The organism is Streptomyces sp. NBC_00019, from assembly GCF_045041015.1.
Classification (GTDB): domain Bacteria; phylum Actinomycetota; class Actinomycetes; order Streptomycetales; family Streptomycetaceae; genus Streptomyces.
This window is the reverse complement of sequence record NZ_CP108302.1, coordinates 3,117,209-3,173,840: the sequence shown is the minus strand read 5'-3', so window position 1 is coordinate 3,173,840 and position 56,632 is coordinate 3,117,209. Positions and strand designations below refer to the sequence as shown.

General features: G+C 71.2%; 54 protein-coding genes and 2 riboswitches (2 of these 56 cut by a window edge). Of the genes, 34 read left to right on the top strand and 20 right to left on the bottom strand.

What is annotated here, in order from left to right:
- The 3 genes from trpD to OHU89_RS15155 all read left to right on the top strand — a co-directional run.
- Positions 1-538 carry the 3' portion of an anthranilate phosphoribosyltransferase gene (trpD, locus tag OHU89_RS15165; protein WP_405643135.1) on the top strand. Its footprint begins 527 nt before the window's first position, so the window shows 538 of its 1,065 coding nt (coding positions 528-1,065); the start codon falls outside the window, past its left edge; it ends in the stop codon at positions 536-538.
- A gap of 74 nt (positions 539-612) precedes the next feature.
- A riboswitch (SAM riboswitch) is annotated at positions 613-729 on the top strand.
- A gap of 145 nt (positions 730-874) precedes the next feature.
- Positions 875-2,251: an aminotransferase class V-fold PLP-dependent enzyme gene (locus OHU89_RS15160; protein WP_405643133.1), complete on the top strand. Its 1,377-nt coding sequence runs from the start codon at positions 875-877 to the stop codon at positions 2,249-2,251.
- Between the two features lie 63 nt (positions 2,252-2,314).
- Positions 2,315-4,519, top strand: coding sequence for a protein kinase domain-containing protein (locus OHU89_RS15155; protein WP_405643131.1), 2,205 nt, complete (start codon positions 2,315-2,317; stop codon positions 4,517-4,519).
- Here OHU89_RS15155 and OHU89_RS15150 read toward each other — a convergent pair.
- Entirely contained in the window at positions 4,516-4,797 is a 282-nt protein-coding gene (locus OHU89_RS15150; RefSeq protein ID WP_046261229.1) for an Lrp/AsnC family transcriptional regulator, read from the bottom strand. The two genes, OHU89_RS15155 and OHU89_RS15150, sit on opposite strands and share 4 nt — an antisense overlap.
- The gene (locus OHU89_RS15145) at positions 4,794-5,534 is read right to left on the bottom strand and encodes a rhomboid family intramembrane serine protease (RefSeq protein ID WP_405643129.1); all 741 of its coding nucleotides are present in this window, start codon (positions 5,532-5,534) and stop codon (positions 4,794-4,796) included. The genes OHU89_RS15150 and OHU89_RS15145 overlap by 4 nt, the downstream gene beginning before the upstream one ends.
- A gap of 163 nt (positions 5,535-5,697) precedes the next feature.
- Between OHU89_RS15145 and OHU89_RS15140 the strand changes: the two genes are divergently transcribed.
- The 5 genes from OHU89_RS15140 (at position 5,698) to OHU89_RS15120 (ending at position 11,049) form a co-directional block, all read left to right on the top strand.
- Entirely contained in the window at positions 5,698-5,937 is a 240-nt protein-coding gene (locus OHU89_RS15140; RefSeq protein WP_037719539.1) for a hypothetical protein, read from the top strand.
- A gap of 37 nt (positions 5,938-5,974) precedes the next feature.
- Positions 5,975-7,318 carry an NYN domain-containing protein gene (locus OHU89_RS15135; RefSeq protein WP_405643127.1) on the top strand — a complete coding sequence of 448 codons (1,344 nt, stop codon included), beginning with the start codon at positions 5,975-5,977 and terminating at the stop codon, positions 7,316-7,318.
- Positions 7,319-7,528: 210 nt separating this feature from the next.
- Positions 7,529-8,563, top strand: a complete 1,035-nt coding sequence (locus OHU89_RS15130; RefSeq protein WP_405643126.1) for an NlpC/P60 family protein — start codon at positions 7,529-7,531, stop codon at positions 8,561-8,563.
- A 249-nt stretch (positions 8,564-8,812) separates the two neighbouring features.
- Entirely contained in the window at positions 8,813-9,826 is a 1,014-nt protein-coding gene (locus OHU89_RS15125; RefSeq protein ID WP_405643125.1) for an NlpC/P60 family protein, read from the top strand.
- A gap of 32 nt (positions 9,827-9,858) precedes the next feature.
- Positions 9,859-11,049 (top strand): hypothetical protein, encoded by a 1,191-nt coding sequence (locus tag OHU89_RS15120; RefSeq protein WP_405643123.1) that lies wholly within the window; start codon positions 9,859-9,861, stop codon positions 11,047-11,049.
- On the opposite strand, the gene OHU89_RS15115 is transcribed toward OHU89_RS15120, so the two are convergent.
- Positions 11,025-11,567: a PadR family transcriptional regulator gene (locus OHU89_RS15115; RefSeq protein ID WP_266893525.1), complete on the bottom strand. Its 543-nt coding sequence runs from the start codon at positions 11,565-11,567 to the stop codon at positions 11,025-11,027. The two genes, OHU89_RS15120 and OHU89_RS15115, sit on opposite strands and share 25 nt — an antisense overlap.
- Before the next feature lie 90 nt (positions 11,568-11,657).
- Here OHU89_RS15115 and OHU89_RS15110 point away from each other — a divergent pair, with 90 nt between their 5' ends.
- Positions 11,658-12,950, top strand: coding sequence for an MATE family efflux transporter (locus OHU89_RS15110; RefSeq protein ID WP_405643121.1), 1,293 nt, complete (start codon positions 11,658-11,660; stop codon positions 12,948-12,950).
- Here OHU89_RS15110 and OHU89_RS15105 read toward each other — a convergent pair.
- Positions 12,911-14,146: a glycosyltransferase 87 family protein gene (locus OHU89_RS15105; RefSeq protein ID WP_405643119.1), complete on the bottom strand. Its 1,236-nt coding sequence runs from the start codon at positions 14,144-14,146 to the stop codon at positions 12,911-12,913. The two genes, OHU89_RS15110 and OHU89_RS15105, sit on opposite strands and share 40 nt — an antisense overlap.
- A gap of 157 nt (positions 14,147-14,303) precedes the next feature.
- On the opposite strand from OHU89_RS15105, the gene OHU89_RS15100 reads away from it, so the two are divergent.
- Positions 14,304-15,446, top strand: coding sequence for a glycosyltransferase family 4 protein (locus tag OHU89_RS15100; protein ID WP_405643117.1), 1,143 nt, complete (start codon positions 14,304-14,306; stop codon positions 15,444-15,446).
- Between the two features lie 83 nt (positions 15,447-15,529).
- The gene (locus OHU89_RS15095; RefSeq protein ID WP_405654503.1) at positions 15,530-17,116 is read left to right on the top strand and encodes a GMC oxidoreductase; all 1,587 of its coding nucleotides are present in this window, start codon (positions 15,530-15,532) and stop codon (positions 17,114-17,116) included.
- 19 nt (positions 17,117-17,135) lie between these two features.
- On the opposite strand, the gene OHU89_RS15090 is transcribed toward OHU89_RS15095, so the two are convergent.
- Positions 17,136-18,932, bottom strand: a complete 1,797-nt coding sequence (locus OHU89_RS15090) for an AMP-dependent synthetase/ligase (protein WP_405643115.1) — start codon at positions 18,930-18,932, stop codon at positions 17,136-17,138.
- 311 nt (positions 18,933-19,243) lie between these two features.
- Between OHU89_RS15090 and OHU89_RS15085 the strand changes: the two genes are divergently transcribed.
- From OHU89_RS15085 to OHU89_RS15060, 6 genes are all read left to right on the top strand, one after another.
- A complete protein-coding gene (locus OHU89_RS15085) occupies positions 19,244-20,041 on the top strand; it encodes a metallophosphoesterase (protein WP_266893533.1) in 798 nt (265 codons plus the stop codon).
- Between the two features lie 104 nt (positions 20,042-20,145).
- Positions 20,146-20,589, top strand: a complete 444-nt coding sequence (locus OHU89_RS15080) for an SRPBCC family protein (RefSeq protein ID WP_405643112.1) — start codon at positions 20,146-20,148, stop codon at positions 20,587-20,589.
- Positions 20,590-20,609: 20 nt separating this feature from the next.
- Positions 20,610-21,788 carry an ArsA family ATPase gene (locus OHU89_RS15075; RefSeq protein WP_405643111.1) on the top strand — a complete coding sequence of 393 codons (1,179 nt, stop codon included), beginning with the start codon at positions 20,610-20,612 and terminating at the stop codon, positions 21,786-21,788.
- Between the two features lie 57 nt (positions 21,789-21,845).
- On the top strand, positions 21,846-22,343 hold the full coding sequence (locus OHU89_RS15070; protein WP_405643109.1) for a DUF5304 domain-containing protein: 498 nt from the start codon (positions 21,846-21,848) through the stop codon (positions 22,341-22,343).
- Positions 22,344-22,397: 54 nt separating this feature from the next.
- Positions 22,398-23,351 (top strand): ROK family glucokinase, encoded by a 954-nt coding sequence (locus tag OHU89_RS15065; RefSeq protein WP_266828183.1) that lies wholly within the window; start codon positions 22,398-22,400, stop codon positions 23,349-23,351.
- Between the two features lie 113 nt (positions 23,352-23,464).
- Positions 23,465-24,187: an endonuclease/exonuclease/phosphatase family protein gene (locus OHU89_RS15060; protein ID WP_405643106.1), complete on the top strand. Its 723-nt coding sequence runs from the start codon at positions 23,465-23,467 to the stop codon at positions 24,185-24,187.
- Between the two features lie 3 nt (positions 24,188-24,190).
- Here OHU89_RS15060 and OHU89_RS15055 read toward each other — a convergent pair whose 3' ends face one another.
- On the bottom strand, positions 24,191-24,754 hold the full coding sequence (locus tag OHU89_RS15055) for a hypothetical protein (protein WP_405643104.1): 564 nt from the start codon (positions 24,752-24,754) through the stop codon (positions 24,191-24,193).
- The gene (locus OHU89_RS15050; protein WP_266899679.1) at positions 24,747-25,526 is read right to left on the bottom strand and encodes a carboxylesterase; all 780 of its coding nucleotides are present in this window, start codon (positions 25,524-25,526) and stop codon (positions 24,747-24,749) included. The genes OHU89_RS15055 and OHU89_RS15050 overlap by 8 nt, the downstream gene beginning before the upstream one ends.
- A 160-nt stretch (positions 25,527-25,686) precedes the next feature.
- Here OHU89_RS15050 and OHU89_RS15045 point away from each other — a divergent pair, with 160 nt between their 5' ends.
- The 8 genes from OHU89_RS15045 to OHU89_RS15010 all read left to right on the top strand — a co-directional run bounded on the left by OHU89_RS15045 (position 25,687) and on the right by OHU89_RS15010 (position 36,053).
- Positions 25,687-26,433, top strand: coding sequence for a 1-acyl-sn-glycerol-3-phosphate acyltransferase (locus OHU89_RS15045; RefSeq protein ID WP_266893544.1), 747 nt, complete (start codon positions 25,687-25,689; stop codon positions 26,431-26,433).
- Positions 26,434-26,460: 27 nt separating this feature from the next.
- Positions 26,461-27,675: a MacS family sensor histidine kinase gene (gene macS, locus OHU89_RS15040; protein ID WP_266893546.1), complete on the top strand. Its 1,215-nt coding sequence runs from the start codon at positions 26,461-26,463 to the stop codon at positions 27,673-27,675.
- Positions 27,672-28,346, top strand: coding sequence for a response regulator (locus OHU89_RS15035; RefSeq protein ID WP_405643102.1), 675 nt, complete (start codon positions 27,672-27,674; stop codon positions 28,344-28,346). Before macS ends, OHU89_RS15035 begins: the two co-directional genes overlap by 4 nt.
- Positions 28,347-28,478: 132 nt before the next feature.
- Positions 28,479-29,507, top strand: a complete 1,029-nt coding sequence (locus OHU89_RS15030) for a 6-phosphofructokinase (RefSeq protein WP_405643100.1) — start codon at positions 28,479-28,481, stop codon at positions 29,505-29,507.
- Between the two features lie 117 nt (positions 29,508-29,624).
- On the top strand, positions 29,625-33,326 hold the full coding sequence (locus OHU89_RS15025; protein WP_405643098.1) for a CHAT domain-containing protein: 3,702 nt from the start codon (positions 29,625-29,627) through the stop codon (positions 33,324-33,326).
- Positions 33,327-33,354: 28 nt separating this feature from the next.
- Entirely contained in the window at positions 33,355-33,711 is a 357-nt protein-coding gene (locus OHU89_RS15020) for a hypothetical protein (protein WP_266893555.1), read from the top strand.
- A gap of 10 nt (positions 33,712-33,721) precedes the next feature.
- Positions 33,722-35,011, top strand: coding sequence for a hypothetical protein (locus tag OHU89_RS15015; protein ID WP_405643096.1), 1,290 nt, complete (start codon positions 33,722-33,724; stop codon positions 35,009-35,011).
- A gap of 46 nt (positions 35,012-35,057) precedes the next feature.
- The gene (locus OHU89_RS15010; RefSeq protein ID WP_405643094.1) at positions 35,058-36,053 is read left to right on the top strand and encodes a 2-hydroxyacid dehydrogenase; all 996 of its coding nucleotides are present in this window, start codon (positions 35,058-35,060) and stop codon (positions 36,051-36,053) included.
- On the opposite strand, the gene OHU89_RS15005 is transcribed toward OHU89_RS15010, so the two are convergent.
- Positions 36,005-37,894 (bottom strand): anthranilate synthase family protein, encoded by a 1,890-nt coding sequence (locus OHU89_RS15005; protein WP_405643092.1) that lies wholly within the window; start codon positions 37,892-37,894, stop codon positions 36,005-36,007. The two genes, OHU89_RS15010 and OHU89_RS15005, sit on opposite strands and share 49 nt — an antisense overlap.
- A 104-nt stretch (positions 37,895-37,998) precedes the next feature.
- Positions 37,999-38,055, bottom strand: coding sequence for a trp operon leader peptide (locus OHU89_RS15000; protein ID WP_071528813.1), 57 nt, complete (start codon positions 38,053-38,055; stop codon positions 37,999-38,001).
- Positions 38,056-38,151: 96 nt separating this feature from the next.
- On the opposite strand from OHU89_RS15000, the gene OHU89_RS14995 reads away from it, so the two are divergent.
- Together OHU89_RS14995 and OHU89_RS14990 are read left to right on the top strand one after the other, a co-directional pair.
- Positions 38,152-39,501, top strand: coding sequence for a class II 3-deoxy-7-phosphoheptulonate synthase (locus OHU89_RS14995; RefSeq protein WP_405643090.1), 1,350 nt, complete (start codon positions 38,152-38,154; stop codon positions 39,499-39,501).
- A 173-nt stretch (positions 39,502-39,674) separates the two neighbouring features.
- A complete protein-coding gene (locus OHU89_RS14990; RefSeq protein ID WP_266893565.1) occupies positions 39,675-39,899 on the top strand; it encodes a bacterioferritin-associated ferredoxin in 225 nt (74 codons plus the stop codon).
- Here OHU89_RS14990 and bfr read toward each other — a convergent pair.
- Complete coding sequence (gene bfr, locus OHU89_RS14985) at positions 39,896-40,375, bottom strand: bacterioferritin (protein ID WP_030596293.1); 480 nt, start codon at positions 40,373-40,375, stop codon at positions 39,896-39,898. The genes OHU89_RS14990 and bfr overlap by 4 nt on opposite strands.
- A gap of 176 nt (positions 40,376-40,551) precedes the next feature.
- Between bfr and OHU89_RS14980 the strand changes: the two genes are divergently transcribed.
- The gene (locus OHU89_RS14980; protein WP_405643087.1) at positions 40,552-41,184 is read left to right on the top strand and encodes a sulfite oxidase-like oxidoreductase; all 633 of its coding nucleotides are present in this window, start codon (positions 40,552-40,554) and stop codon (positions 41,182-41,184) included.
- A 40-nt stretch (positions 41,185-41,224) separates the two neighbouring features.
- On the opposite strand, the gene OHU89_RS14975 is transcribed toward OHU89_RS14980, so the two are convergent.
- The 6 genes from OHU89_RS14975 to thiO all read right to left on the bottom strand — a co-directional run bounded on the left by OHU89_RS14975 (position 41,225) and on the right by thiO (position 46,893).
- Positions 41,225-41,704 carry a DUF4396 domain-containing protein gene (locus OHU89_RS14975; protein WP_405643084.1) on the bottom strand — a complete coding sequence of 160 codons (480 nt, stop codon included), beginning with the start codon at positions 41,702-41,704 and terminating at the stop codon, positions 41,225-41,227.
- Positions 41,705-41,780: 76 nt separating this feature from the next.
- The gene (locus OHU89_RS14970) at positions 41,781-42,641 is read right to left on the bottom strand and encodes a deoxyribonuclease IV (RefSeq protein ID WP_405643082.1); all 861 of its coding nucleotides are present in this window, start codon (positions 42,639-42,641) and stop codon (positions 41,781-41,783) included.
- A 61-nt stretch (positions 42,642-42,702) separates the two neighbouring features.
- Positions 42,703-44,625: a Stk1 family PASTA domain-containing Ser/Thr kinase gene (gene pknB / locus OHU89_RS14965; RefSeq protein WP_405643080.1), complete on the bottom strand. Its 1,923-nt coding sequence runs from the start codon at positions 44,623-44,625 to the stop codon at positions 42,703-42,705.
- A 118-nt stretch (positions 44,626-44,743) separates the two neighbouring features.
- On the bottom strand, positions 44,744-45,538 hold the full coding sequence (locus OHU89_RS14960) for a thiazole synthase (protein ID WP_266893576.1): 795 nt from the start codon (positions 45,536-45,538) through the stop codon (positions 44,744-44,746).
- A gap of 3 nt (positions 45,539-45,541) precedes the next feature.
- On the bottom strand, positions 45,542-45,742 hold the full coding sequence (thiS, locus tag OHU89_RS14955) for a sulfur carrier protein ThiS (RefSeq protein WP_266893578.1): 201 nt from the start codon (positions 45,740-45,742) through the stop codon (positions 45,542-45,544).
- Positions 45,739-46,893, bottom strand: coding sequence for a glycine oxidase ThiO (gene thiO / locus OHU89_RS14950; protein WP_405643078.1), 1,155 nt, complete (start codon positions 46,891-46,893; stop codon positions 45,739-45,741). Before thiO ends, thiS begins: the two co-directional genes overlap by 4 nt.
- A riboswitch (TPP riboswitch) is annotated at positions 46,891-47,002 on the bottom strand. It overlaps the preceding gene by 3 nt.
- A gap of 52 nt (positions 47,003-47,054) precedes the next feature.
- Here thiO and OHU89_RS14945 point away from each other — a divergent pair.
- The 6 genes from OHU89_RS14945 to OHU89_RS14920 all read left to right on the top strand — a co-directional run bounded on the left by OHU89_RS14945 (position 47,055) and on the right by OHU89_RS14920 (position 52,088).
- Complete coding sequence (locus OHU89_RS14945; protein ID WP_405643076.1) at positions 47,055-47,405, top strand: hypothetical protein; 351 nt, start codon at positions 47,055-47,057, stop codon at positions 47,403-47,405.
- 32 nt (positions 47,406-47,437) lie between these two features.
- Positions 47,438-48,655, top strand: a complete 1,218-nt coding sequence (locus OHU89_RS14940) for an NAD(P)/FAD-dependent oxidoreductase (RefSeq protein WP_405643074.1) — start codon at positions 47,438-47,440, stop codon at positions 48,653-48,655.
- Between the two features lie 65 nt (positions 48,656-48,720).
- Positions 48,721-49,092, top strand: a complete 372-nt coding sequence (locus OHU89_RS14935; protein ID WP_266893585.1) for an Rv2175c family DNA-binding protein — start codon at positions 48,721-48,723, stop codon at positions 49,090-49,092.
- Between the two features lie 292 nt (positions 49,093-49,384).
- A complete protein-coding gene (gene thiE, locus OHU89_RS14930) occupies positions 49,385-50,065 on the top strand; it encodes a thiamine phosphate synthase (protein WP_405643072.1) in 681 nt (226 codons plus the stop codon).
- Positions 50,066-50,163: 98 nt separating this feature from the next.
- Positions 50,164-51,087, top strand: coding sequence for a methylenetetrahydrofolate reductase [NAD(P)H] (metF, locus tag OHU89_RS14925; protein WP_266893589.1), 924 nt, complete (start codon positions 50,164-50,166; stop codon positions 51,085-51,087).
- Positions 51,088-51,143: 56 nt separating this feature from the next.
- Entirely contained in the window at positions 51,144-52,088 is a 945-nt protein-coding gene (locus tag OHU89_RS14920) for a hypothetical protein (protein WP_405643069.1), read from the top strand.
- Positions 52,089-52,095: 7 nt separating this feature from the next.
- Here the strand turns inward: OHU89_RS14920 and OHU89_RS14915 are convergent, their stop codons facing one another.
- From OHU89_RS14915 to OHU89_RS14900, 4 genes are all read right to left on the bottom strand, one after another.
- Complete coding sequence (locus tag OHU89_RS14915; RefSeq protein WP_405643067.1) at positions 52,096-53,610, bottom strand: phytoene desaturase family protein; 1,515 nt, start codon at positions 53,608-53,610, stop codon at positions 52,096-52,098.
- A 66-nt stretch (positions 53,611-53,676) separates the two neighbouring features.
- Positions 53,677-54,294, bottom strand: a complete 618-nt coding sequence (locus OHU89_RS14910) for a DUF4126 domain-containing protein (RefSeq protein WP_365402255.1) — start codon at positions 54,292-54,294, stop codon at positions 53,677-53,679.
- A 386-nt stretch (positions 54,295-54,680) separates the two neighbouring features.
- Entirely contained in the window at positions 54,681-55,298 is a 618-nt protein-coding gene (locus OHU89_RS14905; RefSeq protein WP_405643065.1) for a TetR/AcrR family transcriptional regulator, read from the bottom strand.
- Between the two features lie 44 nt (positions 55,299-55,342).
- A protein-coding gene (locus OHU89_RS14900) for a YhgE/Pip family protein (protein ID WP_405643063.1) crosses the window boundary here: on the bottom strand, positions 55,343-56,632 show its 3' portion. Its footprint extends 795 nt past the window's final position; the window shows 1,290 of its 2,085 coding nt (coding positions 796-2,085); the start codon falls outside the window, past its right edge; the stop codon is at positions 55,343-55,345.

Below are 56,632 nucleotides of genomic sequence, written 5' to 3'. Positions count from 1 at the left end.
CGGCGGCGTCCGCCGGGACCTCGGGATCCCGACCTCGTTCAACCTGCTCGGCCCGCTGACCAACCCCGCGAGGGTCACCGCCTCGGCGGTCGGCTGCTTCGACACCCGGATGGCGGGGCTCATCGCCGGAGTGCTGGCCGAGCGCGGCTCCTCCGCGCTGGTCTTCCGCGGTGACGACGGTCTCGACGAGCTGACGACCACGGCCACTTCGCGGGTGTGGATCGTCCGCGACGGCAAGGTGCGCGAGGAGGCCTTCGACCCGCGGGACGTCGGTCTCGAACTGGTGCCGGTGGAGGCGCTGCGGGGCGCGGACGCGTCATTCAACGCCGAGGTCGCCCGACGTCTGCTGGACGGCGGGACCGGAGCGGTGCGGGACGCGGTACTGCTCAACTCGGCCGCGGCGCTGATGGCGTTCGCGCCGACGGAGGCACCGCTCGTGGACCAGATCCGGGCCGGCATGGTGAAGGCGGCCGAGTCGATCGACTCCGGCGCCGCCAAGCGGACCCTGGAGCGCTGGGCGGCGGCCAGCAACGCCTGACGTCCACGAGTGTCGTCCCGCGATCCGGACACGGGTTGCGGGACGACGATCACATCGCGTACGTTCTTTGACCAGGTCATGAGTGACAGTCATGAGGCCCCGGCCGACTGTCCGGCAACCCTCCGTCCGTGGCGGGGTGCCCCGGGTGAAGACCAGGCCGTAGGCAGCGAGGTCTACGGCAAGCGCGGGCCCCTCTCGAATCCAGGGGTCCTGGTCGTTCGAGGGAGTCTTCCGTGAGCAAGCGAATGCGATAGGGCTGCCGAGCCCCGCCTCCGCGCACCCTTTTCCTCACCCCCGCATGTCCTTCTTCGGCATGCTCTCTCACGGGAGTTCCCCATGTCTGTCTCCACCGCTGCCGCCGCCCAGACCATTTGTGCCCCACTGTCCGTTCTGGGCAGCGATGTCACCGTCCCGCTCGTCACCGGCGGAGAGGTCACCTACGCGGCCCTCGACTACGCGGCCAGCGCGCCCGCCCTGCAGCGCGTGTGGGACGACGTGGCGGCCTACGCCCCGTACTACGGCAGCGTCCACCGCGGTGCCGGCTACCTCTCGCAGCTTTCGACGGACCTCTTCGAGAACGCCCGGAAGACGATCAGCGAGTTCCTGGACTGCCGCGCCGACGACCAGCTGATCTTCACCCGCTCGACCACGGACTCCCTGAACCTCCTCGCCCAGGCCCTCCCCGCCGACTGCCAGGTCTTCGTCTTCGAGACCGAGCACCACGCGAGCCTGCTGCCCTGGAAGGACGCCCGGGTCACCTACCTCGACGCCCCGCGCACCCCGCAGCAGGCCGTCGAGACCCTGGAGCAGGCCCTCGCCGCCCGCACTGCATCCATTCAAGAGGGCTACGGCCCGGCCCTGGTCTGCGTGACCGGCGCCTCCAACGTCACCGGCGAGCTGTGGCCGGTGCGTGAGCTGGCCGCCGCCGCCCACGCGCACGGCGCCCGGATCGTCCTGGACGCCGCCCAGCTGGCCCCCCACCACCCGGTCTCCGTGCAGGACCTGGACGTCGACTGGATCGCCTTCTCCGGCCACAAGCTGTACGCGCCCTTCGGCTCCGGTGTCCTCGCGGGCCGCGCCGACTGGCTCCGGGCCGCCGACCCCTACCTCGCCGGCGGCGGCGCGAGCCGCAAGGTCACCCGCCGTGAGGACGGCGGCGTGGACGTCGAGTGGCACGAGACCGCGGCCCGCCACGAGGCCGGGTCCCCGAACGTGATCGGTGCCTACTCCATCGCGTCGGCCTGCAAGGCGCTCACCGAGGCCGGCTTCGACACCCTGGTCGCCCGTGAGCAGCACCTGATCGAGAAGGTGAAGACAGGCCTCGCCGAGGTCCCGGAGGTCCGGATCCTCTCCCTCTTCGGGGACGACGCCCCGCGCGTCGGCGTGATCTCCTTCGTCGTCGAGGGCTGGAACAGCTCCCACTTCGCCGCCGCCCTCTCCGCCGAGTACGGCATCGGCGTCCGCGACGGCCTCTTCTGCGCCCACCCCCTCGTCCGCACCCTCCTCGGCAGCGACCCCCAGACCCAGGGCGAGTGCGGAGCCCCGGAGGCCGCGCCCGGCGAGAAGTCCCTCAACGCGATCCGGGTGAGCTTCGGCGCGGGGACGCCGGACGAGCACGTCGAGCGCTTCGTGACCGCCGTCAAGGAGCTCGTCCAGGACGGCGCGAAGTGGAAGTACCGCACGGAGGACGGCCGTTGCGTCCCGGCGGTCTGACCTGCTGACGGGCCTGCTATACCCTGCCTCCTCGACAGGTTCACGCCGACGGGGGAGCAGGAAGTGCAGGTGCTGCGCGCGACGGACCCACGCAGGATCGGCCCGTACGAGGTGCGGGGCCGGCTCGGCTCGGGCGGCATGGGCGAGGTCTATCTCGCCGAGTCACGGGCGGGACTGCGCCTTGCGGTGAAGGTCGTGCGGTCCGAGTACGCCCAGGACCGCACCTTCCGCGCCCGGTTCCGGCAGGAGGTGCGGGCCGCGCAGACGGTCGGCGGGACGGGGACGTACACCGCGCGCGTGGTCGACGCCGACCCCGAGGGCGAGCACCCGTGGATGGCGACGGAGTTCGTGGAGGGCCCGAACCTCAGGGACGCGGTGCTGGACGGCGGGGCGCTGCCGGAGCCGGCGGTACGGGTGCTGGCGGCGGCGCTGGGTGAGGCGCTGGGCGCGATCCACGCCAAGGGCATGGTCCACCGGGACCTCAAGCCCTCCAACATCCTGCTCGCGCCGGACGGCCCCCGGGTCATCGACTTCGGGATCGTCCGGGCGCTGGAGGCCACGGCGATGACCCGCACGGGCGCGATCGTCGGCTCGGTCGGCTATGTCTCGCCCGAGCAGATCCGCAACGGTGGCCAGGTCGGCCCGCCGAGCGACGTCTTCGCCCTGGGCGCGGTGCTGGCGTATGCGGCGAGCGGCCGCGAGCCCTTCGGTGAGGGCCAGGACTCGGTGATCCTGCTGCGGGTGCTGACCCGGGACTTCGACCTGAAGGGCGTCCCGGAGGGTCTGCTGGCGCTGGTGGAGTCCTGTCTGCGGGACGAGCCGGAGGAGCGGCCGACGCCGGAGGCGGTGGTCGGGGCCGTGGGGCATACGGCGGGAACGCTGCGGGAGAGCGTACGGTCCGGCTGGTTCAGGGCCGCCTCGGCGGAGTCCGTCGCGGTCAAGGGTGACGAACGGTGGCTTCCGCAGGGGGAGTCGGGGGAGCGGGAGAGCCGGGTCGAGTACGTGGCGCCGGTGACGGCGACGGACACGCCGGTGCCGGATGTGGCGGTGCCCGACGTCCCGGCGGAGACCGTGGTCCCCGGTCCCTCGCCCTCGCGGCGTGGGCTGCTGAAGGCCCTCACCGGCGGGGCCGTGGTGGCTGCCGGGGGCGGGGTCGGCGGGTGGCTGTGGCTGCGGGACTCCGGGAACGAGGGGCGCGAGACGGGCGGGGCTACCGCGCCGGACAAGGCCTCGACTTCCGGCAAGCCGGGGGCGAAGGTCCGGTGGCGGTACTCGGCCGCCAGGCCGAGCGCTTCGCAGGGCCCCCTGGGGACGGTGTCGCCCGATGGGAAGGTGCTCTACGTCCCGATGGCCGACGGGACTCTGCGGGCGATCGCAGCGGACGGCAAGGAACTCTGGAAGCGCGACTTCGGCAACATCGCCACCCTCACCGTGTCGAACCCGGTGGTGACATCGGACGGCCTCTACACCGTCGTCAGCGATGTCGAAGCGGGTGCCCCCGTCTCCTCGTTGCTCGCGCTGAACGCGGGCGGGACGCAACGGTGGAGAAAGTCCACACCCAGCGGGGGCTATGTCACCAATCCGGTGCTGGTCGGGGATCTGGTGGCCGTCGGCTACGCCGTGGCCGACCTCGAAGGCGCCGGCGAGATCCGTGCCTACGACGCGGGCGGCGAGAGCCGGTGGAACACCGGGCTCCAGGGATCCCCGCACGCCGAGCTCCTGGTGGCGGACGACATCCTCTACGCGCCGAGCTTCGACAACCATCTGCACGCCCTCGCCGGCGCCGACGGCGCGGAGCTGTGGAAGGCCAAGGTGAACGGTGACGTCGACCGGCCGGCGGTGACCGGGGGCGTGGTGGCCGTCGGTACGGGCGACGAGGCGGGCACCTTGTTCGGGATCGGCGCCGACGGCCTACGGGTGTGGGTGGAGAAGGGGCTCGGCAGTGCGTTCGTCACGGCCGGCGGCTCGGACGACGTGGCGTTCCTCGGCATCGAGCCGGAGGGGCAGGTCCTCCTGGCGATCGACAAGGACGGGCAGCGGCTCTGGGAGTACCGCCCCGGGGACTTCTTCTCGGAGCCGGTGCCGGCCGGAGAGCTGATCTACCTGCTGACGCCCACGCAGGTCCATGTCCTCACACGGGCCGGCAAGTTGAGCTGGAAGGTGGAGGTCGGCGCCCTCCAGTACGGAACGGCGGCCCCCGTTCTGCACGGGAACCGCCTCTACACCGCCTCCAGCGAGGGCATCACCGCCCTCGACGTCACCGCCTAGCTGTCGAGCCCGATCGCGAACGCGGCCTCCAGGTCGTGCTGGGAGTACGTGCGGAAGGCGACGTGGGTGTCGGTGCCCTCGACGCCCGGGATCTTGCTGATGCTGCCGGGGATGACCTCGGCGAGGTCCTCGTGCTGCTTGACCCGGACCATGGCGATCAGGTCGTAGGTGCCGGTGACGGAGAAGACCTCGCTCACGGAGTCCAGGGCCGCGATCGACTCGGCGATCTCGGGGATCCGGTCCACGCTGGTCTTGATGAGGACGATCGCGGTGATCACTGCTGGTTCTCTCCCTCGGGGGCCGGAGCTGGGGCGGTCTTCACTCTAGTGGCACGGCCGAATCGCACCCACGCGAAGGTGAAGCCCAGGCCGAAGCCCACCAGGTGCGCCAGATACGCCACCCCCGGGCCGTGCGACGCCTGTCCCGCCGCCAGCCACTGCAGGGTCGCCCAGAAGGGCAGCACGACCCAGGCCGGGAAGCGCAGAGGGAGGAAGAAGAGGAACGGGAGCAGGCTTGTCACCCGGGCCCCGGGGAACAGGTAGAGAAACGCTCCAAGGACCGCGGAGATCGCCCCCGAGGCGCCGACCAGCGACTGCTCGGAGTCGGCGTTGGCGGCCGCGTAACCCAGGAGGGCGAGATAGCCGCAGCCCAGGTAGAAGAGCGTGAACTGGATGCGGCCCATCCGTTCCTCGGTCAGCACGCCGAAGACATAGAGGAAGAGCATGTTGCCGAGGAGGTGGACCCAGCTGCCGTGGACGAAGAGCGCTGTCGCCGGGGTGAGCACGGCTCTGGCCGAACCCTCGAACAGTTCTGCGGGGACCACGCCCCAGCGGTGGAAGTAGGCGCGCTGGGCGGCCAGCAGCGCGTCGCCGGCGCCGTACGCCGGATTGAGGCCCGCCGCCGGGCCGATCACGAAGAGCGCGCAGCACAGGGCGATGAGGCCGTAGGTCATCGGCGCCGACCGCCACAGCGATCTGCTCGCCCGGCCGGCCACCACGCTCCAGTTGCTGATCATGAACACAGAGCATGACGTAACGGGACGCAAGCCGACAGACCGCCTCGCCGCCATGGACGGACCAGCGGCGAGTCCCCGCCAGGCCGTAGGGTTACGGCCACACGCGCCGGGAGACCGGCGCGTCACGGACAATAGAGACCTAGAAGGAATGAGCACAGTCACGATGACGGTTCCCCTGCCGACCGCCTCGACGCGGTGGCGCTGCACCCTCTGTGGCAACCTCACGCGCTTCGATGTGACCCGCTCGTCGAAGGTCGTCGAGTACGTCCACCTCGACCTCGCCGGTGAGCCGAAGGTCGAGGAGCGCGAGGTGGTCAGTGAGACCATCGAGTCGGTGCGCTGCCGCTGGTGCAATGCCGTGGATCAGGTGGAACTCGTGGACAGGCCGGGCGCCGGCTCCTGAGGGAGCGGGCCCCGCGGAACGGTTGGGGTGTTGACGGATGGTGGAGAGCGCAGGCGGGGGGCCGGGCGACGGCGCCGCTGAGGTGCTCGACCGTCCGCTGCCCGACGGCGTGCGCCGCCGGGTCGTACAGATCGTGTCCGACGGCTTCGGCGGGCTGACCGTCGGCGAACTGCCCGCACAGCTCAGACAGTACGCGCGGTTCGCGCCCAACCGGCGGGCCAAGTTCGCCGGTAACGCGATGGCCGCGGCACTGGAGACCGATCCGCTGTTCCGGCAGCGGATCGGGGAGAAGTTCAGAGAGACCCAGCCGGAGCTCTCCGGCGCCCTCGACTCCGGCTCACCGCCCCCGGCCGCGGATCCGCTCGACGTGGCGGCCGCGGCCTATGTGCTGCGCCCCACCGGCTGGGTGAAGCTCGTGACGGCCGCCGGCGAGGAGGCCCAGCGGGCCGACGCCGAGCGCGCCGACGAGGAGAGCCGCGCCGAGCTGGAACGACTGCGCGAGGAGCTCGCGCACGCGCGCGAGCACACCCGGACCGAGACCGAGCGGCTGCGCACCGAGCTGGAGTCGGCGAAGAAGGAAGCCGAATCGCTGCACCGGAAGCTGCGCGCCGCCCTCAGTGACGTCAAGCGCGGCGAGGCCGCCCTGCGCAAGATCCAGGGCGAGATCGAGACCGTACGCGCCGAGGGGCAGACCCAGGTCTCCGCCGCCGAGGTCGAGTCCCGGCGGCTCAAGGGCCGCCTGGGCGAGGTCGAGGCCGCCCTCGAGGCCACCCGCAGGGCGGCCCGCGAGGGGCGCAGCGTCGAGGACATGCGGGTACGGCTGCTTCTGGACACCGTGCTCGACGCGGCCCAAGGGCTGCGCCGGGAGCTGGCGTTGCCGCCGGTGTCCGTACGGCCGGCCGAGACCGTCGATGCGGTCGAACCGGGACGAATGACCCCGAAGGACATCGCGGCGCGGGCCCTGTCCGAGAACGACCCCGCGATCCTGGACCAGCTTCTCGCCCTGCCGCAGGCGCACTTGGTGGTCGACGGCTACAACGTCACCAAGACCGGCTATCCCCAGATGCCCCTGGAGAAGCAGCGGCTCAGGCTGCTCGGTCAGCTCTCGCAGCTCGCCGCTCAAACCGGGGCAGAAGTGACGTGTGTCTTCGACGGGGCCGAGCTGGCCGCGCCGGTGCTGCTCGCGCCGCCGCGCGGGGTGCGGGTGCTGTTCTCCAAGCCCGGTGTCACCGCTGATGAGTTGATCCGTCAGCTGGTGCGCGCCGAGCCGCCGGGGCGGCCGGTCATCGTCGCCTCCACCGACCGCGAGGTCGCCGACGGGGTGGCCAAGGCGGGGGCCCGGCCTGTCGCTTCGGCGATGCTTTTGAAACGACTGTCCTGATCGTTTAACTTCCAGGTTTAATGTCCGAATTGGCGGAATCGTCACGCAACGTAGCGTCAATCGAGCATTACTGCTCGTGAGTTGTATGTAAAGAATGCAGTCTGTGACGGGTTTTTTCTCGTGAGGATTTGAACTGATCACAAGAAGGTCACTAGGGTCTGGGCTCGAACCTCCGAACGGGTGATCACTCACAAGAAGGAGCTCACCTCCGTGGCGTCCCACCGTCGACCCAAGCAGCCGAGCCGCACGCGCGTGACCGTGCTGACCACAGCTGCTGCCGCTGCAGTCGCTCTGAGTGCCAACGCCGCCAACGCGGCGCCGAGCGAGAAGCCCAGCAAGGACGAGGTCAAGTCCAAGGTCGACAAGCTCTACGAGGAGGCCGAGCAGGCCACCGAGAAGCTCAACGGCGCCAAGGAGAAGCAGGAGAAGCTCCAGAAGGAGATCTCCACGATCCAGGACAACGTCGCCCGCGGCCAGGAGGAGCTCAACGACCTCCGGGACTCCATGGGCCTGGCGGCGGCCGCCCAGTACCGCACGGGCAGCATCGACTCCTCCCTCCAGCTCTTCCTGTCGTCGAACCCGGACGACTACCTGGACAAGGCATCCACCGCCGACCAGCTCAGCGCCCAGCAGGTCGACGCGCTGAAGAAGATCCAGGAGAAGCAGCGCGAGCTCGCCCAGGAGCGCTCCGAGGCCTCCGAGAAGCTCAAGGACCTCTCGAGCACCCGCACCGAGCTGGCCAAGAAGAAGAAGGAAGTCCAGGGCAAGCTCGGCGAGGCGCAGAAGCTCCTCAACACGCTGACGGCCGCCGAGAAGGCCGCCATCGCCGCCGAGGACGCCCGCGCCAGCCGCTCCGCCAGCGAGCGCGTCGACCTCGGCAACTCCAGCGCCGCCTCCGGCCGTGCGGCGGCCGCCTTCTCGGCCGCCCAGAGCCAGCTCGGCAAGCCGTACGTCTACGGCGCCACGGGCACCGCCTCCTACGACTGCTCGGGCCTGACCTCCTGGGCCTACGCCCAGGCCGGTGTCGGCATCCCGCGCACCTCGCAGGCCCAGGCCAGCTACGGCACGAGGATCTACAGCCAGTCCGACCTCAAGGTCGGCGACCTGGTCATCTTCTACGGCGACCTGCACCACGTCGGCCTCTACGCGGGCAACGGCCAGGTGATCCACGCCCCGCGCACGGGCACGGTCGTCCGCTACGAGTCGATCGGCAACATGCCGTTCCAGTTCGGCGTCCGGGTCTGAGCCCCGTAGGCCTCGTACTCCTTCAAGATCGCGACACCGTGCCGCCCGTTCGGGCGAATCGCCACAACGTGAACTGACCCCACGCCCCGCCCATGACCTGCGTCTGTGGCGGGGTGTCACGTTGTGTGCCCGCGGAGGTCGTTGGTCGCCGCCCGGTCACAGGGTTACTGTCGGCCGCGTTTCCCCCTGAGCGCCTTCTGCTCGGGCGGGGAAGGTCCTTGTCCGCCAGCGGAAGGAGTGCGGCTTCCCGTGGGGTCCCATCGCCGCCTTGTACCGTCCGGGTTCGACCGGGGCGCGTCCGCCGCGCTCTGTGTCCTGTCAGCCACCGCCGCGGCCCTCGGAGCCGTACCGGCGTCGGCCGTGCCGCACGACGACACCCGTGCCGAGGTGGACCGTCTCTACGAGCAGGCCGAGCAGGCCACCGAGGCCTACAACAAGGCCGACGAACGCGCCGACACCCTCCGCAAGCAGGTCTCCATCGCGCAGGACCGGATCGCCCGGCAGCAGGAGCGCATCAACTCCATGCGGGAGGCGCTCGGTTCGCTGGCCGGCGCCCAGTACCGCGCCGGCGGCCTCGACCCCTCCCTCGCCCTGCTGTTCTCCGACGACCCGGACGACTACCTCGACAAGGCCGCCGCCCTCGACCGGATCAGCGCCCACCAGGCCGGTGAGCTCAAAGACCTCCAGGAGGCCATGCGCGAGCTCACCCAGGAGCGCGTGGAGACGGCCGGGCAGCTCTCCGAGCTGGAGAAGAGCCGCAAGGCGGTGGCGACCCACAAGCGGACCGTCGAGAAGAAGCTCGCCAAGGCCCGTGAGCTCCTCAACTCCCTGCCGTCCGCGGAGCGCGCCGCCTACGACCGGGCCTCGCGGTCGGGCCGTGCGGACATGCCCGACCTCGGCAGCGCGGTCCCGCCCAACGCCCGGGCCGGTGCCGCGGTCGCCGCCGCCCGCGGCGCGCTCGGCAAGCCGTACGTCTGGGGTTCCACCGGCCCTTCCGGGTTCGACTGCTCGGGCCTGATGGTGTGGTCGTACCGCCAGGCCGGTGTCTCGCTGCCGCGCACCTCGCAGGCCCAGCGCCACGTCGGCCGCCAGGTCCCGCTCTCCCAGGCCCAGCCCGGTGATCTGGTCACCTACCGGTCGGACGCCAGCCATGTCGGGATGTACGTGGGCAACGGCCAGGTCATCCACGCGCCCTACCCCGGCGCACCGGTGCGCTACGACCCGGTGGGCATGATGCCGGGGGCGACGGTCACCAGGGTCTGACCAACGCCTTGCCGCCGCCGTACGATCGGGAAATGGCTGGTCGAAGGCGGGCGTCGAAGCACGGTGTCGTGGCGCTGTGCCTGCTGCTGGTCTCCTTGGTGGGATGCGGCGGCAGGCCCGCCTCCGACACCGCCAGGGCCGATGTCCAGCGGCTCCTGGACCGGCGCTCGGCCGCCGTCCTGGACCGGGACCGGGCGGCTTTTCGCAGGACGGGTGACCTGGACTGGTTCGAGAACGCCCGTGGTGTGCCGTTCGCGGCCTGGTCGTACCGTCTGACCGCCCTGCACCGCGACGGGGCCACCGCCACCGCCGAGGCCGAACTCGACTACCGGATACAGGGCTACGACAACGCACCGGTCAGCGTCGGCCGCACCCTCACGCTGAGCCTGGACGCGGGCGGCCAGTGGTACGTGGACACGGAGAAGCCCGCCGAGAAGTCCGCCGAGCAGCTCTGGGACCAGGGCGAGGTGGCCGTCGTGCGCGGCGAGCACAGCCTCGTCCTGGGCGCCGAGCAGTCGACCGAGATCCTGCACTCCTTCGCCGATCTGGCGGACCATGCCGTTCCGGCCGTCTCGGCGGCCTGGGGCACCGACTGGTCCCGGCATGTCGTCGTCCTCGTACCGAACTCCCTGGACGGCATGGCGGCGCTGCTCGGCTCGCCCGCCTCCTCGTACCGCGGGATCGCGGCCGTCACCACGGGCGAGACGGGCTCCCCGGCGAGCGCGCCCGCGGACCGGATCATCGTCAACCCCGACGCGTACGGCGTCCTCGGCGATGTCGGCAAGCAGGTCGTGCTCACCCACGAGACCACGCATGTCGCCACCCGCGCCCACACCAGCGCCGCCACGCCCCTGTGGCTGTCCGAGGGGTACGCCGACTTCGTCGGCTACCTCGGCTCCGGCCGCTCGCCCGCGCAGGCCGCCCCCGAACTCTGGCGGGCCGTGACCGACGGGCGGGTGCCGGCGACGCTGCCCGAGGACGCGGACTTCGGCTTCAGCGGCAACGCGACCGAACTCGCGCAGGCCTACGAGAGCGGCTGGATGGCGTGCCGGATGGTCGCGGACCAGTGGAGCGAGCCGAAACTGCGGGAGTTCTACCAGGCCGTGGGTGCCCGCAAGGAGCGGGCCGGGGCGGTCGAGGACGCGCTGGAGCGGGTCCTGGACACGGACCTGGACGACTTCACCGCGCGGTGGCGGGACTATCTGCGCGCTCGGCTGGGCTGACCGAGCTTCTCGATCGCCTCCGTCAGCCAGGCGTGCTCCGCCGCCCCGGTGGCCCGCGCGACTCGCAGCATCCCCGCCCGGAACAGGTCGTCCGTCTCCTCCGCGCGGACCGGCTCCCCACCGTCGTAGAAGAAGCTCGTGGGCGCGTTCAGGAAGTCCAGGCGGCGGCGGAGCACCTCGGCCTGCTCGTGGCGGTCCGGCAGGTGTCGTAGGAACGACAGGACCGTGTTGAAGCGGACCTGGTCGGTGATCTCGGCCTGCTTGGGGTGGCGCAGGCGCTCCAGCAGGTCCTCGCGGCCCTCGTCGGTGAGGGAGAGGATGCGGCGCGGGGCCGCGCTCGCGCCCGGCTCCTCGTGCTGGTCGAGCTTGCCGGCCTTGATCAGGCGCGTGATCGCCGGGTAGAGGGCGCCGTCGCTGACCGGTCGGACATGGCCGCTGAGCGCCTTGATGCGCTCCTTCAACTCGTAGCCGTGCAGGGGCTCTTCGGCCAGGAAGCCCAGGATCGACAGCTCCAGCACCGTGGTTCCTCCTTGCGGGTGTCGTGACACCATGCTACCTCTTATCGAGCTACCTCGATTAGAGGTAGCTCGATAAGAGGGGGTCCACCCGTGAACAGTCATCGCAGGCAGCTCATAGCCCTCGCCCACCCCGTCTACTTCTCGCTCCTCGCCTCCGTCACCGCCGGGATCATCAACACCGTCTGGGTCTCCCGGCTCGGCGGCCCGGCCGTCGCCGCCGTCGCGGTGGCGACCAACACCGAGAACGTGCTGCTCGGCGTCGCCCTGGTCTTCGGCTCCGGTACGACCGTGCTGGTCGCGCACGCCCGGGGCGCGCGGGATCCGGGGGCCGTGCGGGCGGCCGTGCGCGGGGGCTGGGCGGTGTTCGGGGCGATCACGCCGCTGGTGGTGGCGGGTGGGTTCCTGCTGCGGGAGCCGCTCGCCCGGCTGGTCCTCGGCGGGGGCGAGGCGCTGCCGCTGGCGGTCGGGTACTTCGCGGTCTCGATGCCGGGCGTCGCCGTGTTCTTCGCCCAGCAGCTGGTCGACGGGATCCTCAAGGGCGCGGGGGACACGAGGACCCCGATGCGGCTGGCCCTGCTCGCCAACGGGCTGATCCTGGTCTGCGACCCGTTCCTCATCCACCTCTACGGCGTCCAGGGCGCCGCCGCCTCGACGGTGCTGTGCCGGGGCGTGGCGTTGGGGGTGGGACTGGTGGCGCTGCGGCGGAACGCGCTGCTGCGCACCGCCGCCGGGCCCGGGGTGGCCTTCCGGAGGACGCTGCGCACGGGGCTGCCCATGGCCGCCGACTTCACCGTGCGGCAGGGCGGGGCGCTGGTGCTGGTCGCGATCGTGGCGCGGCTGGGGGTGACGGCGGTGGCCGGGTACTCGATCGCGTACAAGGTCATGTACGTGGCCACCATGGGCTTCTACGCCGTACGCCAGGCCGCCTCCATCCACACCGCGCATCTGCTGGGCGCCGGGCGGGACGCGCGGCGGGCGATCGGGCGGCAGGCCGTGCTGGTCTCAGGAGGGTTCGCGCTGGGGGCCGCCCTGCTGCTGGCCCTGACCGCCCCGTGGATCATGGCCGCCTTCGGCGCCGGACCCGGCGTCGCTCACGACGGAGTGCTCTTCCTGCGCTGTGTCGGGCCCTATCTGCTGCTGATGGCCTGCTTCATCGCGCTCGGCGGGGTCTTCGAGGGCAGCGGAGGGGCGCCGGTGCTGCTGCGCGTGACGCTGCTCGGCACGGCGGTCCAACTGCCGCTGGCGTACGGGCTGTCGGGGCTGGGGCTGCCCGGTGTGTGCCTGGCGCTCGCGCTGTCCATGACGCTCCAGTGCGCGGCGGTCGCCCTGCTCGCGGCCCGGCGTCAGGAGGTGACCGAGGTCTCTGTCGTCCGGGCGGCCTGAGTGGGCACGGACGGCTCGGTCTCGGGCGACACCGTCGAGCGCCACAGCTCCACGGCCGCGAGGACGGCCGCCACGACCAGCAGGCCGTTGCGGATGAACAGCAGGGTGACGCCGAGGCCGTCGCTGGCGACGACGTTGCCGAAGTAGACCGGGAACTCCAGCACCGTCACGAAGGACGCCACCAGCACGATCAGGGCGGGCACCCCCATCCGGCTCGCCCGGAAGCACAGGCACACGGCCGCGAGACCGATCAGCCACACCATGTACTGCGGGCTGATCACCCGGCTGGTCGTGGTGAACATCAGCACCGCCACGAAGGCCGCGTCGGCCGCGGTGTGCGCCTCGAACCGGGTGGCCGTCAGCCGCCACAGCAGCAGCCAGCCGAAGGCGAGACCGGTCAGGGCGAGGGCGGCCGTGCTGACGATGTTGACCCAGGGGCCGAGGAACTCGACCGAACCGTAGTTCAGCAGCACCTGGCCGTCCCAGCCGTACTGCCGGGCCACATGGAAGACGAGGGAGCCCAGCGACTCCACCTCGGTGCCCCGGTCGGCCTGGAAGGTCAGGAAGGCGAAGGCGCCGGGCATGGCGACGGAGAACAGGGCCGCGAGGCCGGCCGCGGTGACCGCCGTCGCCATCCAGGTGCTCCGCCTGCGGACGGCGACCAGCAGCAGCACCGGCCACACCTTGAGCATCGCCCCGAAGCCCACGAGAACGCCCGCCACGCGGGGGTGCCGTGCGCCCGCGAGCAGCGCGGCCACCGCGACGGCGGTGACCATCACGTCGTAGCGGGCGTAGACGGTCGGCCCGAGCAGCGGTACGCCCACCACCCACACCCAGGCGCCGCGCAGCGAGCGACCGGGGCGCAGGCCCGCGTACAGGAGCAGGGAGAAGGCGACCAGGTCGGCGAGGAAGGCGAGGACGAAGAACGCCGTCGCGTACGGGAGGAAGGGCAGCAGCCCGGGGGAGAGGATCGCGAGCGCGGCGGCCGGCGGGTACTGCCAGGTGACGTCGTCCAGCGGGAACGTGCCGGTGCGCAGGACGTCGTACCAGCCCTGGTAGATCACGGAGACATCGCTGGTGACGTCCGGGCCGGGGAAGACGAAGACCTTGAGCACGAACAGGAGCAGCAGCAGCCGCGTCAGCCCCCAGGTCACCAGCAGTCCGGCCGGAGACCGCCTCGCACCCGCAATGTCCACCGGAGCCCCTGTTCGCCCGTCGTCGTTCTGAGGTTGCCACTCTTGAGATGGCCATGATGTCCCGTCCACCTGTGTGCTTGCCATAAACGCGGCCGCGCCGAGCCGCGGGCGGGCCTTGGAGCAGGGTGGGCGGGTGCTTTGGATAGGGTCGGCGGCGATGCACAAGACCCTGATCGTGACGAACGACTTCCCGCCCAGGCCGGGCGGTATCCAGGCCTTCCTGCACAACATGGCGCTGCGGCTCGACCCGGAACGGCTCGTCGTCTACGCGTCCACCTGGAAGCGCGGCCGCGAGGGCGCCGAGGCTACGGCCGCCTTCGACGCCGAGCAGCCCTTCACCGTCGTACGCGACCGTACGACGATGCTCCTGCCGACGCCCGCGGCCACGCGTACGGCCGTCGGACTGCTGCGGGAGCACGGCTGTACGTCGGTGTGGTTCGGGGCGGCCGCGCCGCTCGGGCTGATGGCGCCCGCGCTCAGGAAGGCCGGGGCCGAGCGGCTGGTGGCCACGACCCACGGGCACGAAGCGGGGTGGGCCCAGCTGCCCGCCGCGCGGCAGCTGCTGCGCCGGATCGGGGAGGGCACGGACACGATCACCTACCTCGGCGAGTACACGCGGTCGCGGATCGCCGGTGCGCTGACGCCCGAGGCGGCCTCGCGGATGGTGCAGCTGCCGCCGGGGGTGGACGAGAAGACCTTCCATCCGGGGTCGGGTGGCGATGCCGTGCGGGCCCGGCTCGGGCTGACCGACCGGCCGGTGGTCGTGTGTGTCTCGCGGCTCGTGCCGCGCAAGGGGCAGGACACGCTGATCCTGGCGATGCCGCGGATCCTCGCCGCCGAGCCGGACGCGGTGCTGCTGATCGTCGGCGGGGGGCCGTACGAGAAGGAGCTGCGCAGGCTCGTCGCGGAGACCCGGGTCGCCGACTCCGTCCGCTTCACCGGTGCGGTGCCCTGGTCCGAGCTGCCCGCGCACTTCGGCGCCGGGGACGTCTTCGCCATGCCCTGCCGGACCCGTCGGGGCGGGCTGGACGTCGAGGGGCTCGGGATCGTGTACCTGGAGGCGTCGGCGACGGGGCTGCCGGTGGTCGCGGGGGACTCGGGCGGTGCCCCGGACGCCGTACTGGACGGCGAGACCGGCTGGGTGGTGCGGGGCGGCTCGGTGGAGGAGACGGCCGAGCGCGTCGTCGTACTCCTCGCGGACGCGGAACTGCGGAGCCGGATGGGGGAGCGGGGGCGGGAGTGGGTCGAAGAGAAGTGGCGATGGGATCTGTTGGCGGAAAAGTTGAAGACGTTGCTATAGCCGGAATCGGATAATCCGCCGATGCTGCGCGCATGACAGCAAAACTGATGCAGCGTCAGCTGACGAGACGTCACATACTGGGCATGGCCGCCCTCCAGACGGCCGCCGCCGCAGGTCTCACCCGCATCGGTCTCCAGTCGGCACAGGCCGTAGAACCGGCCGCCGTCGACAACGCCCCCGCCATCGTGGTCGGTTCGGGCTACGGCGCCGCCGTGGCCGCCCTCCGCCTCGGTCAGGCGGGCATCCGCACGATCATGATCGAGATGGGCCGGCTCTGGAACACCCCCGGCTCCGACGGCAAGGTCTTCTGCTCCACCGCCAACCCGGACCAGCGCTCCATGTGGTTCCGCACCCGCACCGAGGCGCCGCTGGCCACCTTCCTGTGGCTGGACGTCGTCAACAAGGACATCGGTCTGTACCCGGGCGTCCTGGACCGGGTGCGCTTCGCCAACATGTCCGTGTTCGTGGGGCGGGGTGTCGGCGGCGGCTCCCTGGTGAACGGCTGCATGGCGGTGACCCCGCTGAAGTCGTACTTCGCCGAGCAGTTCCCGACCGTCGACGCCGACGAGATGTACGGCACCTACTTCCCGCGCGCCAACTCCATGCTCGGCGTCAACACCGTCGACCCCACGTGGTTCGAGTCGACGGAGTGGTACCGGTTCTCCCGCATCTCCCGCAAGCACGCCCAGAACACCGGCCTGAAGACCACCTTCGTGCCCAGCACCTACGACTTCACGTACATGCAGAAGGAGGCCGCCGGCACGGCGACCAAGTCGGCTCTCGCGCAGGAGGTCATCTACGGCAACAACCACGGCAAGAGGAGCCTCGACAAGACGTATCTCGCCGCCGCGCTCGGCACCGGCAACGTCACGATCAACACCATGGAACGGGTCAGGGCCGTCAGCCGGGCGAGCGACGGGACGTACGTGCTGACCGCCGACCGCATCAACGACGCCGGCACGGTCGTCGAGACCAAGCAGTACAGCTGCACCTACCTCTTCCTCGGCGGCGGCAGCCTCGGCACCACCGAACTCCTCGTCCGGGCCCGGGACACGGGCACCCTGCCCGCCCTGGACGCGAGCGTCGGCGCCGGCTGGGGACCCAACGGCAACACGATGCTCGGCCGGGCCAACCACCTGTGGGACACCGTCGGGGCGAACCAGTCGACCATGCCGGTCATGGGCATCGACGACTGGGCGAACACCGCCAACCCCGTCTTCGCGGAGATCGCTCCTTTACCCACGGGACTGGAGCACTGGGTCAGCCTCTATCTGGCGATCACCAAGAACCCGCAGCGCGCGACGTTCACGTACAACAGCGCCACGGGCGGCGTGAACCTCGGCTGGACCGCCGCGCAGAGCGCCGTGTCCTCGGGCATGGCCAAGAAGCTCTTCGACCGGATCAACTCGGCGAACACCACGATCTACCGGACCGACCTGTTCGGCTCGACCAACCGGACCTTCGCCGACGACTTCACCTACCACCCGCTGGGCGGCTGTGTGCTGGGCAGGGCGACCGACAACTACGGGAGGGTGAAGGGGTATTCGAGGCTGTACGTCACCGACGGCTCGCTCGTGCCCGGATCGATCGGGGTGAACCCGTTCGTGACGATCACGGCGCTCGCCGAACGGACGATGGCGCGGGTCCTCGTGGAGGACACCGCGCCATGACGTTCTTTCAGAGGGCCTGCTACTTCTGGTAGATCGCCTCGACCTCGTCCGCGTAATCCTTCGCCACCACGTTGCGCTTGAGCTTCAGGGACGGCGTCAGGTGGCCCGAATCCTCCGTGAACTGGGAGGAGAGAATGCGGAACTTCCGCACCGATTCCGCCTTCGACACCGCGGCGTTGCCGTCGTCGATCGCGGCCTGGATCGCCGCGTTCAGATCCGGGTCGTCGACCAGCGACGCCGCGGTGACACCCGCCGGCTTGCCGTGCTCGGCCGCCCAGCGGCCCAGGAACTCCTCGTCGATGGTGATCAGCGCGCCCACGAACGGCCGCCCGTCGCCCACCACCATGCACTCCGCGACCAGCGCGTGCGCGCGGATGCGGTCCTCGATCACGGCCGGGGCGACGTTCTTGCCGCCCGCGGTGACGATGATCTCCTTCTTGCGGCCGGTGATCCTGAGGTAGCCGTCCTCGTCGAGGGTGCCGATGTCACCGGTGTGGAACCAGCCGTCGGCCAGCGCCTCCTCGGTCGCGCCCGGGTTGTTCCAGTAGCCCGTGAACAGGTGCTCGCCGTGCAGCAGGACCTCGCCGTCGTCGGCGATCCGGATCACCGAGCCGGGCAGCGGCTGGCCGACCGTGCCGATCTTCTGGCGGTCCCAGGGGTTGAAGGCGGTGGCCGCACAGGACTCGGTCAGGCCGTAGCCCTCCAGGACCGTGAAGCCGATGCCGCGGAAGAAGTGACCCAGGCGCTCGCCCAGCGGGGCGCCGCCGGAGATGGCGAACTCGCCCTTGCCGCCCAGGACCGCGCGCAGCTTGCTGTAGACCAGCTTGTCGAAGGTCTTGTGTTTGATCTTCAGACCCAGCGACGGGCCCGACGGGGTGTCCAGCGCCTTGCTGTACGCGATCGCGGTGTCGGCGGCCTTGTCGAAGATCTTGCCCTTGCCGTCCGCCTGCGCCTTGGCCCGGGCCGAGTTGTAGACCTTCTCGAAGACGCGCGGGACACCGAGGATCAGGGTCGGCCGGAAGGAAGCCAGCTCGTCGGTGAGGTTCTTGATGTCCGGCACGAGACCGAGCTTGATCGGCGCCATCATCGGCGCGACCTGCACGAGCCGTCCGAAGACGTGCGCGAGCGGCAGGAAGAGCAGGACCGAGCAGTCGCCCGTGCGGAAGAGCGGGCGCAGGCGTTCCACGATGTTCCCGCACTCGGCGAAGAAGCTGCGGTGGGTCAGCACACAGCCCTTGGGACGGCCGGTGGTGCCGGACGTGTAGACGATGGTCGCCGGGTCGTCGGCCTTGGCGAGCGAGCTGCGCTCCTCGACGGCGGCGTCGCTGATGTCCTTGCCGAGCCGGCCCAGCTCCTCCACGCCCCCGGCGTCGATCTGCCAGATGTGCTTCAGAGCGGGGAGCCCGTCGCGCACCGACTCGACGGCGGTCACGTGGGAGTCCAGCTCGACGACGATGGCGGTGGCGCCCGAGTCGGAGAGGATCCACTGGACCTGCTCGGCCGAGCTGGTCTCGTACACCGGCACGGTGATCGCGCCCGCGCACCAGATCGCGAAGTCGAGCATCGTCCACTCGTAGCGGGTGCGCGACATCAGGCCGACACGGTCGCCGGGCTGGACGCCGGAGGCGATGAGCCCCTTGGCGGCGGCGTGGACCTCGGCCAGGAAGGTCGTGGCGGTCACGTCCTCCCAGACACCGCCCACCTTGCGGGCGATCACGGCGACGTCGGGATGCTGCGCGGCGTTTCTACGGACGATGTCCGTGAGGTTGCCGTCCGCAGGGACCTCGTACAAAGCCGGAAGGCTGAACTCGCGCAAGACTGCTGCTCCTCATAGGGCGCCGGCGCCACGACGTTGTGCGATGCGACGGTGCGGTCCAAGGCTCGGGCAGGTGCTCGGGATCTTCAGTGGTTGCGCCACTTGTTGAAATCCTGAGCACGACTGGACTGCCCGGACGTTACCCGCCGGTATGGCGTCTCCGACAGGGGGGTCCGGCGAGATGTTCGCTGCGTCACACAGATTGGTGCTTCTTTTCGCGCACAGTAGTCCACCCATTTGATGACTAGCCAGTAACCGCAGGCCCCGTCGCCACTGTTCACGTATGCCGCACACGCCTACCCTTGATCGCCATGGCACCCACACCGGCCGGTAACCGGAGGACACGCGTACATGTGGTCAGCGACGTGCACGGCAACGCCCGTGACCTGGCCAGAGCCGGCGAGGGTGCGGACGCCCTGATCTGTCTGGGTGACCTGGTCCTCTTCCTCGACTACGCCGACCACTCGCGCGGCATCTTCCCAGACCTGTTCGGAGCGGAGAACGCCGACCGCATCGTCGAACTGCGCACCGCCCGCCGCTTCGAGGAGGCCCGCGAGTTCGGCGCCCGACTGTGGGCCGGCATCGGCACCGACCGGGCGGCCGCGATCGAGAAAGCGGTACGCAAGCAGTACGCCGAGATGTTCGCGGCCTTCCCGACACCGACGTACGCCACCTACGGCAATGTCGACATGCCACCCCTGTGGTCCGAGTACGCCGGACCGGGCACCACCGTGCTGGACGGCGAGCGGGTGGAGATCGGGGGACGGGTGTTCGGATTCGTGGGCGGCGGGCTCAGGACACCGATGCGCACGCCGTACGAGATCAGCGACGAGGAGTACGCGGCGAAGATCGAGGCGGTCGGCGAGGTCGACGTGCTGTGCACGCACATCCCGCCCGAGGTGCCGGAGCTGGTCTACGACACCGTCGCGCGCCGCTTCGAGCGGGGCAGCCGGGCGCTGCTGGACGCGATCCGGCGCACCCGGCCCCGGTACGCCCTGTTCGGGCACGTCCATCAGCCGCTGGTGCGGCGGATGCGGATCGGGGCGACCGAGTGCGTGAACGTGGGGCACTTCGCGGGGAGCGGCAGACCCTGGGCCCTGGAATGGTGAGTGGGCGGTGAAGTCGGGCGCTCACGTGCGCGGTAGCCTTCACGCTGCACACACGTGCGCAGCACGACCTGCCCTACCGGCCCGCATCTGGAGGAGCCACAGCGATGGCGGAACACACCAGCTCGAGCATCACGATCGAGGCGGCACCGGCCGATGTCATGGGGGTGATCGCCGACTTCGCCCGCTATCCGGACTGGACCGGTGAGGTGAAGGAGGCGGAGGTCCTCGCGACCGACGCCAAGGGGCGTGCCGAGCAGGTGCGGCTCGTCATGGACGCGGGGGCGATCAAGGACGACCAGGTCCTCGGATACACGTGGACCGGTGAGAACGAGGTCTCCTGGACGCTGGTGAAGTCCCAGATGCTGCGCTCGCTGGACGGGTCGTACATCCTGAAGCCGGTGGGCAGCGGGTCGACCGAGGTCACCTATCTGCTGACGGTCGACGTCAAGATCCCGATGCTGGGGATGATCAAGCGCAAGGCCGAGAAGGTCATCATCGACCGGGCGCTGGCCGGGTTGAAGAAGCGGGTGGAGTCGGGGGCGAAGTAGGGGGACTACCGTTCAGTCCCATGCGCACCCTCCTGATCACCGGGCCTGGTGGTAGCGGTCGTACGACCGTTGCGGCCGCCACCGCTCTCGCCGCCGCCCTGTCCGGCGTTCGCACGCTCGTGCTGAGCGCCGATCGCACCGACAGCCTCGGCGCGGTGCTCGGAACGGCGACCGGGCCCACGCCCGTGCAGGTCCGTGAGGGGCTCACCGCCTGGCGGCCCGACGCCACCGCCGGGTTCCGGGACGACCTCGCCGCCTTCCAGGAGCGTGCCGCCAACGTTCTCGATCTTCTCGGTGCTTCCCGGCTGGACGCCGAGGAGGTCACCCCCCTCCCCGGCGCCGAGGAACTGACCCTGCTCCGCGCCTTGCGCGACGCGGCCCTCGCCGAGCGGCACGACCTGCTCGTCGTGGACCTTCCGCCCACGCCGCAGGCGCTCGCGCTGCTCGCCCTGCCCGAGGAACTCCGCCGCTATCTGCGCCGTCTCCTGCCGCCCGAGCGACAGGCGGCCCGTGCGCTGCGGCCCATGCTCGGACGGCTGGCCGGGGTGCCGATGCCCTCGGAGTGGCTGTACGAGACCGCGGCGCGGTGGGACACGGAGCTGGCCGCGGTCGAGGCGGTCGTCAAGGACCGGAACACCGTCGTACGGCTCGTCGCCGAGCCCGGCCCTGCGGGCGCCGACGCCGTGCGTTCCGCCGGCCTCGCCCTCGCCCTGCGCGGTCTGCGCCCCGATGTCCTGGTGGCCAACCGGGTCCTGCCCGAGCAGGCGCAGGACACCTGGCTCGCCGGTCTCGCCGCCCAGCAGCGCAAAGCGCTGGAGGAGTGGCAGGAGACGCACGCCGTACGACCGGTCCGCCACCTCGGCCACGACCCGCGCGGCACCGACGACCTCGCCGCCCTCACCGTCCCCGGTGTCGACGACGCCACCTCCGCCGTCGAGTGGTCCGTCGCCGACCGCCTCGCCGACGACGGTGTCAGCCGGGTCTTCGTATGGCACATCCCGCTCCCCGGCGCGATACGCGACGAGCTCGACCTCATCCGGCGCGGCGACGAAATCGTGGTCACCGCCGGGCAGTTCCGCCGTATCGTGCCCCTTCCCTCAGCCCTGCGTCGCTGCACCGTCGCCGGCGCCGCCCTGCGCGACGGGGAGCTGTGCATCCGGTTCGCGCCTGACCCCGACCTCTGGCCGGAGACACGGTGAACGTGGTACGCCCATTCGGGTAACGTCGTAGGGACGAACCGCAGTCAGGAGTCCGTCATGAGCGAAGAGCTCCCCCCGTCAGACGCCGTCGGTCGTGAGGCTGTCGACGAGGTGCGGGCCACCGACGCCGACGCCTGGTCGACGGCCTGTGCCGAGGACCTCGCAGCGGAGAAGGCCCGCCGTCGCGCCGAGTACGGCCAGCCCGCGGGCTCGGCCGCCGAGGAACTGCTCAAGCTCGTCGACGCCGTCACCGACAAGCTGTCCTCGCTCCAGTCGCCCCTCTTCGGAGCGGTCGCAGGACCCGCCGCCCAGCAGGTGGTGCACCAGGTCGTCCAGCAGGCCAAGGCCGCCGTCGAGCCCGTCATCGAGCGCAACCCGGACGTCTTCGACCACCTGGCCGCGGCGGGCACCGAGCTGCTCGCCGCCTACCGCTCCGCCGTCCAGGCCCAGGAGCAGCGCTGGACCCAGCGGACCGCCGATCCGAAGGCCCCGGAAGAGCCCCGCCAGGACCGGGGCGACGACTCCGGCCCGGGCGAGCGCATCGACCTGGACTAGAGCGCCCTCGGGTACGGTGGGCCGTAGCGGGGCTCGACCGAAACTGAGGGATTCATGGGACTCACCATCGGCGTCGATATCGGCGGCACGAAGATCGCGGCCGGCGTGGTCGATGAGGAAGGCAACATCCTCTCGACCCACAAGGTGCCGACCCCGGGCACGCCCGAGGGCATCGTGGACGCCATCGCCTCCGCGGTGGACGGCGCGCGTGCCGGGCACGAGATCGTCGGCGTGGGTATCGGCGCGGCCGGTTACGTCAACCGGCAGCGCTCGGAGGTCTACTTCGCACCCAACATCGACTGGCGCAACGAGCCGTTGAAGGAGAAGGTCGAGGCCCGCGTGGGCCTCCCCGTCGTCGTCGAGAACGACGCCAACGCGGCCGCGTGGGGCGAGTACAAGTTCGGCGCCGGCAAGGGCCACCGCAACGTCATCTGCATCACGCTCGGCACCGGCCTCGGCGGCGGCATCATCATCGGCAACAAGCTGCGCCGCGGCCACTTCGGTGTCGCCGCCGAGTTCGGCCACATCCGGATGGTCCCGGACGGCCTGCTGTGCGGCTGCGGCTCGCAGGGCTGCTGGGAGCAGTACGCGTCGGGGCGTGCGCTGGTGAGGTACGCCAAGCAGCGTGCCAACGCCACCCCGGAGAACGCCGAGCTCCTCCTCGGCCTCGGCGACGGCAGCCCCGACGGCATCGAGGGCAAGCACATCTCCATGGCCGCCCGTCAGGGCGACCCGGTCGCCGTGGACTCCTACCGTGAGCTCGCCCGCTGGGCCGGCGCCGGCCTCGCCGACCTCGCCTCCCTCTTCGACCCGTCCGCCTTCATCGTCGGCGGCGGCCTCTCGGACGAGGGCGAACTGGTCCTCGACCCGATCCGCAAGTCCTACAAGCGCTGGCTGGTCGGCGGCAACTGGCGCCCGGTGGCGGACGTGATCGCGGCCCAGCTGGGCAACAAGGCCGGACTCGTGGGCGCGGCGGACCTGGCGAGGGAACCCGACCCGATCATGTAATCGGGGGCAGGGTGACCCACTCAGGGGCGCGGGGAACTGCGCGACAAGCCACGACGATCCGGCAGTCGCACATCTCCCTCGCGCCCCTCGTCATTGGGCGTAAATTGCTCATCATGGCGTCCGACGATTCAGCCCTCGTCCGAGTCCTGAGCTACAACATCCGCTCCATGCGGGACGACACCGAAGCACTGGCCAGAGTCATCCGCGCCTGTGCCCCGGACCTCGTACTGATCCAAGAAGCCCCCCGCTTCTTCCGCTGGCGCAAGAAACTCGCCCGCCTGGCCCGCGCGGCGGACCTCGTCACCCTCACCGGCGGCGCCACAGCCGCGGGACCGGCGATCCTGTGCAACCTCCGCACCACGGTCGAGCGCACGGAGGACGTCCTTCTCCCGCTCACACCAGGACAGCACCGACGCGGTTTCGCCACCGCGGTCGTCCGGATCGGCGGCGCCCGCCTCGGCGTACTCAGCTGCCATCTCTCCCTGCGGAAGGACGAGCGCTACGAGCAGGGCGGCATGCTCCTGGACCGCCTGGCCGCACTGGGCGTGGAGCACGCGATCGCGGGCGGCGACCTCAACGAACGCCCCGGCGGCCGCACGTTCACCCGTCTCTCCGACACCCTCCAGGACTGCTGGGCCACGGCCCCCGACGGCGCCGAGCACACCTGGACCCGCACCGAACCCCACCAGCGCATCGACGCGATCTTCGCGACGAAGGGCATCGAGGTGCTCGGCTGCGGCGTACCGCTCGAACTCCCCGGCGTCACCGGGACAGACCTGAGGGCGGCCACGGACCATCTTCCGGTCCTGGCCGCCCTCAGAGTTCCGGCGAGCTGAGACTCAGACGACCGCTCCGCGTCCCGGGTCGTCGTCCTCGTCCTCGTCCGTCCGCATCCGCATCACCAGCGTCGCGAACCCGCCCAGGAAGCCGCCGATGCCGATGGTGGCGAGCCACCAGGTCATGTCCCAGCTGAGCAGTATGGCCAGCAGGAGCAGCAGGGGGCCGCCCATGACAGCCAGCCACGCGAACTTCGCGGTGGTGTCCGCGGCCGGCAGCGGCGGCGGCTCCGGCGGGACGAAGTGGCCCTCGTCGTCCTCGTCGAAGTCCTCCTCCACCGGCTCGGGCGCCGTGTAGTCGCGCGGGCCGACACCGGGCGCGAAGGCGACGGAGCTGCCCAGCGGCTTGGCCGAGGCGGGCTTCTCGTCCTCCTTCGGCTCCTCGGAGTTGGTCTCCGGCTCCAGCAGCGCCAGGTCCTCCACCGACTTGAACGGCTTGGCGCCCGGCGGATCCTTCGGCTCGTCGCCGTACCCGGCGACGATCGCCTCCCAGGCGGCCGCCTCGTCGAAGGGCACGCCCTGCTCGTCCGGCTCGCGGTCCTCGCGGTCGGAGTCGTGCTCAGCCACGTGCGGCCGTCCCTTCCTTGCCGATACCGGTTGCGAGCCGGCCGATGAACGCGAAGCTCTCCTCGAAGATCCGCTCCGCGTCATGGTCCAACGTCGCCACGTGGTAACTCTGTTCCAGCACGATCTCCGATACGTCCGTCGAGGACACCCGGCTCAGCACGCGCGCGGAGTCGGCCGCCGGCACCACATGGTCCTCGGCGCTGCGCAGGAGCAGCAGCGGCTGGGTGACCTGCGGGAGCTCACCGTCGACCATGCGGAAGAACTGCCGCAGGGAGTGCGCGGAGTGCAGCGGCACCCGGGTGTACCCCAGCTCGTGAGCACCCTCCTTGGCGATGTCGTCGGCGATCCCCGGCGTCGTCCGCAGCAGATGGCGCACCACCGGAAGGGCGTACGGCGCGAGGCCGTGCATACGGTTCGCCGGGTTCACGACCACCACTCCGCTGACCGCGTCTCCGTGCTTGGCGGCCAGCCGCAGGGCGAGGGCGCCGCCCATGGACAGACCCGCCACGAACACCTGGGCGCAGCGCTCGCGCAGGGCCCGCAGCTCGCGGTCCACCTCGGCGTACCAGTCCTGCCAGCCGGTGAGTGCCATGTCCTCCCAGCGGGTGCCGTGCCCCGGAAGGAGGGGCAGCGAAACGGTGAGACCGCGCTCGGCGAGGTACTCCGCCCAAGGGCGCAGCGACTGCGGGGAACCGGTGAAGCCGTGGCAGAGGAGGACGCCTGTCTCCCCGCCCTCGTGGCGGAACGGCTCGGCTCCAGGGAGGACCGGCACCTTCGGTCTCCTGTTCATGAGAAGGATGTGAACGAGTCCAGGTGTGGTTCACCGTACGCGACCGCACTGACACCGACCAGGGTCGTCGGGCCCTTTGGCAACGCTCCGGGTTAAGGTCTCACCGACAGACACAGGAGGCACGGGGTTGTTGTACGGAACGATGAAGGTCGCCATCGGCGGGCCGCTGAAGGTCGCCTTCAGGCCCTGGGTGGAAGGCCTCGAGAACATCCCTGCCGCGGGCCCCGCGATCCTGGCGAGCAACCACCTGTCCTTCTCGGACTCCTTCTTCCTGCCCGCGGTCCTCGACCGCAAGGTCACCTTCATCGCCAAGGCGGAGTACTTCACCACGCCAGGGCTGAAGGGCCGGCTCACGGCCGCGTTCTTCAAGGGCGCCGGTCAGCTCCCCGTGGACCGCTCCGGTGCGCGCGGCGCGGGCGAGGCGGCGGTCAAGGCCGGCATCGACGTGCTGGAGCGCGGTGAGCTGTTCGGGATCTACCCGGAGGGCACGCGCTCGCCCGACGGCCGCCTCTACCGGGGCAAGCCGGGCGGCCTCGCGCGCGTGGCGCTCGCCACCGGCGCGCCCGTCATCCCGGTCGCCATGATCGACACCGAGAAGATCCAGCCGCCCGGGCAGGTGATGCCCAAGCTGATGCGGCCGGGCATCCGCATCGGCGAGCCCCTGGACTTCACCCGGTACCAGGGCATGGAGCACGACCGTTTCGTGCTGCGCGCGGTGACCGACGAGGTCATGTACGAAATCATGAAGCTCTCCGGCCAGGAGTACGTCGACATGTACGCGACCGCCGCCAAGCGGCAGATCTCGGACGCGGCGAAGGCCGAGAAGGAAGCGGAGAAGGCGGCGAAGGCCGCACTCGCGAAGGCTGAGAAGGAACGCTCCGAGTCCTGACGGGGCTTCGGGGCCGGGGGTGGGGACATGGCCAGGCGTGAGCGTGTGATGAGGATGTCGGTGGAGTTGCCGCTGTGGCGTGCGCTCACCGGATACCGGGTGCTGACCATGCTGTACGCGGTCGGACTGTTCGCCACCAACTACGAGAACTACGACCGGCCGGGCATCGCCGTCGGGTACTACGTCGTCCTGTGCGGCTGGACGCTCGCCACCCTGCCCCGGGTCCAGAACGAGGCCGCCTGCACCAAGCGCTTCCTGGCCGTGGACCTCGCCGTCGCGGTCACCGGCATCCTCCTGACCCCGCTGGCCGTCAACGACCACCACATCGACACCGGCGGGCCCACCCTGCCGTCGATATGGACCGCCGGCTCGGTCCTCGCGTACGCCATCAAGGGCGGCTGGCGCTGGGCCGCTTTCGCCTCCACACCGGTCGCCGCCGCCAACCTGATCGAGCGCGGCCACCCGGCCCGGGACACCGTCCACAACGTCATCCTCGTCTGGGTCGCCTCCATCGCCATCGGCTACGTCGTCGAGGTCGCCCGTGCCTCCGAGCGCACCCTCGCCCGCGCCCTGGAGATCGAGGCCGCGACCAGGGAGCGGGAGCGGCTCGCGCGGGACATCCACGACAGCGTGCTCCAGGTGCTCGCCATGGTGCAGCGGCGCGGTGCCGTCATCGGCGGCGAGGCGGCCGAGCTGGGCCGGATGGCCGGCGAACAGGAGGTGGCGCTGCGCACGCTGGTCTCCGGTGGACTGAGGCCCGTCTCGTGGGTGTCGGAGGACGCGGCCCAGGGGGCGGTCGTACGAGCCGTCGACGAGCCGGACCCCGAGGGTCCCGTCGATCTTCGCGCGCTGCTCGCCCCGTACGCCGCCGCCAAGGTCAGCTTCGCCGAGCCCGGCGCCCCGGTGGAACTGCCCCCGGCCGCCGCGAAGGAGCTGGCCGCCGCGGTGGGGGCCGCCCTGGACAACGTACGGAAGCATGCCGGTGAGCACGCGCGTGCGTGGATCCTCGTCGAGGACGAGCCCGACGAGGTCGTGGTGACCGTACGGGACGACGGGCCCGGCATCCCCGAGGGGCGGCTCGCGCAGGCCGAGGGGGAGGGGCGGATGGGGGTGGCCCTGTCGATCCGGGGGCGGTTGGGCGAACTCGGCGGCAGCGCCGAACTGATCTCGGTGCCCGGGCAGGGCACGGAGGTCGAGCTGAAGGTACCGAAGGTTTCACGGGGGAAGGCAGGACAGCGATGAATGACCAGGGCCCGATCAGGGTGATGGTGGTCGACGACCACCCGATGTGGCGCGACGCGGTCGCCCGAGACCTGGACGCGTCCGGCTTCGACGTGGTGGCCACCGCGGGCGACGGCGACCAGGCCGTACGTCGCGCCAAGGCCGCCGGGCCGGATGTGCTCGTGCTCGACCTGAACCTGCCGCTGAAGCCCGGCGTCCAGGTCTGCAAGGAACTCGTCGGGCACAACCCGGCGCTGCGGGTTCTCGTGCTGTCGGCGAGCGGTGAGCACGCGGACGTCCTCGAGGCCGTGAAGTCGGGCGCGACCGGCTATCTGCTGAAGTCGGCGTCCACCGAGGAACTCCTGGACGCGGTACGCCGTACGGCCGTCGGGGACCCCGTCTTCACGCCCGGCCTCGCCGGACTCGTCCTCGGGGAGTACCGCCGGCTGGCCTCCGAGCCCGCGCCCGCCCCGGACACCGACCAGCCCAAGGCGCCGCAGCTCACCGACCGGGAGACCGAGGTGCTGCGGCTGGTCGCCAAGGGCCTGAGCTACAAGCAGATCGCCGAGCGTCTGGTCATCTCGCACCGCACGGTCCAGAACCACGTCCAGAACACCCTGGGCAAGCTGCAGCTTCACAACCGGGTCGAGCTCGTCCGGTACGCCATAGAGCGCGGGCTCGACGACGAGTAGAAGCGCCGGCTTGACGACACGTAAACCAACGACCCGCTGATTCACCGGAATTGCCCTTCCCACCCATCGCCGTGTGACCTGGATCACCATTAGCGTGACCCTCACAGGCAACCGCGGCGAAGGGACATTTCCATGCGGGTCGGAGTACTGACCGGAGGCGGCGACTGCCCCGGGCTCAACGCCGTCATCCGGGGCGTCGTCCGCAAGGGCGTGCAGGAGTACGGCTATGACTTCGTCGGCTTCCGGGACGGCTGGCGAGGACCACTGGAGAACGACAGCGTCCGCCTCGACATCCCCGCCGTGCGCGGCATCCTGCCCCGCGGCGGCACCATCCTCGGCTCCTCGCGGACCAACCCGCTGAAGGTGGAGGGCGGCATCCGCCGCATCAAGGAGAACCTCGCCAAGCAGGAGGTCGAGGCGCTCATCGCCATCGGCGGCGAGGACACCCTGGGCGTGGCCGCACGCCTCAACGACGAGTACGGCGTCCCCGTCGTCGCCGTACCGAAGACCATCGACAACGACCTGTCCGGCACCGACTACACCTTCGGCTTCGACACCGCGGTCGGCATCGCCACGGAGGCCATCGACCGGCTGCACACCACCGCCGAGTCCCATATGCGGGTCCTGGTCTGCGAGGTCATGGGCCGGCACGCGGGCTGGATCGCCCTCCACTCGGGGCTGGCCGGTGGCGCCAACGTCATCCTCATCCCCGAGCAGCGCTTCGACGTCGACCAGGTGTGCGCCTGGGTGACCTCCCGCTTCAAGGCCTCGTACGCCCCGATCGTGGTCGTCGCCGAGGGCGCCATGCCCAAGGACGGCGACATGGTCCTCAAGGACACCTCGCTCGACTCCTTCGGACACGTCCGGCTGTCCGGGGTCGGCGAGTGGCTGGCCAAGGAGATCGAGAAGCGGACCGGCAAGGAGGCCCGTACGACGGTTCTCGGGCACATCCAGCGCGGCGGCACCCCCAGCGCCTTCGACCGCTGGCTCGCCACCCGCTTCGGCCTGCACGCCATCGAGGCCGTCCGGGACGGCGACTTCGGCAAGATGGTCGCGCTGCGCGGCACGGACATCGTGCGGGTGCCGATCGCGGAGGCGACGGCCAAGCTGAAGACGGTGGACCCGAAGCTGTACGAGGAGGTCGGGGTGTTCTTCGGCTGAGGCCGGGGGCCAACTCCCTGCCCTTCTGCTCGAGTTGTGGGATCTCTGAACGCCGCCGCGGTTACCGTGGCGGCGTTCGGTGTATGGGGCAGGAGAGCATGCCACGGGGGAGGGCGCATGGTCGGCTGGTGGAGCGGACGGGAGCTGCGGTCGCTGCTGGAGCGGCACGGCGACGTACTCGCGGGCGTCTGGCCCGCCTTCCGGGACGGCACGGTGCCGCCCCTGTCGACGGCCGACCAGCTGCGAGGGCTCGCTCAGCTGTTACAGGTCGCCGGGCGGTCGGCCGGGGCACAGGGCGGCGGGCACGAGGTCCCGCCCGAGACGGCGGTGATCATCCTCGCCATCGCCCGGGGGCACGCCATGAACCCCGCGCTCACGCCCGCCCCGCTGCGCCCGCTGGTCGACCCGGCAGCGCGTCTCGACGCCGAGGACGTGAACTCGACGGCCCGGCTGGCCATACGGTTCACGGATCTCGCCGAGGACGAGGGCACCCCGCACCATCTGCGCCGCTGGTGCGTGGACGCCGCCCTGCTCAGCGGCGCCCGCTGTCTGAGCGGCTCGGCCGCCGACGACCCCCGCCGGTCCGCGATGCACACCGTCGTCTCGGGCGTCGCGGAGCTGCGGTTCAAGGACACCGCGGATCCCGCCGACGAGGAGGCGGCGATCGTCCACGCCCGCGCGGCCTACGACCTGCGCACCCCCGCGGAGCCGGCCGCCGACCGGGCCGCCGGACTCGCCCGGCTGCTGGCCGACCGCTGCGCCCGCCTGAGGGACGCCTCGGACATGGCGGGCGTGCCCGCCCTCGTACGGGCCGCCCTCGCCGAACTCGCCCCCCGGAGCGCGCAGTGGCTGGCGCACGCCATGACGGCCGCGGGCGCCTTCATCACGGCCACCGTCCACGAGAAGAAGAACGTCGAACTCCTCGACGAAGCCCTGGAACTGCAGCGCGCGATCTTCCGACACCCCGACTTCGCCGCGCACCGGGCCGACACCGAGCCGATCTTCGCAGGCCTGCTCGCCCAACGGTTCGCCCGCCGCCGCGACCCGTACATCCTCGACGAGGCCATCGAGGTCTACGAGCGGATGTACGCCGCCGAGCCGCAGCGGCACGCCGCCGACCTCGGCCGGCACCTCCAGTACCGCTACCAGCTGTGCGGCGACACGACGGACCGGCGACGCGGCCTGGACCTCATGGGCGAGGGCCTGGCGGCGCCGCACACCAGGCACGAGGCGGTGAGTTCGTACGGCACCGCCGCGATGCACGAGTACCGGGAGAGCGGCCACCAGGAGGTGATCGTCCGCGCCCTGGCCGCCGTGACTCCGCTGGCCGCGCCCGGTGGCCCCCATGCCGACGCCTCCCCGGTCCTGCGCGCCCTGTGCATGCTGCACCTCGCCCACGCCGAGAACGAGCCCGAGCCCGACTTCGGCCCCGCCGAGGAGGCCGCCCGCCGGGCCGTCGCACTGGCCCGCTCCACGAGCGAGCGGGCCCTGGGCCGAGCCGTGCTCGCCACGGTGCTCGTCCACCGCTACCGCTTCGGCTACGACCTGGCGGTCCTCGACGAGGCGGTCGCCCGCTGCCGCGAGGGCTTCGAGGAGATGTCGCAGGACCCCGACTCCGAGGAACTTCTCACCCTGCGCGGCAGCCTCCTCATGGCTCTCGCCGAACGGCACACCCGGACCGGACACGGTGCCGCCCTGCGCGAGGCCATCGAGGTGGCCGAGCAGACCGTCGCCGACATGCCCCGCTTCGAGGCGGAGACCCCGGTCATCCTCGGCAACGTCGCCACCCTGCTCGTCGCGTATGCCCGCCAGACCGAGGAGTGGGCCGAACTCGACCGGGCGCAACGGCTGATGGAGCGCGCCCTGGCCCGCACCGCGCCCGGCCACCATGGGCGACACCACCTCGTCTCCGCGCTCGGCAGCGTCCTGCTCGCCCGATTCAACCTCCCCGACGCCGGGATCGAGGCCGCCGAGAACGCCGTACGCCACTACGAGACGGCACTCGAGGACCCGCCCGCCGACCCGCTACGGCGCGCCGGGCTGTACGGCAACCTGTCCCACGCCCTCCGCGAGCGGCACCGGCTCGGCGGGGACCGGGAGGACCTCGACATCGCCCTCGCGGCCGCCCGCAAGTGTGTGCGCCTGGTGCCGCGGGGGCATCCGCTGCGCGGCGGCGGACTGGGCGCCGTGTCCTGGGTGCTGATGGACATCGCCCGTGCGGACGGGAGCCATGACGCGATCCGCGAGCAGGCGCTCGCCGTCAACGCGGAACTGGCCGCCGATCCCGCCCAGCCCCCGGCGTACAGCGTCGCGGCCTCCGTGCGGCTGGCGGGGGTCGCCCATGCCGTCGGTGACGAGGAGCAGGCGCTGGCGGCTCTGCGGACCGCGATCGGGAAGCTGCCGCTGGTGGTGTGGCGCGGGGTCGACCGTTCCGACCAGGAACGGGTGCTCAGCGACGAGGAGTTGGGATCGCTCGCCGCGAAAGTCGCGGTGGCCGCGGGCAAGCCGCGGGACGCGCTGGAGCTGCTGGAGGCCGGCCGGGGCGTCCTCGCCGCCCAGGCCCTCGAACTGCGCACCGACGCCGAGGACCTGGCGGCCGCGGCACCCGAACTGGCCGCCCGTTTCAGCGAGGTGCGCGGCGAGCTGGAGCGTGCCGCCGACGACCTCTCCGCGTCCGGCGCCGACCGGCGCCACCGGCTGGCCCGCGAATGGCAGGAGACCCTCGACGCGATCCGCGCCCGCGACGGCTTCCGGGACTTCCTGCGGCCGCCCGCGGCCGGGCAGTTGCTGTCGGCGGGTGCCCGCGGTCCGGTCGTGGTCGTCACGGTCGCCAAAGAGGGCACCGGCCACGCCCTGCTGCTCGACGGCGCCGACGTACGGGTCTGCCCGCTGCCCGGCCTCACCCACGCCGAGGCCCGGGAACGCGGCGAGCTGCTCTTCCAGGCGGTCGCCGCGGCAGGCCGCTCGGGGCTGGCCCGGGCCTTCGCAGAGCAGTCCGTCGGCGACCTCCTGGAGTGGCTGTGGAGCACGGTCGCCGAGCCGGTCCTCGACGCCCTCGACATCACCGGCCCGCCCCCGCCCGGCCAGGAGCCGCCCCGCCTGTGGTGGTGCCCCTCCGGACCGCTGACCTTCCTGCCGCTGCACGCCGCCGGCGCCGTGCCCGACCGGGTCGTCTCCTCGTACACCCCGAGCCTCACGGCCCTGCTGCGGGCCCGGGACCGTGCCGTGCCCGTGGACCGGGAGCCGCTCATCGTCGCCGTACCGGAGACGCCGGGCCAGGCCCCGCTGCCGGGCGCCCTGCGCGAGGCCGAGCTCGCCCACCGTACGGTCGGCGGCACGCTGCTGTCCGGGGACGCCGCCCACGCCGACGCCGTACGGGCCGCGCTCGCCGGGCACTCCTGGGTGCACTTCGCCTGCCACGGCGTCCAGGACCCCGAACAGCCCTCCGAGGGACGGCTGTTGCTGCCAGGCGGCACGCTGTCCGTACGGGACGTGACCCGACTCCGGCTGCCCGCCGCCGAGTTCGCCTATCTCTCGGCCTGCGAGACGGCACTGGGCGGAACCCGGCTGCCCGACGAGGCCCTGCACCTCGCGGGCTCCCTCCAACTCGCCGGGTTCTCCCAGGTGATCGGCACGCTGTGGCGGGCCGACGACGACACGTCGGCCGAGATCGCGGAGGGCGTCTACGGCGAGCTGGCGGCGGCGGGGCCGGGGGCGCCGCCCGCGGCACTCGCGCTGCATCACGCCGTACGACGGCTTCGAGTGCGGTGTCCGGAGCGGCCGTTGACCTGGGCGGCGCATGTGCATTCGGGGGCGTGAGGGGGATGTGGGGTCCTACGATCGGACCATGGCCCTTCCGGACGATCCCGCCGCGCTGAGCACTCTGCATGCCGATTTCTGCCGGGAGCTGGCGGTGCTGCGGATGCTGAGCGGTCCGAGGCGGGCGGCGTTCGAACAGGCCGTACGGCGGCTGCGCGAGGGCGCGGACTTCGGTGAGGTGCTGCGCTCGCTCGACCCCGCCGTCACCGATCCGCTGCTCGGACGTCACGCCCCTACCCCGGTCGCCACTCCCGGCCCGCCCGTCCCCGGCCACTACCTCTGCCCGATCGGCGCCTGTCAGCGCGTCGAGCAGCGCTTCGCCGGTGAGGGCCCGCCCGAGTGCCTGCTCCACGAGCGCGTACTGACCTTCGTCCCCGACGCATGAGGGACATCCGGTGACGGGATTCCTCGCCGAGCTCGGCCGGAAGCTGGCCGAGCGGTGGTTCACCCTGCTCGTCCTGCCCGGCCTCGCCTATCTGCTGGTCGGGGCGGCCGCCGTGCGGCTCGGCCAGAGCGGCTGGCACGACTGGCGTGCCCTGTGGGACGGCTTCACCGCACTCACCGAGGGCGACCCCGGGCAGCAGGACAGCCTGGTCGCCCGCGCCGTCCTGCTGATCCTCGCCGCGGTCCCCGTCTCCGCGGCCGTCGGCGCCCTCGCCCAGGCACTCGCCGGCCCGGTCGAGCGAGCCCTGTGCGGCCCGTGGCCCCGCCCCTTCACGGCCCTCTCGACCCGCCTGACCGCCCGCCGCGAGAGAGCCTGGACCGCCGAGGACACCGCCTACCGCAGACAGCGCGCCCTGGCGGAGGCGGCCGGCCGCAGACAGATCACCTCAACCCAGGCCGCCCGCCACGCCGACAGACAGACCGCTCAGAACCAGGCCACGGGGACCTCACCCGCCGCCCCTGACGCCGCCCGCTCAACCACCACCCCGGACCCGGCCCGGTCCGACGACGATCTCGACCCGGCCCGCGCCGGTACCGCTCCGTCCGTCGATCCCGACGCGGCTGCGGTCGCCGACTCCGTCGCGGCTCGCACCACCCGCCCCGTCACGGCCCACGCCACCGCCCCCTCCGCCACCGGTCTCGACACCACCCAGCCCGCCACGGCTCCTTCCCCCGCCCCCACCCCGGCCCGCCCCACCGGCGGCACCCCCACTCGACCCGCCCAGCACCACGCCGCCCGAGCCACCCGCTACGCCGGGATCGCCGCCCACCACGACCGGCGCGCCGCGGTCCATGCCGCCCGGCGCAACGCCAACTCCCTCATCCGTCCCGAACACCCCACCCGCCTCGGGGACCGTCTCCACGCCCCTGCCGTCCGCCTCGGGGCCGAGTACGGCATCGACCTCGCCACCGTCTGGCCCCGTCTGTGGCTCCTTCTCCCCACGTCCACCCGCGACACCCTCACCGAGACCCGGACCCGCCTGGACGCCGCGTTCGCGTTGGGCGGCTGGGCGCTGCTGTATCTGCCGCTCGCCCTGTGCTGGTGGCCGGCCGCGCTGATCGCCCTGGTGACCGCCGCCGTCGCGCAGCGAAGGGCCGCTCTCGCCGCCGAGGCCTACGCGGAGCTCGTCGAGGCCACCGTGGACCTGCATCTCGACCGTCTCCACAGCCGCCTCGCCGAACCCCGCCCGTCCCCGCAGCAGGGCCGCGCGCTGACGGAGCGGCTCCGTAGAGGTCTGTGAGATATTCGCCAGTACCAGACAATTCCGGCGCACCCCGGAGGGCCGCGTGGAGATCCTCGCCTTCGGTGTCCAGGCGGACGAGAAGCCCCTGATCCAGCAGGCCTTCCGGGGTCACCACGAGGTCCGCTGCCTCGACGTCTTCCTCAACGAGGACACCGCCCCCATCGCGGCCGGCTACGAGGTGATCTCCACCAGCGTCAACGCCGAACTCGGCGCCCGTGTCCTGGAGGTCCTCGCGGCCGGCGGCACACGGATGATCGCCCAGCGGTCCACCGGGTTCAACAACATCGACCTCAAGGTCGCCGAACGGCTCGGCATGACGGTCGCCCGGGTCTCGTACTACTCGCCGTACTCCGTCGCCGAGTTCGCCTGGACCCTCGCCATGGCCGTCAACCGCCGTATCGTCCGCGCCTCCACCCGCACCCGGGACTTCGACTTCCGCCTCGACGGCCTGATGGGCCGCGACCTGCGCGGCCGCACCGCCGGCGTCCTCGGCACCGGCAAGATCGGCGAGGCCTTCACCCGGATCGCCCACGGCTTCGGCATGCGATTGCTGGGATGGGACGTCGCCGAGAATCCGGCCTGCAGGGAACTCGGCATGGAGTACGTCCCCAAGGAGCAGCTCCTCGCCGAGTCCGACCTCGTCACCCTGCACGTCCCGCTGATGCCGGAGACCAAGCACCTCATCGACGCCGACGCCCTGAAGGCGATGAAGGACGACGCGATCCTGGTCAACTCCAGCCGCGGCGGCCTGATCGACACCACGGCCCTCGTCGACGAGCTGCGCGCCGGCCGCTTCACGGGCGTCGGCCTCGACGTGTACGAGGCGGAGGCGGGCCTGTTCTTCCTCGACAAGTCCCTGGAGGCCATCGAGGACGACACCCTGGCCCGCCTGGTCACCTTCCCGAACGTCCTGGTCACGTCACACCAGGCGTACTACACCGAGGACGCCGTCGGCCAGATCGTCGACGCCACGGTGCGCAACGTCCTCGACTACAAGGCCGGCCGCCGCTCCGAGAACGTGCTCGTCCCGCGCAGCTGACCCACCAACTCCCGTACGACCGCGGCACCGTTCAGCGTGAGCACCGACTCCGGGTGGAACTGCACCCCGGCGAAGCCCGGCCCGCGCAGGGCATGCACCTCGCCCGCGGCGCTCCGGCTGACCTCGACCTCGTGCGCGGCCAGCTCGGCCGCCGTCTCGTCGTCGCAGTGCGCCACGAAGCTGTTGTAGAAGCCCACGGTCTCCGGCCGCCCGAACAGATCGACCGTCGTCTGCGCGCCCTGGTAGGGCACTTCCTTCCGTACGATCTCCAGCCCCAGCTCGGCCGCCAGCAGTTCGTGCCCGAGACAGACGCCGAGCACCCCGTGCCGGTTCTCGCGGACGACACGGGCGGTCAGGTCACGCAGGAAGCCCATCTTGGGGTCGGTCAGGTCGCATGGGTCGCCCGGACCGGGACCCAGGACCACCGGACCCTCATGGGCGAGGACCGCCTCGCGCAGACCGGGCTCGTCGTAGCGCCGGACGGTGACCTCAAGACCGCTGGACCGCAGGACGTGCGCGAGCATCGCCGTGAAGGTGTCCTCGCCGTCCACGACCAGGGCATGGCCGGTGAGCTCCGCGTCCTTCTTCGGGGCTTCCTGCATCCGCAGCCAGAACGGGGCGAGCGAGGACCGGCGACCGTCGAGAGCGGCCCGCACCCGGGGGTCGTCGGCCAGCCGGGGACGTACGCCTTCCTCGCGCGGCCTCTGCGCACGCACGCCCAGCGCCGCCAGCACCCCCGCCGCCTTCGCGTGCGTCTCGGCCACCTCCCCCGCCGGGTCCGAGCCACGGACGAGCGTGGCACCGACCGGTACCCGCAGCCGGCCGTCCGCGTCGATGTCCGCGGTACGGATGAGGATGGGGGAGTCCAGGGTCTGGGCCCCGCCGGAGTCCCTCCCCAGCAGCGCCAGCGCCCCCGCGTAGTAGCCGCGCCCCCCGACCTCGTGCCGCTCGATGACCCGGCAGGCGTTCTGCACGGGCGAGCCGGTGACGGTCGCCGCGAACATGGTCTCCTTCAGCACCTCCCGCACATCCAGCGAGGACTTCCCGCGCAGCTCGTACTCCGTGTGCGCGAGATGAGCCATCTCCTTCAGCCGCGGCCCGATGACGACCCCGCCCATGTCGCCGACGGTGCACATCATCTTGAGCTCCTCGTCGACGACCATCGACAGCTCCTCGATCTCCTTGCCGTCGGCGAGGAAGTCGAGCAGGTGCTCGGGCGTCGGCCCCTCGGCGGGATAGCGGTACGTCCCGCTGATCGGGTTCATGACGACCGTGCCGCCGGACATGCGCACATGCACCTCCGGGCTGGCGCCGACGAGGGTCCGGTCACCGGTGTGGACGACGAACGTCCAGTACGCGCCGCGCTCACCCTCGAGGAGCCGCCGGAACAGGGCGAGGGCATCGGCTCTTCCGAACCCCGGGATCTCACCCCCGTACGTCCGCCGGATCACGAAGTTCGCGCCCTCGCCCTGCCCGATCTCCTCCCGCAGCACGCGCCCGACGATCCCGGCGTACTCCTCGTCGCCGACGTCGAAGCCACCGCGCTCGACACGCACGTCGTGCGCCGGGAGCTGGGCCAGGACCTCGTCCAGATCCAGCGTGTGGGTCTCCTCGGGCGTCAGCACCGCGAGCGGCGTCCCGTCGTCCCGCACGTCGAAGCCGCGCTCGCGGATCTGGCGGAAGGGGACCAGGGCAAGGCCTTTGTCGGGGAGGTCGGCGAGGCGGTCGTACGTGGTGACCGGGCCGAGCAGGAGCTCCACGGTCCGCTCGTCATGGCCCGGCGTACGACGGCGCAGCAGGGCGAACGGGCGGGGATCGTCGAGCAGGTCGATCAGATGCATGGGTCCGTTGTCCTTCTCGGTGAGAGTGCACTGGGAGGAACGGACCCCGGAAACGCCGAAGGCCGCCCCTCGGGCGGCCTTCGCGAAGTCTTGCGTACGCGCAGTCAGTGGGCCGCCGGATGAGCGGTCCACCACCAGTTCTGGGTCGAGTGCGCGAACATGCGAGGCACCTTACCTCACGCGCACCTGAGCATGGGTGCGTCTCACCTGTCGAGCCGTGCGAAAACGACGCGACACGACCCCGTAATGTTGAGGCCGTGACCGTGAACGCTAAGACCGGCCAGAGCGCCGGCAACACCTGGCGAGACCTGCCCGCGGCGCAGCAGCCCGAGTACCCCGACACCGAGGCTCTGCGCGCAGTCGTTGCGGACCTCGAGTCGTATCCGCCGCTCGTCTTCGCGGGCGAGTGCGATCAGCTGCGCGCCCGGTTGGCGGCCGTCGCCAAGGGAGAGGCGTTCCTCCTCCAGGGCGGCGACTGCGCCGAGGCCTTCGACGCGGTGTCCGCCGACCACATCCGCAACAAGCTCAAGACCCTGCTCCAGATGGGCGCCGTGCTCACGTACGCCGCCTCGGTGCCGGTCGTGAAGGTCGGCCGTATCGCCGGCCAGTACTCCAAGCCGCGCTCCAAGGGCACCGAGACCCGCGACGGCGTGACCCTGCCGACGTACCGCGGCGACTCGGTCAACGGCTTCGAGTTCAACGAGAAGGCCCGCATCCCGGACCCCGAGCGCCTGAAGCGGATGTACAACGCCTCCGCCTCCACGCTCAACCTGGTGCGTGCCTTCACCACGGGTGGATACGCGGACCTGCGCCAGGTGCACGCCTGGAACCAGGACTTCGTGAAGTCGTCCCCGTCCGGCCAGCGCTACGAGCAGCTCGCGCGGGAGATCGACAACGCGCTGAACTTCATGCGGGCCTGCGGCACGGACCCGGAGGAGTTCAAGACGGTCGAGTTCTACGCCTCCCACGAGGCGCTGCTCCTCGACTACGAGTCGGCGCTGACCAGGGTCGACTCGCGTACGGGCCAGCTGTACGACGTCTCGGGCCACATGGTCTGGATCGGTGAGCGCACCCGCCAGCTGGACGGCGCGCACATCGAGTTCGCCTCCAAGATCCGCAACCCGATCGGGATCAAGCTGGGCCCGACGACCACGGCCGAGGACGCGCTGCAGTACATCGAGCGCCTCGACCCGGACCGCGAGCCGGGCCGCCTCACCTTCATCGTGCGGATGGGCGCGGACAAGGTCCGCGACAAGCTGCCCGAGCTGGTCGAGAAGGTCACCGCCTCCGGCGCGACCGTCGCTTGGATCACCGACCCGATGCACGGCAACACCTACGAGGCGGCCTCCGGCCACAAGACCCGTCGCTTCGACGATGTGCTCGACGAGGTCAAGGGCTTCTTCGAGGTCCACAAGGGCCTGGGCACCCACCCGGGCGGCATCCACGTGGAGCTCACCGGCGACGACGTCACCGAGTGCGTGGGCGGCGGCGACGAGATCTTCGTCGACGACCTGCACCAGCGCTACGAGACGGCCTGCGACCCGAGGCTCAACCGCAGCCAGTCCCTGGACCTGGCGTTCCTCGTCGCGGAGCTGTACCGGGACTAGTAGCAGATCAGCAGTGGATGCGCCTGTTACAGGAGCATGAGGTGGGGCGCGGATCACATACGATCCGCGCCCCACTCCACTTTTGCGGTTCCTGCGCGCCGGGTAAGGTTAGGTTAGCCTCACCGATTAATCGGGACGGCACCACTTATCCATCCCGGCGGGAGGTGAACCGCGTGTTCGTCTGCAGTTGCTTCGGCGTCACCGAGCAGCAGGTCAAGAAGCATGCGGCGGACGGTGCCTGCACCCCGCGCCAGATAGCCTCCGCCTGCAAGGCGGGCACCGACTGCGGTTCCTGTGTGCGGCGCATCCAGGCGCTGCTGGGCCGGGGCGCCTGCCCGACGCGTGAGCTCGCCGACCAGGGGCAGCCGGTTCTTGCCGGGCTGGACGAGGCCGCCTAGCTCTCCGGCTGCTCGATCAGCTGTGCGATGTAGAGCGCCTCGCCGAGCTTCTCCACCAGTTCCAGCTGGGTGTCGAGGTAGTCGATGTGGTGCTCCTCGTCCTCGAGGATCGACTCGAAGATGTTCGCGGACGTGATGTCGCCCTTGGCGCGCATCACCTCGATCCCGCGCTTGAGGCGGTCGATCGCCTCGACCTCGACCTGCCGGTCGGCCTCGAACATCTCCTTGACCGTCTGCCCGACCCGGACGTGGAACAGGCGCTGGTAGTTCGGCAGCCCGTCCAGGAAGAGGATCCGGTCGGTGAGCACCTCGGCGTGCTTCATCTCGTCGAACGACTCGTGGCGCGTGTACTTGGCGAGCTTCGTCCAGCCGAAGTTCTCCTGCATCTTCGCGTGCAGGAAGTACTGGTTGATCGCGGTGAGCTCGCCGGTGAGCTGCTCGTTGAGGAATTCGATGACCTCGGGGTCGCCCTGCATCGCAGAGGCTCCTTCCAACCGGGGGGAACTGGCAGGTTGCGCCGCATCCTTGCACCGGTATCGAAGATCGTCCAGTAAGTCTTCACTTAGTAAGTAAGGGCATGCTTAGTCCGATTTGAGGCGAATTGGCAAGGGGCTGGTCATGTGCACTGCCCCGGGTCTGTCAGGATGGAGTCATGGGTCAGCCGGTGGAACGCGAGTCAGGAGAAGCGGCACAATCCGAGCTTCCGCCGGGACAGCGAATCCAGCGCGGCTGGCCGGTCACGCACTACGGACCCGTCCCCAAGTTCCGCCCCGAACGCTGGGAGTTCCGCGTCTTCGGAGCCACCGCCGACGGTGAGAAGCAGTGCTGGAACCACGACGAGTTCACGGCTCTGACGCACACCTCCGTCGTGGCCGATCTGCACTGCGTCACGAAGTTCAGCATGCTCGGCGCGGAGTGGGGCGGCGTCCCCGCCCGGACCATCCTGGACATCGCCCCGCCGGCCCCGGCCGTCACCCATGTGATGGTGTGGGCCGAGTACGGCTTCAGCTCCAACCTGCGCCTCGCGGACTTCGCCGCCGAGCGCACGATCTTCGCCACGCACAAGGACGGCGAGCTGCTCACCGCCGAGCACGGCTTCCCGCTCCGGCTGGTCGTCCCCCATCTGTACGCCTGGAAGGGGCCCAAATGGGTCCGCGGCGTCGAGTACATGATCGCCGACCGCCGTGGCTTCTGGGAGGAGCGCGGCTATCACAACATCGGCGACCCCTGGCGGGAGCAGCGCTACTCCTACCAGGAAGTGCCCGGCGACGGGCCCGAGCTCTAGGGCTCCGGTCGGTAGTGGTGCTGGTCGGTAGTGGTACTGGTCAGTGGTGGTACTGGTGCACCACCGCGTGGCCCTTGCCGCGGCCGATCATCCACTTGTTGACCGGCGTGGTGAGGACGAAGGCGATGGCCAGGGCGATCGCCAGCGCACCCCAGAACAGCGGGTCGGCGAGTTCGGCGTCCATGGCTCCCGGCCACAGCACGATCACTCCGTTGTCGACCAGCTCCATCACGGCGATGGACAGGGTGTCCGCGGCCAGCGCCACCTTCAGTGCGGCGCGCAGACCCAGGCCCGCCTTGATGACGCCGCGCAGGGTGAGCGCGTAGCCGAAGAAGAAGGCGAGGACGATCGCCAGGATCAGGGTCGGGGTGTTGCCCCAGCCGAGCGCGGTGCCGATGACCATGCCGAGCACCTCGCCGATGGCGCACCCCGTGAGGCAGTGGAGGGTGGCCCGGACGGCCACGGCCCAGCTGCCGCCTGTCCGGTGGTGAGCGTGTTCCGCCTGCGCCTCGTGTTGCATGAGTGCCCCCAATGTCAGGTGACGGTTCCTGCACCGAGCAAGAACCGTATACCCTCCGGGGGTATTTCCTAACGGGCTATGCGTCTCGCAGTTTCTTCAGCCGCTCCACGTCCGCCGCATGTCCCTCCTTGCCGCCGGGCGTCTCGATGATCAGCGGTACGCCCTCGGTGGCGGGGTGGGTCATCAGCGCCCGGAACGGGTCCTCGCCGATATGGCCGGCGCCGATGTTCGCGTGCCGGTCCTTGTGGGCGCCGACCACGTCCTTGGGGTCGTTGGCGTGGATCAGCTTCAGACGGCCCTCGCCGACGGTGTCCACCAGCAGGTCGAGGGTCTGGTGCATGCCGGAGGGGCCGGTCAGGTCGTGGCCGGCCGCGAAGATGTGGCAGGTGTCGAGGCAGATGCCCAGCTTGGGATGGGCGTCCAGCGCCTCGAAGTACGGACCGAAGTCCCAGGTCCGCGAGCAGAGCGAGGCACCCTGGCCGGCGGTCGACTCCAGCAGCAGATACGGGTCGTCGTCGTGGGTGAGCTCGTCGAGCAGCGGCAGCATGTACTCCCGAACCTGGTTGAGGGCGACGGACCGGTCCCGTCCGCCGGTCGCGCTGCCCGTGTGCACGACGACGCCGAGCGCCCCGATCTCCCGCCCGCGCCGCAGCGAGTGCCGCAGGCTCTCCACCGACCTCTCCACCGTCGCCTCGGTGTGCGAGCCGAAGTTGATCAGATACGGGGCATGGACGTACGCCGGGATCGACTCCGCCGCGCACGCCGCACGGAACTCCTCGTCCTGCCGCGGGTTGCCGGTGGGCGTGGCCCAGCCGCGCGGGTTGGCGACGAAGACCTGCACGGTCTCGGCCGCGAGGTCACGGGCGTAGGACAGACCGACGGAGTTCAGACCGCCGGCCACGGGGACATGGCCGCCGACGGGGTTGCGCTGAGTCATCACCCGTCCAGGGTGCCACGCGGCGCGGGGCACCCTGTCAACGGCTGGTGATCGGGCCCGCTCAGCGGATCTCGATGGTGATCGTCGACCCCTTGGGGGCGGTCTGGCCGCCCTCCACCGACTGGTTCTTGACGGTGTCGCCGAACAGCCCGAGGAGCCCGCGGTCCTCGTCGACCTCGAAGCCGGCCCCCTCCAGCTCGGTCTTCGCGTCGTCGACGCTGTCGCCGACCACGTCCGGGACCTCGACCATCTCCGGACCCTTGGAGATCGTCAGCGTCACGGTGTCGCCCTCGGCGGCCTCGCTGCCGTCCTGCGGGGTCTGCGCGGCGACCAAGCCCTTGTCGTACTCGGAGTTGACCTGCTCGGAGGCGACCTTCACCTTCAGGCCCGCGTCCTCCAGGTCCGCCTTCGCGTCCTCCAGGCTCTCGCCGGTGACGTCCGGGACGTCCACCGGGCTGCCCTTGCTGACGACGAGGGCGACCGCCGCGCCCGAGCGGAGCGTGGTGCCCGCCTCCGGGTCGGTGCTGATCACGAAGCCCTTGATGACGTCCTCGCTGAACTCCCGGGTCACCATGCCCGGTTCGAGCCCGTCGCCCTTGAGCCGTGCCCTCGCCTTGTCGAGGCGGAGGCCCTTCAGGTCACCCAGCTTCACGGTCTCGGGGCCCTTGGAGACGGTCAGCGTCACGGAGTCGTTGCTCCGTATGCGGGTGCCCACGGTCGGGTCCGAGCCGATGACCCGGCCGCGCTTCACGGTGTCGCTGTACTCCTGCTTCACCTTGCCGACCTCGAGCCCGGCCTCCTCCAACCGGTCCCGGGCCTGCGTCTCGGTCTTGTCGATCAGCGCCGGGACCTTGGTGAACTGGCCGGAGTTGATGTACCAGACGCCGGCTCCGACACCGAGGATCAGCAGAAGGGCGACGACGATCGCGAGCGGCCCGCGCGGGGGTCCCGAACGGCGCCGGCGCGGCGGGGGCGGCGGCGGGGACTCGAACCGGCTCGTGTGGTTGAGCGCGGGCCCGTCCTCGTTGACCGGTAGCGGCCTCGGCACCGTCAGTGAGCGCGGGATCACGCTGGTGCGGTCCTCGGTGCCACTGTGCGCGACGGACAGGGCCTGCGGCGGCACCAGGTCCAGCTGGTCCTCGCTGAGCGCGCCGCGCGCCGCGCGGGCCTGCGCGAGCAGCGCCACCGCGTCGTACGGGCGGATGTCCGGGGTGCGGGCGGTCGCCGAGGCGACCAGCTCGTCCAGCTCGTACGCCAGCCCCGGCACGATGCCCGAGGGCGGCGGGACGTCCTCGTGGAGGTGCTTGTAGAGCACCACGGCGGGGGAGTCCCCGTCGTGCGGCTTCTCGCCGGTCAGCATCTCGTAGAGCACGACACCGCACGCGTACACGTCGACGCGGGGGTCGGCTGTGCCGCTCTCGATCTGCTCCGGCGCGAGATACGAGACCGTGCCGAGCACGGTGCCCGTGGTGTTGGTGACGGTGTCGACGGACCGGACGAGCCCGAAGTCGGCCACCTTGACCCGGCCGTCGTCCCCGATCAGCACGTTCTCGGGCTTCATGTCCCGGTGCACGAACCCCGCGCGGTGCGCGGCGCCGAGCGCGGCGAGGACCGGCTCCAGGATGTCGAGCGCGGCCCGCGGCTGCAGCGCGCCACGGTCGCGCAGCACGTCACGCAGGGTGCAGCCCGCCACGTACTCCATGGCGAGATAGACGTACGACCCGTCGGTGCCCTGGTCGAAGACCTGCACCACATTGGGGTGGGCGAGCCGGGCGACGGACTTGGCCTCGCGGATGAACCGGTCGACGAAGGTGACGTCGGCGGCGAGGCCCGGGTGCATCACCTTCAGCGCGAGCACGCGGTCGAGGCGGGTGTCCACGGCCCGGTAGACCGTGGCCATCCCGCCGACCGCGATCCGCGCGTCCACGCGATAGCGGCCGTCGAGCACCTGCCCGACCAGAGGGTCCTGAAGGGTCGTATCCACGCAGGTGAGTGTACGAGCCGCGACTGACAGGGCCGCAGGTTCGGGCGAGATCGGGGCGGGACTGAAGCCGTCCTGTGACGGACGTCGCAACGAATTTCGGCCTGCGTCGAACGTACGTTCAGAATGCGGGGCGTTCGGGATCCAGCCGCGCCAACCCCTCCTTGGGGGACGAGGCTTCGGCGAAATGCCGCTTGGGGATGCGCCCCGCCCGGTACGCCAGCCGGCCCGCCTCCACCGCGTGCCGCATCGCGTGCGCCATCAGCTCCGGCTCCTGGGCCCGCGTCACCGCCGAGGCGAGCATCACACCCGCGCACCCCAGCTCCATCGCGAGCGCCGCGTCCGACGCCGTACCGGCCCCCGCGTCCAGGATCACCGGCACGCGCGCGTGCTCGACGATCAGCTGGAAGTTGTGCGGGTTGCGGATCCCGAGCCCGGAGCCGATCGGGGAGCCCAGCGGCATGATCGCCGCGCAGCCCACGTCCTCCAGCTTCCGCGCGAGGACGGGGTCGTCGTTGGTGTACGGCAGGACCGTGAAACCGTCGTCGACCAGCGTCTCCGCGGCGTCCAGGAGCTCGATGGGGTCCGGCAGCAGGGTGCGTTCGTCGGCGATCACCTCCAGCTTGATCAGATCGGTGCCGAGGGCCTCGCGCGCGAGGCGGGCCGTCAGCACGGCCTCGCCCGCGGTGAAGCAGCCCGCGGTGTTGGGCAGCACCTCGATGCCGAGCCTGGTCAGCACGGAGAGGACCGAGCCGTGCACATTCGGATCCACCCGGCGCATCGCGACCGTGGTCAGCTCTGTGCCCGAGGCGATCAGCGCCCGCTCCAGCACATCCGGGCTGGGCGCGCCGCCGGTGCCCATGATCAGGCGGGAGGAGAAGGTCGTACCGCCGAGGACGAAGGGATCGTCGGCCATGGGTCAGCCTCCTTGGACGGCGGTGAGGACCTCGACGCGGTCTCCCTCGCGGAGGGACGTCGACGGCCACTGTCCGCGCGGGACGACGGTCTCGTTGAGGGCCGCGGCCACTCCGGCGGGGGCCGGGGCGAGGGCCCGCACGACGGTGTCGAGAGCCGTGCCGGGAGCGATCTCCCGCGGCTCTCCGTTGACGGAGATGTTCATGCGGGCAGCTCCGTGAAGGTGAAACGCCGGGGGGTGAAGGGGCGGACCTCGACCGGCAGTTCACCCGTGGTCAGCACATGGGCCATCGCGTCGCCGGTGACCGGCGTGAGCAGCACACCGTTGCGATAGTGGCCGGTCGCCAGGAGCAGCCCAGGGAGCTCGGTCGGTCCGAGCAGCGGTGCGTTGTCGGGGGAACCGGGGCGCAGCCCCGCGCGGGTCTCCGTGAGCGGCAGTTCCGTGATGCCCGGCACCAGCTCATGGGCGTCGCGCAGCAGCTCGTACACCCCGCCCGCGGTCACCGTGGTGTCCCAGCCCTGCTCCTCGCTGGTCGCCCCGATCACCAGCTCGCCGTTCTCGCGCGGTACCAGATAGACCTGGCTGCCACGGACCACGGCCCGCACGGTCCGGTTCAGGAAGGGCGCGTACCGCTGCGGCACGGTCAGCCGCAGCACCTGCCCCTTCACGGGCCGCACCGGCGGCAGCACGTCGTCGGGGACACCGGCGAGCCGCCCGCTGAGGCTGCCGGCGGCGAGCACCACCTGGGCCGCGCCCAGCCGGGTGCCGTCGGTGGCGGTGATGCCGGCGGCCCGGTCCCCCACGAGGTCCAGGCGCTCGGCCCACAGGCGGTGGAAGACCACGCCCGCCCGCTCGCAGGCGGCCAGCAGCGCCTTGATCAGCCGCCGGGGGTCGATCTGATGGTCGCCGTCGACCCGCAGCCCGCCGCGCACGCCCGGTGCGAGCATCGGCTCCAGGCGCCGGCATTCCCGCCCGGACAGCCACTCCGACTCCAGGCCCGACTCCTGCTGCAGGGCGTGCAGTTCCCGCAGATGGGCACGGTCGTCGGCGTCCAGCGCGACGGCGAGCGTGCCGCAGCGGCGGTAGCCGAGGTCGTGGCCGGTCAGCTCGGTGAGCTCGGCCGCGAACTCCGGATAGCGGCGGGCCGAGGCCAGGTTCAGGCCCAGCAGGGTCTGCTCGCCGTAGTGCAGTTCCGTGACGGCGGCCAGCATCCCGGCGGCCACCTGGGCGGCCCCGCCGCCCGGTTCGGGATCGACGACGGCTGTGGCGAAACCGCGCTGCGCGGCCCGCCAGGCCGTGACAAGGCCGATGATTCCGCCCCCGACGACGAGGACGTCTGACGTACGTGAGGACATGGGCGTCCAGCCCCTCCCTTCGCCGGCATGACCCGGATCAGGTTCGTACGGTCGGAGGCCGCCAGCCTCCCTCTCAGCCCGGTGCGTCCGGGCTCCCGCGAGTGCTCTACGTTGGCCACCCTAGCTCTTGGTTTTGCGCTTGTGTAAGGGAGCCTGCTGCCATGCCCCGCTCGCTGGACGGCCTCGTCCTCGCCCCCGTCGCCGACCAGGCCCCAGGTCAGGTGGGTACCCGCACCCGGTTCACGTACCACGAGAAGAGCGGCGAGATCTGGGCCGAATACACGGGCGGCGACGTCGTGCGCGGGCATCTGGTGGGTACCCGGGAGGGCGACCGGCTCGACTTCCGGTACGTCCAGCTCAAGCACGACGGGACGACCTCGTCGGGGCACTGCGTGTCCACGGTCGTCGAGCTGCCGGACGGGCGGGTGCGGCTGGAGGAGAGCTGGGAGTGGGAGTCGCAGCAGGGCAGCGGGACGAGCGTTGTGGAGCAGGTCACGGTGCATGACCGCTGACTGACAAATTGTCAGTTGTCTATGGTGATCCGGTGAGCGAGCAGACGGAGCAGTCTCAGCGGCGCGTGGTCGTGGTCGGCGCGGGCATGGCCGGCGTACAGACCGCGGTAGCCCTGCGCGAACAGGGTTTCACCGGCACCGTGACCCTCATCGGCGCGGAGCCGCATCAGCCGTACGACCGGCCGCCGCTGTCGAAGGCCGTACTGCTCGGCAAGGCCGAGGGCTCCGCCTTCGACGTCGACTTCGAGGCGCTCGGCATCGAACTGGAGCTGGGCCGCGAGGCGCTGGGCGTCCGCCCCGCCGAGCACGAACTGGACACCGAGTCCGGGCCCGTGCCGTACGACGTCCTGGTCCTCGCCACCGGTGCCGAACCGATCCGGCTGCCCGGCGCGGAGGGCGTCCCCGGTGTCCATCTGCTGCGCACCCTCGACGACGCCGAGCGGCTGCGGCCCGTACTCGCCCGACAGCACGACATCGTGGTGGTCGGCGCGGGCTGGATCGGCGCCGAGTTCGCCACCGCCGCGCGCGAGGCGGGCTGCGCGGTGACGGTCGTGGAGGCCGCCGAACGGCCGCTCGCGGGGGCCCTTCCTGCGGAGGTCGCCGCGCCGATGTCGTCCTGGTACGCCGACGCCGGTGCCGCGCTGCGCACAAACGCGCGCGTGGAGCGGGTGCGGCCCGGCGAGGTACTCCTGGACGACGGCACGCGGCTGCCCGCGGACGCCGTCGTGGTCGGCATCGGCGCCCGCCCCGCCACGGCCTGGCTGGCCGGCTCGGGCATCGACCTCGGCGCGCACGGCGAGGTCGTGGCCGACGACCGCCTGCGCACCTCCGCGCCGGACGTCTACGCGGTCGGCGACTGCGCGTCCTTCCCTTCGGGAAGGTACGGCGAGCGGCTGCTGGTCCACCACTGGGACAACGCCCTCCAGGGCCCGCGCACGGTGGCGGCCAACATCATCGGCGAGACGCCCGCGGTCTACGACCCCGTGCCGTACTTCTGGTCCGAGCAGTTCGGCCGCTTCGTCCAGTACGTCGGCCATCACACGTCCGCCGACACGGTCCTGTGGCGCGGTGACCCGTCCGGCCCGGCCTGGACGGTCTGCTGGCTGCGCGAGAACCGCCTCGTCGCCCTGCTGGCGGTGGGCCGGCCCCGGGACCTGGCACAGGGGCGGCGGCTGATCGAGGCGGGGCCGGAGCTGGACCCGGAGCTGCTGGCGGACCCGTCGAGGCCGCTGAAGGCGGCGACAGTGTAGTTCGAATGCCCAGGTCGCAGGGGTCTGGCTTCCGACTGTCAGTGCGGGATGGCAGGCTTGATGCCGTGACCGAGATTGACGCAAAGATCGATGCTCTCGTCCCCGCCTGGCTCACCCTCCCCGACATCGCGGAAATCCTCGATGTCGAGGTGACGCGTGCGCGCCAGCTGGTCAAGGACGGCCAGCTCATCGCCGTACGCCGTGGTGAGAACCGCGCACTGCACGTCCCCGCCGCCTTCATCGACGGGGTCGAGCAGAAGGTCGTCAAGGGCCTCGCCGGGACCTTGACGCTCCTGAGGGACGACGGCTTCTCCGACGAAGAGATGCTGGAGTGGCTCTTCACTCCCGACGACAGCCTGCCCGGGACCCCCGCCCAGGCGCTGAGCGAGAACCGTGGCACGGAGGTGAAGCGCAGGGCCCAGGCGCTCGCCGTCTGACCCATTACCGCCGAACCGCCCGGCGCAGGGCCCGCCACCCACGCACCCACACGGTCGCGGCCGCCCCCGTGCGCAGGGCGGCACCGTGCCACAGCGGTGATCAGCGGATGCGTCCCACGCCCTGGCGTCGATGACCTGCGGGTTCGTCGCCAGGACGTGGGACGTGTCTGCCCGTCGCACCTGGTGCCGGGGCATGGGCCGCGGAGCCGTCCCTGTGGTTCACTACGCCCGGCCCGCCCAGGTCGACCGCACCGGCCCGCGGCCCGTACGCCACCGACATCGGGGGACACCCATGCCCGTCACGTCCGACACCGACGCTCGCGCCCAGCTGGCCGACGCCCGGCTCTATCTCTGCACGGACGCCCGCAAGAAGCAGGGTGACCTGCCCAACTTCCTGGACGCGGTCCTGGAGAACGGCGTCGACTTCATCCAGCTCCGTGACAAGACCCTGGAGGCGGACGAGGAACTGGGCTGGCTGGAGCTGTTCGCCGACAAGTGCCACATGTACGGCAAGGTCCTCTCGGTGAACGACCGCGCCGACCTGGCGCACGCGGCCCGGGCCACCCACCCCTGGCCGCCCGCCGTACTCCACCTCGGCCAGGGCGACCTCCCGGTCCCCGCCGCCCGTGCGATCCTCGGCGACGACATCCTCGTCGGCCGCTCCACGCACTCCGAGGCCGAGGCCGCCGCGGCCGCCGTCCAGGAGGGCGTGGACTACTTCTGCACCGGCCCGTGCTGGCCGACCCCGACCAAGCCCGGCCGCCACGCACCCGGCCTCGACCTGGTCCGGTACACCGCTTCCCTCGGCACCGACCGCCCCTGGTTCGCCATCGGCGGCATCGACCTCGGCAACCTCGACGAGGTGCTGGAGGCGGGCGCCCGCCGCGTCGTCGTCGTACGGGCCATCACGGAAGCCGACGATCCGGGAGCCGCCGCAGCGGAGTTCGCGAAGAGGCTCAGGGACCCGGCGTGACCGGTCCTGGTGTCCGAAGGGTGGACAACAAGTCGACAAAACGGGCAAATTCCCCGGATCCGGTTGGGTGACCGCTGCCCCCTGGCTAACCTGCGGGTATGGCCCTCGGAACCGCATCCACCAGGACTGACCGCGCACGCACCGTGCGCGACATGCTCGCCACGGGCAAGGCGACGTACTCGTTCGAGTTCTCGGCGCCGAAGACCCCCAAGGGTGAGCGGAACCTGTGGAGCGCGCTGAGGAGGGTCGAGGCGGTCGCCCCGGACTTCGTCTCCGTCACGTACGGTGCCGGCGGTTCCACCCGCGCGGGCACGGTCAAGGAGACCCAGCAGATCGTCGCGGACACCACGCTCACGCCGGTCGCCCACCTCACCGCGGTCAACCACTCCATCGCCGAACTGCGCAACATCATCGGCCAGTACGCCGACGCCGGGATCCGCAACATCCTGGCCGTCCGCGGCGACCCGCCGGGCGACCCCATGGGCGACTGGGTGGCCCACCCGCAGGGTCTGACCTACGCCGCCGAACTCGTCCGGCTCATCAAGGAATCGGGCGACTTCTGTGTGGGCGTGGCAGCCTTTCCGGAGATGCACCCGCGGTCCGGGGACTGGGACGCCGACGTCGCGCACTTCGTCGACAAGTGCCGGGCCGGCGCCGACTACGCCATCACGCAGATGTTCTTCCAGCCGGAGTCCTATCTGCGACTGCGTGACCGAGTCGTCAAAGCTGCCTGCGAGACCCCCGTCATCCCCGAGATCATGCCGGTGACCAGCGTGCGGATGCTGGAGCGCCTGCCACAGCTCAGCAACGCGGCCATCCCCTCTGTCCTGAAAGAGCGGATCCTCACAGCAAAAGACGATCCGGCCGCTGTACGCTCCATCGGTATCGAATTCGCCACGGAGTTCTGCGCACGGCTGCTGGCCGAGGGAGTGCCCGGACTGCACTTCATCACGCTCAACAACTCCACGGCGTCGCTGGAGATCTACGAGAACCTGGGCCTGCACCACCCACCGCAGGCCTAGACCGGCCGCACGGATATACGACACACTGCGTAGCGGTCACTGGGAGAGGGGCGTACATGGGCTGGACGGTCCTCTACATCGCGTTCGGAATCGTCGCGCTGTGGTTGCTGGGCGAGGTGCTGCTGCAGTACAAGGCGCGGCTCCGCTGGCGACTGCTCGCCTTCGCCGGCTTCCTGGGCGTCGTGCTCGGTGTGCTCATCCCCTCGGTGGTCGTCATCGGACTGGGCGCCATCGCCTTCGCGGTCGGCCAGACCTACGTCACCCTCTCCTTCCGTCGCGGCTTCGAACAGGGCTGGGCGGTCAATCCGCCGGAGGCCCTGGGCGGCCTGGTCGGCGGCAAGCGCGGCGGGCGCCGGGAACGAGGCCGCGAGGAGCCGACCCTGGAGGTCTCCGACCTCGAAGCGGCGGACGCCGCCTACGGTGACGAGGGCAACTACGTCCCGAGCGCGTCCGGTTACGGCCAGGACGAGTACGACCGCGACGACGTCTTCACGCCCGCCCGCCCCGCGGCCGCCGAGGTCTACGAGCCGCAGCCGATGCCCGACGACACCGGTTCCTACGGCATATACAACGACGGCACGTACGCCGGCCAGGGCCAGACCCAGGACCAGTACGCGACGGCCGCCCAGGGCGCCGACCAGACCTACGGCTACGACGGCTACACCGGCTACGACCAGCAGCAGTACGGCTACGACATGGCCGGGCAGCAGCAGTACGCCGCCTACTCCGACCCGTACATCGGCACCCAGACCTACGGCGGCTACGACGCCTCCTACGGCGGCCAGCAGCAGTACGGTCAGCAGGCCTACGGCCAGGATCAGTACGGCAACCCCACCTACGGTGGCGAGACCCCGGCCGGCGGCGTGTGGGTCCCGCAGCAGCGCACCGACGAGACGTACGGCGGCGAGCTCCCGCAGGAGCAGCAGTACCCCTACCAGGGCAACGGCCAGCAGGGGAACGGCCAGCAGGGCAACGGCTACGACGAGCAGTACCGCTTCTGACCAGCGGTCACCGAGAGCCCCGGAACTCCGGCCCCTCCACGATCAGCCCGGCCACCAGAGCACCCGACATCCCGGCGTGCGGGAGGCCTCCGCCCGGGTGGGACCAGCCGCCGACGGTGAACAGACCGGACAGCCCGGTGGTGTTCGCCGGGTGCAGCAGGCGTCCTTCGGCCGCGGCGAGAGCCGGGGCGGGAACCGCGCCACCCTCCGCACCGGTCGTCTCCGCGATGTCGGCCGGGACACGCACCTCGTGCCAGAGAAGGCGCTCGCGCAGGTCCGGTACGGCACGCTCGGCAGCGGTGATCAGCCTGTCCGCGTGATCGTCGAAGACCTCGGACGTCGGCCGATCCCGGTCGGCGTGGGCGGGCACCGTGGCGGTGAGGGTGACCGCCTCGTGGTCCGGGCCCGGGACCACACCCGGGTCGTCGGGGCGCAGCACGGTGAGCGTGGGGCGCGCGTCGAGCCCCCGGGACGAGCCGAACAGCAGGTCCAGCTCGCGCTCCCGGTCCTCCGCGTGCACGACCGTCCGGTGCGCCGCTCCCTCCGGGCGCCCGCCGCGCAGCGCCACCAGCACCGTCATACGGCTCGGCAGCCCGCGCAGCGGAGGAACCGCACCGTCCTCCCGCACCGCGGTGCCCCGCACGCAGCGGCTCAGCACATCGGGTGCGACACCGGCGACGACGAAGTCCGCCTCCGCCACCTCCCCGTCGGCCAGTTCGAGCCCCGCCGCCCGGCCGTCCTTCTCCAGCACCCCGGTGACCTCGGCGCCGAAGTGGAACTCCACCCTGCGCGCCACACACCGCTCGTACACCGCGCGCGCCAACTCCCGCATGCCGCCGCGGACATGCCAGGTGCCGAAGGCGTGCTCCATGTACGGCAGCACCGCCGCGCTCGCCGGGGCCACGCGCGGGTCCAGGCCGTACGCGAGGGCGTGGCTCTCCAGAAGGGCGACGAGCCTCGGATCGCGCAGCTCCCAGGCACCGACCTCGGCGAGCGTCCCGGCCCGGCGGGTGCGGAGCAGCTTCTTGTGGGGGACCGACGGATAGGGCTCGCGGTCGGCCAGCACCGACCAGTTCGGCCAGAGGGGTTCCTCCAGGAGCGGCCTGCGCGTGCGGTCCCAGGCCTCGCGGGCCCGGACCAGGAAGTCGCCCCAGCGGGCGCCCGCGTCGGAGCCGAGTGCCTCGTCCAGCGCCGAGACGACACCCGCGCGGGAGGCGTTCGGCAGACTGACCTCGGTGCCGTCCGCGAAGAGATGCCGCGTCGACGGGTCGACCTGGACCAGGTCGAGGACCGACTCCAGCGGCTCCTTGCCGGTCTTGACGAACAGATCGCGGTAGACCGCGGGAAGTGTGAGCAGCCCCGGTCCGGTGTCGAAGGCGAAGCCGTCGCGATCGAGGCGGCGCACCGCACCGCCGTACGTCTCCGTACGCTCGTACACCGCCACCCGGTGGCCCGCGACGGCCAGCCGGGCGGCGGCCGCCATCGCGCCCATCCCGGCGCCGATTACCGCAATCCGTGCCATGCCTGCGACTTTATCGGCCACCACTGACAGCCCCGGCCGCGGGCGCCTTCGGAGGGCTGCCGGGGGTCACCAGCCCGGTGGGTGCCCTGTCCGTCCCGCGAGCCGTTTCTCCTCCCGCCGTTGCGCCCGGCGGCGCAGGAACCGTCGGATCCGGGAGATCAGGAAGACGAGTATCACCAGGCCGCCGACCAGCAGTACGCCTGCGATGATCGCCGCCGCCTCCGGGTGGAATATGGCGAAGGTGACGATCCCGGCGACCCCGAGATCCTCGGCCAAGCTCACGATCACGTTGCTCAACGGCTCGGGCGAGGTGTTCACCGCCATCCGCGTCCCGGCCTTGACGGCATGACTGGCCAACGCCGTCGAACCGCCGACCAGACCCGCGACCACGTCGTTGAGCGAACCGCTCTGCCCGGCGAGCACCGCACCGACCCAGGCGCCCGCGGCGGGGCGGATCAGCGTGTGGACCGAGTCCCACGCCGAGTCGACGTACGGGATCTTGTCCGCGACCGCCTCGCACAGGAACAGCACGCCGGCTGTGATGAGGACCTCAGGGCGCTGGAGCGTCTCGGGGACGTCGTCGCTCAGCCCGGTCGCGCCGAAGACGCCGAGCAGCAGCACGACGGCGTACGCGTTGATTCCGCTGGCCCAGCCACTGGTGAAGACGAGAGGGAGTACCGACACGGAGGCGATCGTAACCACTCGGCAACGGAGCGTCCTGGGCCTGAGTACGCAGGTCTGAGTACCCGTACCTAGTGGGCGAGTTGAGTACGCGCGCGGATGGGGGCCGACCTGCGCGAACGAGAGAGTGGAGCCACGGAGAAGGGGAACGGCTCGGCACCGGCGACACGGGGCGCCGGAGCGGAGCCGCCCCGGATCCGCTCCTTCCGCCGGCGGAAGTCGGCGGGAGCGAGGCACGGGGGGCCCGGGGGAACGACCGAACGGGGGTCCAACGGGGGAATCGGGGGAACACGGGGGAGCAGGAGAAGGCGCCGGTTCGAGGTGGCCCGCGGGGGACGCGGCCACAGCGGACCGGCGCTTTCGTCTGTCTACGCGTGCGTACCGCCGGCTCAGCCCCGGCCGCTCACCCGTCCCTGCAGCAGCCGCGACAGCGCCGAGTGCACATCGTCCAGCGAGCGCTCCGCCTGGAACGCCTTCCAGTCCAGGGCCGCCACCAGCACCATGCCGACCAGGGCGGACGCGGTCAGGGAGACATCGATCGCCTCGTGGAACTCGCCGTTCGCGATGCCCTCGCGCAGCACGTCCTCGATGACCGCCACCGCCTGCTGCCGGACCACCAGGAGCGTGGACTGCCAGGCCCGGTTGGTGCGCCAGAGCTCGGCCACGTACAGCTGGGTGAAGGCCGGATAGCGGTCGATGAAGACCAGGCCGGCCCGGATCATCGCGTCCAGGGCGTCCGTCTTGCTGCCGCCCTCCCGCGCCGTCCGCTCCGCGGCGTCCCGGAGCGAGGCGGTGAGCAGTCCCACACCGTGCCGCAGCAGCTCCTCGAAGAGGACGGACTTGCTCGCGAAGTTGTAGTAGACCGTGCCCTTCGCCACCCCGGCCCGCTCGGCGATCTCGTCGACGGTGGTGGCGGAGAAGCCCTGCTCCGCGATGAGCGTGACGGCCGCCTCGTAGAGCTTCTGCCGGGTGGCCTCGCGGCGCGTGCTGCCGCTGCTGCTTTCCATGGCCCCGATTCTCACAGCTGCCGGGGACCCGGCGGTCGTCGAGGTCACAGGCTCAGCTCCGGGTGCAGCCGGTCGAGCGTCCACACCTGGCGGCGGCGGGCCGACAGCGCGGTCAGTGCGAGCGCGCCCGCGGTGAAGGCGACGAGCACCACGCACGCGTGCCAGACCGGACCGAGACCGCCGCCCGTGATGAGCCTGCGGAGCGCCTCGACGACGTAACTCATCGGCAGGAAGGGGTGGAGCGCGTTGAAGAAGCCCGGGCTGGTCTGCACGGGGTATGTGCCGCCCGCGGACGTCAACTGGAGCATCAGGAAGGCGAGGACGAGGATCCGTCCCGCCGCCCCGAAGCGGGCGTTCAGCCACTGCACGATCGCCGCGAAGCACGCCGTCACCAGGAACAGGAAGCCCACCGTGCCGGCCGCCCGCACCATCTGCAGGCCGATCGCCCAGTGCAGCACCGACATCAGGGCCACCGTCTGGAGCACCCCGACCGCCACCACCGGCAGCCAGCCCGCCAGCGCGATCCGCCACGCGGGGGCGCCCGCGGCGAGCGCGCGCCGGTTCATCGGTGCGACCAGCATGTACGCCACCATCGCGCCCACCCACAGGGACAGCGGGATGAAGTACGGGGCGAACCCGGTGCCGTAGTTGGGCGCCTTGTGCATGTCCTTGGAGACCAGCTGGACGGGGTCGGCCATGACCTCGGTCCGCTCGTCGCGGTCCCGCTTGTCGTAGTCGGGGATCCGGTCGGCGCCGTCGTGCAGCCCGTCCGAGAGCTTCCCGGAGCCGTCGACCAGCTTGTACATGCCGCCGTTCAGATCGGCGGCGCCGGTTTTGAGCTTGCCGACCCCCTCGTCCAGGTCACCGGCACCGGTCTTGGCCGTCCCGAGCCCCGTGTGCAGCTTCTTGGCGCCCGCGGCGACCTTCCCCGCGCCCTCGTTGAGTTCGTTGACCTTGGAGACGGCGTCGTCGAGGTCCTCGGAGAGGTGCGGCGCCCGGTCGGCGAGCGCCTGGGCCTGCTTCTGCAGGGTCGCCAGGTTCTTGTCGAGCTTCTTCAGGTCGCCGTCCTGGTCGCCCACGAGGGTGTTGAGGTCGTCGGCGATGGTCGCCACGTCGGCGGCCGCGTCCTTGGCCTTCTCCAGGTCGGCGCAGGCCGCGTCGGGCAGTACGGCCTTCTCGCAGCGCGTCCGATGGATCTCGTCCAGCGTGTCGGAGGCCGTGCGGGCGCCCTTGGCGGCGACGGGGGCCGTCGTCACCAGGGTGTCCAGGTGCTTGCGGATCGCCTTGCTGGAGTCCGCGACGAGCTGGGCGGTGTCACCGATCGTCTTCTCGTT

Coding starts and splice junctions, on each gene's coding strand:
- OHU89_RS15160 (WP_405643133.1), top strand. CDS start 875: ATGTCTGTCTCCACCGCTGCCGCCGCCCAGACCATTTGTGCCCCACTG.
- OHU89_RS15145 (WP_405643129.1), bottom strand. CDS start 5,534: ATGATCAGCAACTGGAGCGTGGTGGCCGGCCGGGCGAGCAGATCGCTG.
- OHU89_RS15140 (WP_037719539.1), top strand. CDS start 5,698: ATGACGGTTCCCCTGCCGACCGCCTCGACGCGGTGGCGCTGCACCCTC.
- OHU89_RS15135 (WP_405643127.1), top strand. CDS start 5,975: ATGGTGGAGAGCGCAGGCGGGGGGCCGGGCGACGGCGCCGCTGAGGTG.
- OHU89_RS15120 (WP_405643123.1), top strand. CDS start 9,859: ATGGCTGGTCGAAGGCGGGCGTCGAAGCACGGTGTCGTGGCGCTGTGC.
- OHU89_RS15100 (WP_405643117.1), top strand. CDS start 14,304: ATGCACAAGACCCTGATCGTGACGAACGACTTCCCGCCCAGGCCGGGC.
- OHU89_RS15095 (WP_405654503.1), top strand. CDS start 15,530: ATGGCCGCCCTCCAGACGGCCGCCGCCGCAGGTCTCACCCGCATCGGT.
- OHU89_RS15085 (WP_266893533.1), top strand. CDS start 19,244: ATGGCACCCACACCGGCCGGTAACCGGAGGACACGCGTACATGTGGTC.
- OHU89_RS15080 (WP_405643112.1), top strand. CDS start 20,146: ATGGCGGAACACACCAGCTCGAGCATCACGATCGAGGCGGCACCGGCC.
- OHU89_RS15075 (WP_405643111.1), top strand. CDS start 20,610: ATGCGCACCCTCCTGATCACCGGGCCTGGTGGTAGCGGTCGTACGACC.
- OHU89_RS15070 (WP_405643109.1), top strand. CDS start 21,846: ATGAGCGAAGAGCTCCCCCCGTCAGACGCCGTCGGTCGTGAGGCTGTC.
- OHU89_RS15065 (WP_266828183.1), top strand. CDS start 22,398: ATGGGACTCACCATCGGCGTCGATATCGGCGGCACGAAGATCGCGGCC.
- OHU89_RS15060 (WP_405643106.1), top strand. CDS start 23,465: ATGGCGTCCGACGATTCAGCCCTCGTCCGAGTCCTGAGCTACAACATC.
- OHU89_RS15045 (WP_266893544.1), top strand. CDS start 25,687: ATGAAGGTCGCCATCGGCGGGCCGCTGAAGGTCGCCTTCAGGCCCTGG.
- macS (WP_266893546.1), top strand. CDS start 26,461: ATGGCCAGGCGTGAGCGTGTGATGAGGATGTCGGTGGAGTTGCCGCTG.
- OHU89_RS15035 (WP_405643102.1), top strand. CDS start 27,672: ATGAATGACCAGGGCCCGATCAGGGTGATGGTGGTCGACGACCACCCG.
- OHU89_RS15030 (WP_405643100.1), top strand. CDS start 28,479: ATGCGGGTCGGAGTACTGACCGGAGGCGGCGACTGCCCCGGGCTCAAC.
- OHU89_RS15025 (WP_405643098.1), top strand. CDS start 29,625: ATGGTCGGCTGGTGGAGCGGACGGGAGCTGCGGTCGCTGCTGGAGCGG.
- OHU89_RS15020 (WP_266893555.1), top strand. CDS start 33,355: ATGGCCCTTCCGGACGATCCCGCCGCGCTGAGCACTCTGCATGCCGAT.
- OHU89_RS15005 (WP_405643092.1), bottom strand. CDS start 37,894: ATGCATCTGATCGACCTGCTCGACGATCCCCGCCCGTTCGCCCTGCTG.
- bfr (WP_030596293.1), bottom strand. CDS start 40,375: ATGCAGGGCGACCCCGAGGTCATCGAATTCCTCAACGAGCAGCTCACC.
- OHU89_RS14980 (WP_405643087.1), top strand. CDS start 40,552: ATGGGTCAGCCGGTGGAACGCGAGTCAGGAGAAGCGGCACAATCCGAG.
- OHU89_RS14975 (WP_405643084.1), bottom strand. CDS start 41,704: ATGCAACACGAGGCGCAGGCGGAACACGCTCACCACCGGACAGGCGGC.
- OHU89_RS14970 (WP_405643082.1), bottom strand. CDS start 42,641: ATGACTCAGCGCAACCCCGTCGGCGGCCATGTCCCCGTGGCCGGCGGT.
- OHU89_RS14960 (WP_266893576.1), bottom strand. CDS start 45,538: ATGGCCGACGATCCCTTCGTCCTCGGCGGTACGACCTTCTCCTCCCGC.
- thiS (WP_266893578.1), bottom strand. CDS start 45,742: ATGAACATCTCCGTCAACGGAGAGCCGCGGGAGATCGCTCCCGGCACG.
- thiO (WP_405643078.1), bottom strand. CDS start 46,893: ATGTCCTCACGTACGTCAGACGTCCTCGTCGTCGGGGGCGGAATCATC.
- OHU89_RS14945 (WP_405643076.1), top strand. CDS start 47,055: ATGCCCCGCTCGCTGGACGGCCTCGTCCTCGCCCCCGTCGCCGACCAG.
- thiE (WP_405643072.1), top strand. CDS start 49,385: ATGCCCGTCACGTCCGACACCGACGCTCGCGCCCAGCTGGCCGACGCC.
- metF (WP_266893589.1), top strand. CDS start 50,164: ATGGCCCTCGGAACCGCATCCACCAGGACTGACCGCGCACGCACCGTG.
- OHU89_RS14920 (WP_405643069.1), top strand. CDS start 51,144: ATGGGCTGGACGGTCCTCTACATCGCGTTCGGAATCGTCGCGCTGTGG.
- OHU89_RS14915 (WP_405643067.1), bottom strand. CDS start 53,610: ATGGCACGGATTGCGGTAATCGGCGCCGGGATGGGCGCGATGGCGGCC.
- OHU89_RS14905 (WP_405643065.1), bottom strand. CDS start 55,298: ATGGAAAGCAGCAGCGGCAGCACGCGCCGCGAGGCCACCCGGCAGAAG.